We start from the raw sequence: 45,746 nt of genomic DNA, 5'->3' as shown, positions 1-45,746 counted from the left end.
TTCGCAGTCGCGCTGCTGCAGGCCCTCGTCATAGCTATCGGGTCAGCGTTGCTCTTTGGTGTCTTCTGGGGCGCCCTGCTGCCGGCAACGATCATCATCGTGCTGTTTGCCCTGGTGTCGGCCAGCGCGTCGATGCTGCTCGGATCGCTAGTCAACAACGACCAACAGGCTGGGTCGCTGGGAGTGTTTATCGGGTTGGCCGCCGCCGCCCTCGGTGGCGCAATGGTGCCCCCAGAGATCTTCTCCCCGACAATGCGCAACGTCTCACACCTTCTCCCGCACGCCTGGGCGTTGGACGCGTTCGGCGACATCGTCCGGCGCGGCGGCGGTGTCAGCGACATCGTCATCGAACTCACGATGCTCGGCGTGTTCGCGGTCGTGCTTTTCGCCGCTGCAGTAACGGCCTTTCGCAAGGCCCTCACAGCAGGCTGAGATGTCGAGAGGGGAGGCGTCAGCGACCCACCCGGGCGATATAGCTGGCAGACATTCGGCATCGCGCAGAGGCGGGTGCGGTTTCCTAGGGTGGCTAGTCCGCAAGCCGGACGAGAAGTTCTTCAACTCGGGACGCCCAACTTGCATCCCTGGCATCTTGCCACAGGTCGGCGACTTCTGAGTCTTCGCCGGAAATACGCTCCACGGCATTGCGAGCCAGGGTTATGTCGGCACTTGTCGGGACGTCGTCGTTGTCGATCAGCCATTCGAAGAACTCACCGGGTAGATCGCTTGATGCTCTGCCAACCGCGGCAGCAATGATTTCGGCAGCCGCGATCGCGGCAGCCCCCACATACATCTCCAGGTAGCCCTCCACGGTCGCGGCACGCAACGCCTCGCGACACGTGTCGATGCCGCCACCGTCATAGAGCTCGGAGACCCAGTCGACAGCGTCGTCGTTTTCAAATGGTCCCGTGCCCCACGTGCCCACCGTGATCTCCTCTCGCCACCGGAATGCCAGCTTGCAACCATACCCCGCCGTAGCAACCTCCCATACGCGGACCCGGCGTTGCGCGCTACGGTTCGGCTCATCATGGGATATCACGAAGCTCCACCCGGGTGGTGGAAAGAGTTCATTGCTGCGCTCCCGGCGCGCACTGCAAAACTTGCGGTGGTCCGCAAGGACGGTGCTCCCCACATTGCCCCGGTGTGGATCGATCTCGACGGCGACGACGTCATCTTTATGACAGGGGCCAATACGATCAAGGGGAAGGCAATCCTGCGCGACCCACGGGTCTCGCTGTGTCTCGATGACGAGGCACCGCCGTTTTCGTTCCTGACGATTTCGGGTACCACAACCACATCGACCGATCCCGAGGAACTCCTCAAGTGGGCCACCCGCATCGGTGGTCGCTACATGGGTGCGGATGTAGCCGAGGCGATTGGGAAACGAAATGCGGTCCCTGGTGAGCTAGTCGTCCGCGTAAAGATCGACCACATCGTGGCCAAAGTCAACGTCGCCGGCTGACCCGTCGAATTGGATTCTGGCGTTATACACCACCGTATACGAGCTGGATTAGCGCCAGAATCCAAATATACCCACCGCACTAGTCCATCAATGCCCATGTTTGGACCGGTCGCGAAAAAAAGAATCCCGTGTCCCTTGATTGTCTCCAACTAACAGTGATTATATGGAATCACGGCCATTAGGAAGGCACACGGTGGAGGCTGGTACACACCCCGACCTTGTCGGGATCGGTAGGGAGCTACGACGACAGCTCGACGCAACGCTGCTCGCCGAACAACACGCCGCACGGGCTGCAGCGGTGCGGCGCACAACTCTGCGGGACCGCATGCTCAACCTTGCAGATGCGTCCGCCACAGCGCTTGTTGCGACCACCGACGGGCATATGCACCGCGGGATCATCGAAAGCGTCGGCGCCGACCACATCACTGTTCGGTATGACGCAACGAGCAGGCTCATCATGCTGCGCAGCATCGTTTCGGTCGAGGTTCGCCAATGACAACCATCGCGCAACGCCTCGCGACCATCCCTTCAATCGACCGCAGAACCGCCATAGCGCTCGGGGCTGGGTTCCTGGCGGCGATCCTGGTACTCGGGATGACCGCATCTCCCGATCTGACGCCGGTCCTTGTCGCAGACGGAGCACTCCCGGCGGGTACTCCCCTCGGGGACCTAGAGATTTCCTACCGCGATGTTGACAACACCGAGGGCCTGATCGTCGGGTCAGACATCGGGGAGCTCGCAACCTGGACGCTGGTCGCCCCGCTCGCCGCAGGTGAGCCGCTTCTGACATCTTTGATCAGACCGCCACAACAGCTTTCTGCGCCGCAACAGATGGCGTTGACAGTTCCCGCTACCCAGGCTGTCCTCGGGTTGCTCCAGGCTGGCGACACCGTGGATATCCTCGTCACCAGGGGCAGCGCAGCCACATCCGATATGACGACCGTCGTCCTTGCATCGGACGTCTTCGTGATCTCCGCACAGCTCGCCGAGTCGAACGCCTTTGGCGACCAGGTTCGGGTCCTGCTGGCCGTGACCGATCAACTGGCGATCGACCTTGCCAACGCTGTCCATGGCGGGGAGATCGATCTGGTCAAGGTCGACAGATGATCCCGCGGATCGCGACGGTCCTGTCGGCGCGTGAATGGGAAGCCGCCCTTGTGCAATCTGCCCACGACACTGCACGGGTCCGCCTCGTGGCACGAATGTATCAGCCCGACGATGTATATGGCATCGAGACCGAGATCGACGCGATCGTCGTCGGGGCGGAAACCCCGTGGCTCTCGGCGTCGATCGTGCGCTCGTGGACCGCACGGGGGATTGTTGTAGTCGGCATACACGCTGCAAACGACCCCGTTGCGCCGGGCCAGCTCGCCTCAATGGGTGTCGACATTGTGATGAAGGACACCGAAGAGCCCGAAGTCGTGCTGCACCGGCTGCGACTAGCCCTCCCTGAGACCACTACAGCAGCTACGACAACGGCCCAAATTACCGTCGTGACGGGACCTCGCGGCGCCCCGGGTATCACGGAAGTCGCCCTCGGTGCCGCAACGATCAGCGCGAAACACCGAAACACAATTCTGGTCGACGCCGATGCCACCGACCCCGTTCTTGCGGTCCGGCTCAACCTCTCACCAGAGCCGACCATCGAGGACGCCCTCGACGCTATCCACGCGGACGGTGACATTTCATCTTGTGTGCAGCGTTTCGGCGGCATCGGAGTGATCGTCGGTGCTGCCAGCGAGGAGTACATAACAGACAGCGCAACGTCACTGCTCGAAGGGGTCGCGGTCATCACCGAGCATGTGATCGTCGACGCCGGACCGAACCCCATCGCGGCCATTACGAAACGGGCGGACAACGCAATTGTCGTGTGTGACGCATCGGCGGTCGGCATCGTACGGGTTGCCAAGTTCATTGCGGCCTGGTCTGGTCCGCAACCGACGATCGTCCTCAACCGGGTGCCGCGTCGAGACAAAGACCAGCTCACCGACGCGGTGCGTCGGTGGACTGGACTCACTCCAACAGCCACCGTCGCCGACAATCCCGCAATCCGCTACGCGGCGAGACATGCCCGCCCACCGCACCGGTCCCTTCTCAAGGCTTTGACCGCGGTGGTGCCGAAATGACTGTTGCGCTTGCAGACAACAGTGCCCGGTTCGGCTTTGTCGGCCCACTCCTCGCCGACCCTGACGTTGAGGAGATCATCATCCTCGGCTCAGCGCGCACGTTTGTCGTACGCAACGGCCGCAAAGAACTGCTGCCAGTTGTCACTACTACAGCCAACGTGCGACGTATTGCTGACCAACTACTCGCCGGCACAGGTCGCCGGCTCGACCTTGCTAATCCGATCGTGTCGGCGCAACTTGAGGACGGATCCCGGGTGCACATCACCGGCCCACCAGTGACCCACCCGGACCGGCTCAACATCCAGATCCGCAAGTTCGTGGTGCGGGTCAACCATCTTCAGGCGCTCGTTGACAAAGGGTCGATGCCCCAACATGTAGCCAAGTTTCTCGCGGACGCGATCACCCATGACGAGACAATCCTCGTTGCGGGCGCGCCCAGTGCTGGAAAGACGACCCTTGTGAACTGCCTGCTATCGGAGGTGCTGCCAGACCGACGAGTCGTCACTTGTGAGGAAGTTTTCGAGATTCAGTCCGATCTTCCAGACATCACCCAGATGCAAACACGCGAGGCCGGTCTCGACGGTGGCGCGGAGATCACCCTGCGCGACCTGGTGCGTGAGGCCCTGCGACAGCGACCCGACCGCATCGTCGTCGGGGAGGTGCGTGGCCCTGAGGCACTCGATCTGTTGATGGCGCTGAACACCGGCTGTGCGGGCCTCGCGACACTGCACGCAAATTCTGCTGTTGACGCGTTGGAGAAGATGGTGTCGTACTCGATTCTCGCCGGGTCGAATGTCACAGTGGCGTTTGCAGAGCGCACTGTGGCCTCTGTTGTGCGATACGTCGTGTTCCTCAAGCGGACCCCGACGAGACGCATCCTCCAGGAACTCATTGAGGTGACCCCGGCCGATGGTCGCTGGACAAGTCGCATGCTGTACTGCTCAACAGACGACTCGAACACGGGGATCCTGGCGTGAGGGGTGTCGCCGCAATCCTCGCTGGGTTTTCGGCGTGGGCGCTCGTCGCTCGACCCGACATCCGCCTGTGGACTCCCAAACTGTCGCTCGATCCCCGCGCCTTGGTGGCGGCGGGCATCTTCGGAGTGCTGACCTTCCTCCCCACCCTCGGCATACTCCAGGTCCCCGCCGCTGCCATCTCGATTGCGATCCTCGTAATGTTGGTCCCACTCGCCCGCGCCCAGGCCGCACCCCAAGTCGAAGCGCACGCAACGGCTCAAGAATGGCCCGACGTGCTTGCGTTGCTCCGAGGACGCCTCGCGTCAGGCGATCCGCTCCCCGATGCTTTCGTCTCGGCGTTGCACGCGTCCGACGGTCGGCTATCCAAACACGCCCCCGCTGTTGAGAGGGAAACGTTCTACGGGCTTGGCTTCAGCGGAGCCCTGTCCACGTTGCGCACCGAACTCGCAGACGCCACCGCCGACCACATCTTGTTGACCCTGGCAACGGCCCAACGCGTCGGGGGCCAACGGGTCGGCGAAATAGTGGCCGCGCTCGGCATGTCAGTCGCCGACGACTTGCGAGTCCGGGCCGCACACAACGCCGCGTTGACAGAACAGCGGATGACCGCGCTGGTGGCGTTGGTCGCACCGTGGGCGCTGCTCGCTCTCACCATTTCGACGAACCCTGCCGCCGCGGACGCATACAAAACCGCAGAGGGCGCCAACGTCATCGCGATCGGCCTTGCCGTCACCTTGGGTGGATATGCGATAGGTCGTCGGGTGGCAACATTGTCACGACCACCGAGGCTGTTCCAATGATGAGGCTATTCGTCGCTGTTGTTGCTGGGTGGGCTGCGTACACGGTCGTCAGCCCATCTGCGGTCCGCTCGCTCGGTGACAGAATCGGCCCTCATCTGCTGACCCGCACCGTCAGCCAGACACCGGTCACAACCGCTCCGCCCGCAGCGCGCAACGCGGGACTCACATGGTCGAAGGAAGACCTTCATCTGCGGTGGCTGACAGCCGGGATCGCAGGCGCAACGATTGGCGTCCTGCTCGGACAAGGGGATCTGTTCTTGGCGGACCCACAGGCCTCTACACCTGCGCTGGTGATTCTCGGTGCGTTCAGCGGTCTGTTAGGTCTGCGGATGTGGATGACTTCGCGAGCGGAGCGTCGCTCGAGGCAGGCCATCCATGAGCTGCCGGCGGTGAGCGACGCTTTGGCGCTGTCAGTGTTGTCAGGTGCGTCCCTGTCGTCAGCAATCGACGATTTGGTCACCAACTCACGCGGTGTCGTGACCGACGAGCTAGGTGAAGCATTCGTCGAGTACAGCAGCGGTGCCCCGCTCACCGAAGCGTTATACGCTGCGGCAAAGAGCGCCGTGAACCCGGCGTCGTCACGGCTCTACTCACTGCTCGGGCATGCCCATCAGTCGGGTGGCCGACTCAGCGAGGCGCTTAACGAACTCGCCCGCGACTTTCGCGCCGAATTGCAGCGGTCGCTGACATCGGAGGGAGGCAAGAAGGCACTTGCGATGTACGCACCGATCCTTGCGTTGATGGTCCCGGTGACCCTCCTCTTTCTCATATACCCGACGCTGACATCTTTACAACAACTCGCAGGAAACCCTTAGAAAAGGAGACAACATGCCAAACCAAGACACGCCCGACCAAGACATGACCGAGACGGAAACGCTCACGCATCAAAGAGGATCGACCACCGTCGAGTGGCTCGGGCTTGCGACCATTGCGGTGCTCGTCATTGCACTGCTGCTGCCCCAGGTGCGTACGACAGCGGGTGACGTGTGGGGCAACGTGGTCGGCCAGCTCACCGGCTTCTTTTCCTAGGAGAGAGCAGTTTCTCGTAACCACCGGGCGTCTCTCGGAGACGAAGATGGCAACGCGATTATCGAGGGGATGGCGGCAATGGCGCTGTTCTTCTTGTTCTTGCTGCTGCTTGTCAACGTGGCGTTTTTTGCAGTCGCACGCAACGCCGCGTCCACAGCGGTAGACGCAACCGCACGCCGGGCGGCGTTGGTGGGAGCGTCAGACTCGGACCTCAGCGCATACGCCGATGCGGCAATCAAAGCCACCGCACCGGGAGCCACTATTCAGTCGACAGTGATATCGCGCACACGAGACACGGCAGTGGTCAGGGTTGTGTATTTGTGGTCGCCACCGGGCCCACTGTTTTCCGCTATCACGGTTGTCGTTGAAGCCTCGGCGCCGCTGGTTGTGGAGCCATGACCGGCGAGCGGGGAACGACGCTGATCGAAACGCTGATTGTTGGCTCGCTCATCGTGGTGGTTGTGATCCAGTTGTTGCTTGCCATCACGAGCGTGTCGGCTGCCGGAGATAGGGCCGCCGAAGCGGCGTTCAACGCTGCGACGATTGCGGTCCGTACAGGCGACGAAACCGCCGCGAGGCAGGCTGCCGCCGATGCGGCACCCGGGGCAACGATCACGCTCAAGACCACGGCCGCAGGCACAGACGTGGTGGTGTCGATCGACGTGCCCGTCGTTGCGATCCTCGGCGACGCGATCATGTACACAGTTGTCGGGCGGGCCACGGTGGCGGCCAGCCCATTCGGGAGTACTGCTTATGCGCCGTAACCGTGCGCTTCGTGACGAACGTGGGACCGCACTACCGGCAACGATTGGTCTCATGATGGTCGGGCTGTTGATGGTCGGATTGGTGTTCGAGCTGTCGTCTTGGGCGTCGCTGTGGCGTGAAACCAACTTTGTCGCCGAAGCAGCCGCCGAGGCAGGGGCAGCCACGATCGACCTGGCGACGTTGCGGTCCGGTTCGGTGGATCTGGCGCCGGATGTTGCAGTCCCGTCAGCGGTGGCAGCCGGGAACGCCGCTCGGCCACGTCCCAACCGGGTAATCACCGCGGCGCTTGTATCCCCCGACACCATCTGCGTGGACGTCGCCCAGGAATACTCCTCCGCACTGCTTGGCCTCTTTGGCGCCGGCTCGTTGCAAGTGTCCGCCACCGCCTGCGCCTCCCCCGCCCGCGGCTAACCCCCAATGGATTCTGGCGCTAACCACGACCACCGCATCCGATCTCACAAAGCGCCAGACGTTACTCGGGACGACGAAAGACATAGACGAAGATTCGCATGAGCGTGTTCGACACGGACTTGAGTTTCTGTATCCCGGGGCGCCTTGCGGTCCCGCTCGACTAGCTGGTAGGAGCGTCGGGGTACCCACCGCTGTGCTCGACTCCTGAGACACGACGTTATCTACGCATCGCCAGAGACATACTCGGCGATTTGAGATGCCGCTGCCAGCCCGGCGTCCGTCGTTACGACTGGAGCGTTAAGAGTGTTGGCAAGCTCGACGTAGAGGGCATCGACCAATCGTAGATTGTGACGCAGCTTCCAGGCTCCCGCGAGCAGTGGGGCGAGGGGGTGACGTTCGATCGGTGCGTTAGCCGCGTATTCGACTCGAGCCTCCGCCTGTTGCGCAGTGAGGTGCCCCGCGCGGTGCAGACGTCCGAGGGCGGAGAGCACTTCAGCGTCGAAGTGCGCCGGTGCGTGAAGTTCGCAGCCTTGTAGCCGGTCTCGCACAGCGGAAGCAGACAGCGACCCAACAAGGATGTCGACCATCGACGAGGCATCAACGATTGTCTGCTTAGCCACGACCGTCAAGCTCATCTTTCGCTGCAGTAACAGCGGAAACAACAAGGGCGGGATCGATGCCGAGGGACCCCAGCGAGCCGACATCGTCGAGCCAGTCGTCCACACGGCTAGCTGCCAGGGCGCTGCGCAGCGCCTCTTGGGCAAGCCTTGAGACGTTCAAGTCCGCCGCCTTCACTTTCAACGCGAGATCATCGGGAAGATACACATTAATTCTTGCCATGCGCATAGTATACACACTTGCAAATAGTCGGGAGTTCTTATAGAGACGAGACGGATCGTTGGCCCTCGTACCCTGACAGCCTCTTACACAAATGACACCGTGAGTAGTCACTTGTCGCTGCCATACTGACTCATGCGTTCGATTCGAAACCGGGGCTGGGTGTCTGCCCCGCTTGCAATTGTTGTGTTGGTGACTGTCGTTTCGACGACTGCGGCGTCTGCGGGGTGCCGCCGGGAGGGTCGTCTGTTGACGATGACGGCAACATCCACGAGGGCAACATTGAGGCCATCAGGGAAGCCGGGATCACGAAGGGCTGCAATCCACCAACCAACGACAGTACTGCCCCGATGACGAGGTGAGACGCGACCAGATGGCTTCGTTCCTGGCGCGAGCGTTGAGCCTGTCGCCGGTGGTTCCCCCGTCGCCTGTCGGGGCGTGTATCCGTGCGCCCAACGGCGTGACGCCGCTACGCCACGTCCGGGACACCGACCAACTGGATCCGGGTCGTCGCGGATGCGGGGGCGTCACCCGTCCTCGACATGGAGGCTCGGGCGAGTTTCGCATCAGCGGTTCCTACATCTCCCTCACCGGTATCGACATCAGCAACGGCGGCGGCAACAACCTCCATATTGCACCCGAGTCGGAGGACATCCGTCAGATCTACATTGCGAACAACACCATCCACGACCTCGCCCCCGGCCCCGGTGCTGCCATCAAGATCAAGACGGCACGGGTGCGGGCGTGGGGACCGTGTGTATTGAAGACAACGATGTGAGCGAGGCGATTAGCAACGCCATCATCGACGGTGTCGGTGTTGACGGCGCAGTGGTGATCGGTAGCGACATCCACGACAATGCCGCTGGCAGCCACGGCATCTTCTTCAAGGGCGGGTCGTCGAACATCCTCACCGACAGCAGCCTCATCAGGGGGATCCGCGCCAACGCTCCGCTGCAGCTCGGAGGTAACACGGGGGCTTCGTTCTGGAACCCGGCGTACCCGCAGTGGGAGGGTGTCGACCAGATTTCGCGCAACAACATCATTGTCGACTTTGACGATTCGGCAATTGAGATTCGCGGCGTGAACGGGGCCACGGTGTACAACAACACGATCGTCACCCAGTCGACGTTTGCCATCTTCCGCCTCCAAAACGGCAACAATGCCTCGGGCGGTTCGAGCGGCAATAACAACATCGACATTTCGAGCAACCTGATCATCGGGACGGGCGGCAACCCTCAATACGCCCGCAACGACGGCGGCGCAGCAACCATCACCTTCGGCCCGCAACTGTGGGCAGGTCTGTTCCGCAACGCTGGAAGCGCCGGGCCGGGCGTTCCGATGTTCCCGCAGGCTGGCGATGTCGTTGTCAGCTCGGGCGCACTGGCAACCGTGGTTGTCGATCCGACGACCGGCGGTATCACCGGCCTCACAAGTGCAATTGCAAAATACAAGCCCACCACCAGAAGCCCCACCCTCGGTGCGGCCCAAGCGTTGGCCGACGTCGCAAAGGACGTAATCGGCATGTTCCGCTCAACAACAACCCCCACGATGGGCGCCATCGAATCCCCGCAGCCCAGATTCGACAGTTGGAAGGTCTGCGAACATCTATCCCAGCGGACAAACGCTTAATGGACAACTACAACAGTGTTGTTCCCCTACGGTATGGGTATGGAAAGCGAACCTACGGAGGACCAGCGGAATCTGCGGATCATCGTCTCCGACGATATGGTCGTCGGCAACTACGCGAATCTGCTCGGCGTGTGGCATACCGAGCACGAATTTACGTTGGACTTCGTAGTTGTCGGCCTGCCTGATGCCTCTGACGACAATTCCCAACAAACGTTCACGGCACCGCTCGTTGCCCGCCTCAAGATTCCGACGAATGTGATATTCAATATCGCCAGGGCGATTGCCGACAATGTAGATACGTACGAAAAACGCTTCGGCCAGATCACGCCCCAGCCCGACACTACGCCAGACTATCCCCCGGGAGGTGGCACGCCATAATGGACACAACTCATCAGAGAAAAGCCCCCGAAATGAAGGCCTCGTACGACTATTCGATACCGACCATGACCAACAGCGCGGTATGGCACTTTCTGCGCCGATCACAGAGACTCGCATCAAGTTCCTTCGCACAAGCCGTTGAGGACTATCAACACAGAGTTCGCGAGAACGAACCTTACGGCGATTCCGTGACTCTCGATACATTCCGCGAGCGGTACCTCGACTGAGTCTATGGCTTGGCAATGGTCGAACCTAGAACGCGTCCTCGACCCGTGGTTCGTGTCTCAGTCCCACGACGATACGAGAAGTCGGGTCCTAAACACGATGGCCACCATGGCGGCGCACCCCGACGACCTCGCTGACTCCAGGGTGCCCGGGGAATCCCCGCTGGTGAGGCAGCTCGCGGTTCTCAACACCAAAGTGGCCCTTGTGTACCTAAGAGCTGAGCAATTCCATACGTTTCGACTATTGGCAATCGCGGACAACAGGTAGGAACGCGGTTCCACCAGCGCGGACCAAAACCACTGGGTCGGGTGCCTCGGAAACGACGGCAGAAACTCTCGGCAGCGAAAGTGTCCGGTTCAGAATGATTCGCGGGGTACCGCCCACTCGACCAGCCAGCGCACCACTCGGCCAACATCAGTGGTACCGGCAAGAACCGCCGGGTAAAGCCATCAACTAACCCATGCACCGCGCATTCGCTCGTCATCCGAGAGGTCGATGCCTTCTCCTGTCTCAAGTCGAAGGAGATGTCTCCGGCGCAAGTCGGCGTCGATCAGCTGGTTGACGGCCCGCTTCGTTGTAGATGCACCGTCGGCGCTGCAGGGTCTTGCGTGCGTGTGGAGTTGGTTCTGCGATGACATGTGCCGAGCCTGTTGCGATGACGGAACCCGGGGGAGTATTATGGATTAATTCGACCAAGGAGATGAGAGTGCTTTCTGTAGCGGTAGTTTTCTTTACGTTTGCCCTGGGGGCGTGGGTGATCGGTTTATACCTAATTGGTATAGGCGCCAACCCGACGGAGGAGAGTAAGAATCCTGCGATCACCGTCGGTTGGATAGAAGTCATAGTCGGAGTGATGCTGGCAAGCCAGGTCTTCATACTGGTTCAACAGGCAGCTGGAGACAGCCTGATCCTCACGCTAGCGGGCCTAGTGTTGCTCTTCGCAGTGTTCTTCACGGCCCTCGGGATCGCATTAGTGACCGGATCGGATCTGCGACCGGTCGGCAACCTGGCGGTACCAGTAGGTGTCCTGGCAGCCTTGTATCTGACATTCGATCTCTTCAACGACACGTTCTTGTTCCAGTCTTCGACGATCGTGTGGGGAGTAGTGTTCCTCATGGTCACCGGATTCACCTACGGGAAAGTTCCCGCCAAGACGCTCGGGTACGCGCTCGTGTTCACTGCATTCTGGGGTTTCCTCCCGGTGGTGTATCTGGCACTCGACAAAACCATCCCGTGAGGTAGGCGCCACCGATCTTCAAGTTCAATACGTGAGACAGGCTCGTTCGCAGCAATAGTTGGTCTGTGAATTTCCGGTCTGCGGGAAACAGCCGCCGGTCCTGTTCTAAGATGGGCAGTAAGGAGGACCGACCGATCAGCAATCCATGAGCCGCGCTCGATGGGAATTGCCTTGTTGGCATCGAATGTGGCCTCGGTATATCCGGGCGTGGGTTCGCCTTCAGAGGTGGCCCACAGTGCAAACCGCCTGCGCTCGGAAATGTCGCCGCAATGTCGACCCGTGCCTGCCGATCTCGGGTGTGCCGGCACCGGACCCGCTCTCCGGACCGAGAATCGCGTACCGTGCGTGGTCTACTCGTTGGGAACGGACCGATCTACCTCCCAATTCGACGCACCGAACGCAACGGAACCGTTGCCAGATATGGCTCCAGCTCCGAAACTGATCGGTTCGGTGGTATCGGCGCTACAGCCGATTTCCCCTCTCGAATCACCAGTGACTTCGATGCATGCGATGTCAGACCTGCTGCCCATCCACAGGGCTAGGCCTTCGCGACTCATGACTTTGGTAGTTACACCGCACTGCGAGTCCGCTTCGGCTTCCGAGTGGTCGCTGCCTGACCACAGCTCCGACGAAGTCTTCTTGCGACATGCGAACCGGGTTCGCAGGAAGGCTTCTATCGCTCCGCCCCAGCGCGGCGCCGACGTGGGCACCAGACGCGGGGTGTTACGAGCCGTCGAAGGGTTCACCGTGGGTGTTGTCGAACACGACATCCGTCCGGCCCTTGCGGCCACCTTGACCACCAAACCTGGCGACCTTGCCATCGTCGGGCAAGTACCCAAGAGATACTGCGTACCGCGCACGAGAACCCGCAGCCAACCCAAGCACCTCGGCCGCCTTCTCCTCACGATGCAAGGTCAGCGGACACGAAGCAACGCCCAAGGAAGCGGCTGCCAACATGATGTTCTGGGCAAGACGTCCGGTATCAAACTCATAGCCTCCCGGCTCCTCGACGAGCGCGATGCCAACCGTGGCGTTGAGCAGCGGTGTCAAGAAGTCACCGGCCGCACACAGACGTTCTTTCTGCTCGCCGGTCACGACGATAAACGACCAGAGTTGCAGGTTCTTGGCGCTCCCCGTCCATCGGGCCGCTTCAAGAATCTGGTCGAGGTGCTCGTCTGACAGGGGGGTGTCGCTGTACTGGCGGACGGCCCGCAGCGACATGATGTGATCATACAAAGTGCTCATACGCCGAGGTTAGTGACCTCAGCTACTGCCCGGTTCGCGGTGAGGTCTTCTCGGACGGCGTCTCCTAGACGGAGCGCGTAGCTGTAACCGGTTCCCTGTTCGCAACCATTGCGCGACCAGCACGCGACATGATTGCAAGTGCAGCACCGGACAATGTCACCACGCCACCGACGAACTGCACCCCGGTTACCGTCTCGCCCAGGAAGATCCACGCCAAACCACCCGACAAGATCGGCAACGCCAGCATCAGCACCGGCGGCAGGTTTGCGGGCACCCACTTCAACGGCCATGTCATCGCGACATGGCCCAACCCCCCGGGCACAAGGGCGACAAACGCCACAGGCAACAACGCGCGCGGTGTCACGTCAAAAATCGGTACGGCCTCAACCGCCGCGAACAGCGACACACCGCCGGCAGCCACCAGCAGTGCTCCTGAGAGAAACGTCGTGGCATCCATGTGATCGCGGGCCCTCTTTGAGATCAAAAAGAACACCGTATAGGTCAGCATGGTCATCACAGCGAGCGACATACCCCACAAGTCGCTCCCCCCGGTACGTGCGCCACCGAGAACGACAAGCACCGATCCACCAATGCCAACAGCGGCGCCAAGAAAGAAACGAACGCCCGGCTTCTCCCCGAAGAACCTTGCCGCAAGGACACCAACAACGATGGGCGACAGCCGGTTGATGAGCGTCACGTCGTTCACTGACGTTGCCTTGAGAGCCGCCACGTAGAACAGATGATTCACACCAAACATCAATCCGCCGGTCACCACATACAGTTTCCCGGTGCTCGGGATGACACGGTGCCCACGAGATCGCCGCCAGAACAACACCATTGCGAACATCGCTGCACCGAGCCATATCCGCCAGAACGCAAAGACGTTCGCAGACAGGTCGGTGCCGCGAACCACAACGGCGCTTGACGCGTAGAGGAACACAGCAAGACCGACAATCGTTGTGGGTGAACGCTGCGCGAACGTTTGGAAAATCTGAGAAAGGCGAGAGGCCCGGGCTATCAAAGGATTGACTCCTGAATGGACCAAAGGCATAATAGCCGATTACACACCCATGAAGTCGCGATGAGTCGCCCGAATTGCAGCGAGCGACTGTGAGCCATAATGATGTATGACGCAGGCACCAAAGACACCGTCCTCTGACCAAGCTGAGAAGATGGCTGCGTGGACCGAACAGGTCACCCGAGAAGATTCGCCCCTGTATGCGGCGCTTGGCGAGGGTATCTGCACCGACGCCGATCTGCTGGCGCTGCTCGACAAGATCCCCCAGCAGCAGCCCGTGCCTCTGCTGCTGTTCGGCGCTGTTCACCAATTGCTGCTCAACGGCGCCGACCACCCGCTGCGGGATTTCTACCCGACATGCACCGATCAACCGGACACGGAATCGGACCCCTTCCCGGCATTTCGAGACTTCGTGATGGACAACTACGACACCATCTTGGACAGGGCAACAACACGCCAAGTACAGACGAACGAGGTCGGCCGGTCGAGCCTGTTCCTCCCGGTGTATCGGATCATCGCGCGGCGTACCAACAGGCCGCTGTGGATCATCGAGATCGGGGCAAGCGCCGGGCTCAACCTGCTGTTCGACAAGTGGCACTACACGTATCTCCACGGCACATCATCGATCGATGTCGGTGACCCGACGTCACCCGTGCATCTGACAACCACCATCCGGGGACCGCAACGCCCACTGTTTCCCGACCCGATGCCCGAAGTGGCGGCACGCATCGGCGTCGACCTCGACCCGATCGACATCACCGACCCTGCGGACGAGTCGTGGCTGCGAGGCCTCCTCTGGCCCAACCAGGCAGAACGCCACGACCGTCTTGCGGCGGCGATCTCGGTCGCAAAGCAGAACCCGTTGACCCTCGTGCAGGGTGACGCAATCGCATGCCTTGAGGAACAGATCGCCGCGGCGTCTGATGACTCGACAGTCGTCATCAACCATTCGCACATATTGAATCAACTCACACAAGAAGCGCGGGACGACTTCGTCGCCGAACTCGACCGGCTCTCAGCGCACCGCCCAATATGGCGGCTCTCCAACGAGTGGTTGTCGCATGCCACCACCCAGCTCGACCTCATCCGCCACACCAACGGGGACCACCAAATCGAAGGCCTCGCTGACGTCCACCACCACGGGACGTGGATCTCGTGGCAAGGACCTACTCGCTAGACGTCGACAGGTCCAGCAGGGATTGCTGTGCCTCACCAACCGAAGAGTCGAGCGGCACGATGTTCTCCGCAAGATTGTTGGCAACCTTGTTCACGAGGGTCGCCACAGGGTGCAGCGCCATCAACGGATCAGGTCGACCGGCCAGCATCTCTTGCACCTCGTCGACGTTGGTGAGGTCACGATCGAGCCATGTGCCCCACATATCGGCGCTGAGGATCACCGGCATTCGGTCGTGGACCGTGGCGACGGACTCGATAGGGTCACCGGTCAAGATGGTGCAGGTCACAATCTGTTCGTCAGTCTCGGGGTCGCGCCACATACTCCACAGACCAGCCAACGCAAGCGGCCGCTGGTCTGCAGAGTAGATGTAGTGCGGGAGCTTGCCCTGTGGACGCACCTGCCACTCGAAGAAACCGTCGGCGGGGATGAGACACCTGCGCTTGGAAAACGAATCCCGAAACGCCGGCTTCATGGCCGCTGTCTCAACCCGAGCGTTGATGTGTTTTGCGCCGATGCGCCTGTCCTTGGCCCAGAAGGGCAACAACCCCCATCGAAACGACTCAAGCCGGCGGACACCGTCATGGACCGCAACCGCAATGACTGGAGCCGTCGGTGCGACGTTGTATTGGGGAACGCGCTGTTCAAACACCGGCATCAATTGAGCCTTGAAGTAGTCGGCGTAGTACTCCGGCGCTTCCTTCTGCACAAACCGTCCACACATGCGTACAGCGTACCGCCTCTTGGATGTCGATCTCTCAGTTGTCGCGAGGACTCTCAGCCTCCGGCAACGAATTGGGACTTGATTACTCGGACGTTGCGACCGATAGTTGCACAATGACCGAACCCGCCATCACGTTTGATGACGTGTCGAAACGCTTTGGTGACACCATTGCCGTCGACTCTCTCACTCTCAGTATTCCACGGGGTAGCGTCACAGTCTTTCTCGGCCCGAACGGTGCAGGCAAGACAACCACCGTGCGCCTCACCACGGGAGCCCTCACCGCCGACAGTGGCGAGATCACCGTGCTTGGACTCTCCACGTCGACGGACGGACACGAGGTCCGCAAGATTTGCGGTGTCGTGCCACCTAAACCCGCTTTCTTCGACACCCTTTCTGGATTCGACAACCTACGGTACGCCGCCGAAATCGCTGGAGCGTCACCACAGACAATTACACCCGCTGCGGAGAGGTTCGGGATAGTCGACGAACTCGACCGCCGGGTCGACGGCTACTCGACCGGCATGCGCACACGCCTTGCTTTGGCTCGGGCGGTGCTGCACGACCCCGAAGTGTTGCTCCTCGACGAACCAACAGCCGGTCTCGACCCGGAGTCGTCGCGAGCGGTGCTTGGGTTAATACGTGAAATGGCGGGAAAGGGCCGCACGATTGTGATGTGCACACATCTGCTCCATGAAGCCGAAGGCATCGCCGACGTCGTCGTGCTGATGGGGTCGGGGCGGGCCCGTGCAGTCGGAAACCCTCACGACCTGATGAAGACCTATGCCACCGAAAAGCGGGTCACGATTGACGCTGTGGACCGATCAATGCTTGCGCTCCTGCAACACATGCCTGGCGTCCTGGGAATCGAAGGTGACGGTCCGATGAATGTGACCATTGAAGACATGAGCGTCGTGCCGAGTCTGGTGAAAGCCCTGACAGACAAGGGCGCCGACATCACGCGGGTCGAACCACACAAACAAACCCTCGAACATCTCTACTTTGAGATGCAACGCATGATTGGGGATCAGCCGTGAAGCTGAAGCGAGCGTGGATCATCGCCAGACTTGACCTGGCACGGCTCGTGCGTTCAAAGGACTATCTCGTGCCGCTCATCATCCTCGCCGGAATATTTTTTGTCATCATCCCCTGGGTGATGCTCGGCGTCGTTTCCAAGGCTGGTGGATCGGCCCTCATCCAGCAGATCGGAGGAGTCCTCGAATCACTCCCCCAGATCGCCCAAAACAACGTCCGCGGTAACACCCCCCAGGCGAGAGCCGCCTATGCGTTTTCGGTGTACCTGCTCGCCCCGGTGGCGATCGTCGTACCGCTCACCATATCTTCAGCGATCGGTGCGTACGGACTCATCGGTGACCGCGAAAAAGGCACCGGCGAGTACCTCGCGCACTCACCGCTACACACGTCGGAGATCTTCTACGGGAAGCTCATTGCGGCTTTCATCCCTGGGTATCTCGCAACGGTCGTCGGCTTCGGCCTGTATGCCCTCATCGTCAACACCAGGGTCGGCCATCTCCTCGGCGGCTGGTTTTTCCCGACACCTGAGTGGTGGATTCTGATCTTCTGGGTGGTGCCACCGTTTATCATCTTCAGCCTCGGTGTCATCCTGTGGGCGTCGGGCCGCGTCCAGTCCGCTCCTGCCGCCCAACAGGCATCCACTCTCGTCACCCTCCCCGTCATAATCCTTGCCTACGGTGTCACCTCAGGCCTTGCACTCGACCCGGTCCGGGGTGCAATCGGCATCGGCGCAGCAGCGTGGGTGGTCGCCCTCGTGGTCCTACGAGTCACAAGCCGCGGTCTAAAGCGCGAACGCCTACTCGGCACCAGCTCGCAGAACTAACGAACTCGTTGCCGACCGTTCTCGGGAAACTGAACTCACGCTCGACGCCCAGCCTCCAGCGGCCGCACAGTCAGAGCTACTCAGCACCCGACCGGTAGTCGAATCCGCACGCAGTGGTGTGTTTCCACGGCAGCGGCGATTGCGGAGTGTGGAATGGTTCAGGGTCGCGATGGGTTCAAGGTCTGAGATGAGCACGCGGCAAACAAAATCATTTGGCCTCGGGACCGTTGCATTTCTACTCGTGCTTGGCGCGTGCGGCAGCACGACCAGCGACGACGCAACTGGCGCAACGGCGGCGCCCACGAGTGCGACCACGACAACCACCACTGCTTCACCGTCGACAGATTCGAGCACAACCGCTTCGCCGTCTTCGACGACGGCACCGCCTGCGCAAACAGGGAACGACTCGGGCCTCACATTCACGGTCAGCGACGGTTGGAAGGCGGTTTCTCTGGGGCCTGGCATCAAGCCAGTCATCGCGATCGATGGTTCTGGTTCGCCGGCGATCGCATGGCTCACAGAGAAAATCGGCGATGGTTTCGTCGCCATAGCGGGAGCGTCCAGCGGTTGGGAGACTCAGCTTGTCAAGGAGGGGTACTTCTACGGCCCTATTGGTCTTGCGTATGAGCCCGACGGAACACCCAACGTCGCAATTCACGATCACCAGGCCGACACCTTCGAACCCAACCTGGGTGACCTCGTGCGCCTATACCTCGACGGCGACACCTGGGTCGAGGACATCGCCAACGACGCCGGTCACGACGGATGGGATACGACTATCGCCATCGGGAGCGACGGCGTGGTGCATGCGGCGGGGGTCGATCCATCACAGTTCGGCGGAACTGACGGTGTCGAGTACTACAGAAATGATGGCTCCGGTTGGGAGATAACCCCGATCGGCAGCGGCCCAATTGTCTATCAGTTCAACGTAGGCTTGGCTGTCGACTCGAACAGCAACCCCGGCCTCACCTATTACAACGACACTGACCAAGACCTCATATACGCCAGTCTTTCCAATGGGACCTGGACGCTTGAGACGGTTGCCGACGAAGGCGACGTTGGGCGGTACTCGTCCCTCGCATTCGACGCTAACGACCAACCCGCAATCACGTACTACGCAAAGACCGGTTTCCTGACTGGTGACATCATGTTTGCGACCAAGGGTGACGACGGCTGGACGGTCGAAACAGTTGGTGGACTCACCGAATTCAGGGACCAGAACGCTCGGCGCAACTCCTCGCTCGCCTTCGACAGCCAGGGCCGCCCCAACGTGGTGTTCTCGGACGTCAAGGGTGTGTGGTTTGCGGTCCGTGAAGACTCCGGCTGGGAGGTCCAGCAGATCGTGCAAGGCGACCTGACACTCGGACAGCTCGTATCACTCGTCCTCGACGCAGACGATCGCCCTCACATTGCGCTCTACGAAGTCACCTCAAGCCAACCCCTCGACGGAACCGTCGCCTACCTAACCACCACGGAATAACTACCCGCGCGGACACTTTCGAAGCGATCCCTGCACGCCAGGGAAGACCGCCCGCCAATCAACACTCCTGGCATCCTGCTGCACCTGGACGTAGGAACCATTGCACGAATCGGCCCCACTAACGTTCAGACGACCTCGCGCTGGTCGCGCCCGAGAATCTGGGGCGGCCAGTGTACCCACCAAAGAGGCCCCACTGATGACGCCGTCTCCTCCGAGAAGAATTGGCCGACACCACCAACCCAACGCGGTGAAGCTCGTTTCCGCCACGCTCGCCTCGCTTGTGTTCATCGCTGCATGCTCCACCGCTTCTGACGATATTGACGGGGTGTTCGTCGACGTGGCTGAGATCGCAACGTTTGGGACTATTGCCGAGCTTGTGGAAGCGTCTTCGGTGGTAATGGAAGGCGAGGTGGTCAGCGTTGTCCGCGGTCGCGTCAGCGTTGTGCCTGAACTCGAGGATTTCGCCGGCACTCAGATGCTTGATGTGACGATTGTCTCCATCGACCAGCTCGCCGGCGAACCGGCGGACAGGATCACGATTGAATGGATGGGCTGGGAGATCGGAGACGACGGAAGCCCCGGTCCGCAGTTCCTTGTCGAAGGCATGCCACCACCAAAGGTAGGCGACAAGGCAATTTGGTTCTTCAGATCACGCCCGAACCCGCCAGCAGGAAGCGCGGCCACGCACTCCATTGCGTCGCTCGACGGCCGACTCGACATCGCGGCCGACGGGACCGTGACAACGCAGATCGTCGGCGAAAACCGGCTGGCTACCCGACTCTCGGGAACACGCGTTGACGATATCAAAGCAGCCGTGAAAGACACGCTACGGCCCTAAATGTCTGATGCGTACGGAACGCGGCCGCGGTCTTTCGCTAGGCGTCTTCCGCTTCGCTTGGGCGGAAGAACACCGCAAGCTGACCGACCGCGAGTAGCAACCCACCGGCAAGCATTCCCGCACCGACCCACCCGTCAAGATCCTCTGCGATCTCTAAGGCACCATCGATCGAGATCTCACCCGGACCGGCAATTGCCATCACGACACCGGTGAGTCCCAACGTGGCGACATACTCCCAGCCCTCACCGGGTCGGAAAATGAAGAACCCGTTGTTGCGGTGTACTGACCACCAAGCAACAAACATCACCGACATGAGGCCCGTCGCAGCAAGCGAACCGAGCAGGCCGACAATGAGGAGCACTCCGACGCCGATCTCGGTCGCGGTTGACATGAACCATTGCAGTTCGGCTTGGCGAAAACCCATGCCCCCGAACCAGTTGGTTGTTTTCTCGCGCCCGCGCGCGTGATTGATGCCGTGCACCAAGATTACGAATCCGACCCCGATTCGCAGGATGAGCATGGCTACGTCGAATGGGGTCATGGTTCCTCCAACCAGTTGCATCGTTGCTACAACACCGTTGTAACTCTAGATATGCCGACAACTACGGTGCGGGACCCTAAGCAGGGACCGCAAAGATCACATAGGCGAAACGTCGGGGAGAACGTAACTGGCGGTAGCGTGAGCGACCAGACGATCAGGGTTGTGCTCCTCCGCAAGCGCGACGGACGCATACGCAACACGCCGGCCGATCTTGTGCAACGTGGCGGACGCCAGAACGTCGCGGCCGATTGCGGGACGGAGGAAATTCGCTTTCAGCTCATTTGTTACCGCGAGGGGAACGATCCCAAGACGTGTGAAGATGACGAAATACACCGCGGCGTCGGCAAGGGCCATCAGCACAGGACCGCACACCATTCTACCCGGTCGTGTCCAACGGTCGCTGTACGAAAAACGCACCACCGCAACATCGCGGCTGACGCTGACACACGTGATACCCATCTCGACGCAGAATGGGAGTTGCTCGACAAGGAAGTCGTTGACCTCGTCAACGGTGACGGCACAGGTAGACACGAGACAGCTCCGATCCGGATAACGAAGGGCAGTGTACGCGGACCGATACCGTCAGGACGAGTCGCCACTCATCTTCTTGAGGTACGCCATTGCGGCAGCCCGCGACTCGGGATCTTGCGACGCTGCCAAAAGAAGTTGCGCGTCGCCCTCTGAATGACACGTCGACACAAGCTCGTCCGCCGCCCGATTGACACTCGTTTTCGTCGCCGAAATAACCGACCACGGCCTCGCAAGGATCTGCTCAGCAAGGGTCTCGGCGGTCGTCTCGAGATTGGCAGTGTCGACGACGCGTCCAATAAACCCCAGACTGGCAGCTTCGTCCGACCCGAAAGGACGACAGGTAAGGATGAGCTCCTTAGTGGCGGCGGGGCCGATTTCACGTACCAGTCTGGGAACCCCGCCCCAAGCAAGCGGGATGCCGATGGCAGCCTCGGGGATCGAAAAGATCGTGCCACGGGATGCCACACGTAGGTCGCAGGCAGCGGCGACGATCAACCCGCCTCCAATGCAATGACCGTGAATCTGTGCAATCGTGAAGGCCCGCATCCCCGCAATGGCGTCGCCCATAACACGGCCTGCGTCGGCTTGCGCTAGGTCGAATACTGTCTCGTCGTCGAACAAATCAGACAGCAGGCTGAGGTCGGCGCCGACACAGAACGACTCACCTGCACCCGACACGATCACTACCCGCGCATCAGTCGCATCGAACCACACGGCAGCATCAGCCAACTCACGTTGCATGTCCAAGCTCAACGCGTTACGAGGTGGGCGGTTCAGAACGAGTCGACCGAGATGACCTTCGACAGTGACTCCCACATGCTCGAATTCACCGCTCACCCCCTGTTCCTCCGGCGTCCGCGCTTCGACCGTCCACCTGGCTGAGGACTCCACTTGAACAATTTGAGGGCCAGCAGTGCACCGCCAAAGCCCCACAACACCATGACCCCGAGTGAAACCGGGTCGAAGAAGTCACCGACAGACGCCCCGACGACCTCAACCGGGTTAAAGGCCTTGCCGAACGAGGTCGCGAAATGTCGCAGGGGAAACAAGTCGGCGACCGTGCTCAGCCAAGCGGGAGCGTTGGCAGATGGTGGGATGAACACATCAGAGATAAACGCGAGTGGCAGAAGGGTTGCGTTAGTGAGCGCCGGTGCGGTAGCGCCGTTTGAAGACACCGCGGCGAGCAGCAAGCCGAGAGTTGCGAAGACAGCAATGCCCACCAGGAAAGTCAGCAAAGCCCCCGGCAGCGAGACCGCATAAACGTTGACCCCATAAAAGACCACACCAACGCTCAGCATGATGCCTGACGAAATGAACGAGATCGCTATGGCCGACCCCACCCGGCCGGCGAGGTACACCCACGGCGGCATAGGTGTGCTGCGGACACGTTTGAGAAGCCCTTCGTCACGGGCAATCGCGGTTCCTATGGCGAGGTTTGTGTATGTCGCTGAGACCGCTGCGAAGACTGCAAGGGTTGGTGCATAGAACTGCGCCGTGGTGACTCCGAGGCCCTCTATCTCCTCGTTGCCGAAAATGAGGGTGAACACGAAGAAGAACATCAACGGGAAAACAACGGTGAAAAAAGCTGCGGCCGGGTTCCTCCAGAACACAAGGTTTTGGTACTTGATCTGCCTGCGGACGAGGCGAAGGGTGCTCATGCTGGCTGTCACTCGGCAACCTCCCCAACAAGCTCGAGGTAGATGTCCTCAAGAGTTGGCTTTGACATGGTGAGGCCATCGAGTGCAACGCCGTTCGAGAGTGCCCAGGTCGTGAGCGCGTGCATCGTCTCAACGGGGTCGGAGGTTTTGACCTCGACTGCACCGTTCGCCCCGATCGCAGCATCGACCGGCAGGTCGGCCGCGGCGCCGTTGAACACAAATCGCACAACGGTGATATCCCGTCGGTCGGCACCGATAGTGTCAGGTGTCCCCTGTGCGATGATCTTGCCTCTTGCGATCACCGCGACACGATCGGCGAGATGCTGCGCCTCGTCCATGTAGTGAGTCGTCAACAAGATCGTCTTGCCGAGCGACCTAAGATTATCAATGATGCTCCACGCTTGACGCCGCGCCGAAGGGTCAAACCCGGTGGTCGGTTCGTCAAGAAAGATCAGGTCCGGGTCGCCAACAAGACCAAGCGCCAGCTCGAGACGACGCTGCTGCCCCCCGGACAACGTCCCGACCCTGGCATCGGTCTTCTCTTGTAGACCAACGATCTCGATGAGCTCTTCGGCGGCACGCCGTTTCGTGTACGGATCAGCGTGAAACCGGATCGCCTCAAGTACGGTGAGCTGTTTCTCAACGATGGTTTCTTGAAGCACCACTCCGATGCGGTCACGAAACCGAGCTCCGCCGGTCGCGGGGTCGACACCGAGAACCGTCACCGAACCGCCGCTTCGAGAACGATGTCCCTCAAGGATCTCGACCGTTGTTGATTTGCCGGCACCGTTTGGGCCGAGCAGAGCGAACACTTCGCCTTCGGCTACATCAAAATCTATGCCGCACACCGCATGTACGTCGCCGTACGACTTAGTCAAGTTTTCCACGGTTATCGCAGCCGCCACAACGCCTCCATGGCTCAGCCGACCGCTCAATCCTAGATGCGCCGAAGCACCAGCGGCCGACGAGTCCGAAACACTCCTGCAACACGAAGTTCGCATTGCCGTAACCGGCCAGCAACCAGACAGAAAAGACCATGTCGTACGTTCATCACGAGCACCCTTACCGAAGGAAACCCGGATGGAAATACAAGACCTTGCGCGAGCGATCGATGAAGTATGGATCGTCATCGCAGCGATACTGGTGATGTTCATGCAGGCGGGCTTTGCGCTCGTTGAGGCAGGCTTCACGCGGGCGAAAAACGCCGGTAACATCATCATGAAAAACGTGATGGACTTCTCGATCGGTGGCATCGTCTACTGGGCGGTCGGCTTCGGCCTGGCGTATGGCGGGACGAATGTCGGTGGATTCTTCGGTTGGGGCGATGGGTTCTTTTTCAACGACGTAAGCCGCTCGTCGGAATGGTTCTTCCAAGTCGTCTTTGCGGCAACAGCCGCAACCATCATGTCTGGCGCCATTGCCGGGCGGACCAAGTTCAAGGCGTACCTCATGATCACCCCGTTCATCACCGGACTCATCTACCCGGTCGTGACACACTGGGTGTGGACCGACGGAGGATGGCTTGCTGACCTAGGATTCGTTGACTTCGCCGGCTCAGGTGTCGTACACCTCCTCGGTGGTGTCGCCGCACTCGCCGGTGTCATTGTTGTGGGGCCCCGCATCGGAAAATTTGCCGAGGACGGCACACCGCAATCGATTCCTGGACACTCGCTCGTGTTAGGTGCTTTGGGTGTTCTCATCCTGTGGTTCGGCTGGTACGGCTTCAACGCCGGGTCGACTCTCGTTGCAGTCGGTGCAGACATTGCAACACCTGCGGTGACAACAACCCTCGCCGCGGGAGCGGGTGCACTATCCGCCATGTTCATGTCGTGGAAGATCCTCGGGCACCCTGATGTCGGCTTCACTCTCAACGGTGTGCTCGCAGGCCTTGTGAGCATCACCGCCGGTGCCAATAGTCTCAGCTTTGGCGTGTCGATACTGGTCGGTGCAATCGGCGCCGGCATCATGATCGGCGCGGTCCTGCTGCTTGAGAAGGTCCGCCTCGACGACCCGGTCGGTGCCATAGCCGTCCACGGAGCAGCCGGCATGTGGGGAGTACTCGCCGTCGGCATCTTCAACTCGCAGGTGTCGATCGCGCCACAGGTCATCGGAATTGCAGCGATTGTTACCTGGACGTTCATCACGAGCTTCGCAGTGTTCAAGCTGGTCGACCGTCTCGTAGGAGTCAGAGTATCTCGAGAAGAGGAACTGCACGGGCTCGATCTTTCGGAGCACCGGATCGATGTGTATCCCGAGTTCGTCTTCCAGGATGTCTAGTCGTCGAACGACTCCGGTCTGGACACGAAATAGTGGCCGGGCCGGAGTTATCGACCGGCCATTCATATCGCCGTCGACGACACATCCAACCATGGCCCCGCCGCCATTCATGAGCCGCGGGTAGCACTATTTTCGGAAAAACTGCGATTTCTCCCGAAACACGTGTAGTTTGGGCGCTTGCAAGGCGGCCGGAAAGGGCCCGGACCGCACCGAGACAGGAGTTCTTGTGAACAAAACGGAGATGGCGAGCAAGCTCGCTAAGAAGGCCGACCTCAGCTTGGCCAAGGCAGCAGAGGTAATCGATATCATTTTCAGCTCGGAATCGGGCAAGGGCATCATTGCGGTTGAGCTCGACGCTGACCGTGAGATCTCGATCGGTGGCTTCGGCAAGTTTTATACCAGCCGTAGCAAGGCCCGCTTAGGGCGTAATCCGGCCACCGGCGAAACAATCCAGATCGCGGCCAAGAAACATGCGAAGTTCCGTCCGGCGAAGGGTCTCAAGGATCGCGTAGCCGTCTAGGCGAAACGCTGAACCATCATGAAAAAGCCCCGCCATATGGCGGGGCTTTTTCGTGCGTCGACTGGACTGCGGTACTACCCGACGAGTTCTCTCATACGGAGCGATTGGAACCGCAATACCCGGATGATGGTCGCCAGTCCCTGCAAGAAGGACAGCAGGTAAATGGCTACGCCAAGACGACGGATTGCCTCAAGTCGAATCGACCAGAGTTCGGCGTCTTCAAGGCTCATGCTGTCACCAACCTGGCCGGCGACGATGAAGTGCCCGATGACACCCCCGATTAGGAGCATCATGCCCATCGCCATCAGGCCAATGAAGGCTTTGCCTTCAATCGGCATCTTGAGGGTTTTCGCCGCGCTTCCGCTGGCTAGCTGAATCGATGCGCCACCCGTTCGGAATGCACCCAGTATGCGGGCAATCGCAAATGCGATGGCCGAGAATACTGCGGTGAATCCAATGAACATGAAGGCAGTTGCCAGGTGGGCGAGTTGAGAAATCTTCTCAGGGTCGGTTGCATCAGCCACTTCGCTTGTCTTGGCGAGATGCAGCCCAAATCCGATTACGAATCCCATCAAACCCATAAAGAACATGGGCAGCCAGAGCTTGTTCCCCAGCTTTTGAGGAAGATTCAGGTCTGGTTGGACCTTCGACTCCTCGGTGTCGAATGATGAAGTAAGTGTTGCGGCCATTGTGTTTCTCCTTTAGATAATGTGACGAACCGGGGTGGTCGCAATCACGTACCGGCAATAATTCCCTTGATTCGGCTGAACTGGAATCCGAGCACGTTCGCAATGGTCGCGAGAGCGAGCACAATGCCGCTCAGCAGGAACGCAAGGCTCAGCTCGCGTGTTGGGCCGAGCCAAGCAGTCGCGGTAGCGATCTGGCCAGGATCGGTCGATGTGGTTACGACGATGTAGAACACGAACTGCACAATGCCGAGCATGAGCCCCATCATCATGAGTCCGACGAACGCCTTGGCGGTCACGGGCATCTTCAGAGTCACAACTGGTAGCCCAAGTGCTTTCTGAACCTCGGCGCCGCCGCTTCGCAGATTGGCAAGGATCGAGCCCAAGAGGAAGCTGATTCCTGAAAGAAGCAATGCTTCACCGAGGAACTGCAATCCTTGAGTCCAGGCAGCCGCATCGAACGCTGCTCCCGGGTCGGTTGCCACGTCTGAAGACCACACAAACGACATGACGGTGCCTGCTATGAGCACCATGTATCCCATCGCGAGCATCGGTGCCCACATTGTCTTTGCCATCTTGTGGATAGGCAGAGGCTCCGGGATATCGGCCGTCACCGTGGCCACCCCATGGGCGGTTTCGGTATCGCTGCCAACTCGATAGCTGTCTTCGCCTCCGGATTTCAGTTTTGGAAGGGTTTCCTTGATCGATTCGAGTCGGAACCAAATCCGAATCAGAATGCCAACTAACACGATTGCGATTCCGAACTTCACCGTGCCGAATGCAAGGGTCGTAAGCCCAAACGACCATGCCAGTGTTTCCCTTGCTGAGACAACATCTCCGTCTTGGAGAGAGCTGACTGCAACAAAGTTAGCCACGAAGGCGATCATGGCAATCATGACCCCCACGACACCAACGATAAGGCCCACCTTCGTGTGCGGGATCTCGGTGCTAGCCGAACTGCCTTTCTCAGGCGTAACAAGCGCATCGAACGCCATTATGTCCTCCTTTATAGGGTGCTTCACATCGTAAAACGATTCAACGCTATGGTTATTCACGAACTGTCGGAACCCCGACACTCGGGGTCCATAACACAGATCGAGAACTACGCATGGCGTGCGCGCAATAAACACTGAAGTTGCCGACCGACAGCATCTTGATTGGCTGGCCAGGAGCTTTGGACGAGCTGACTACTCGCCTCTGCACCCCAACGATATAGAGATGCTTGATCGCGTGGCGATCAAGCTGAAGAAGTTTGATCGCAGCCATTTGTTCCGCGAGGGCGAAGAAGCAATCGCCGCCTACGTTGTCGTGAAAGGGACGGTCGAGTTATACCGCGGATCTGGCGCAGGCCGCAGAGTTGTGACCCGCGTCCTTCCGGGGGGCGTCATTGGAGACATTGCACTCTTTAGCAATGAGCCATACATCTCATCAGCCCAGGCGGCCGGACCCGTTGAACTCTTGCGTTTTGATCGAGAGCCGCTGCTGGCCGAACTGGCACGCCACCCGGCGCTTTGCCTGCGCTGGCTTGTGGCCGGTCTTCGCCAACTTGAACGAACCCAACGTCGGGTCCTTCGGCTGATGCACAGAACCGTCAAGGCCCGTGTGGCCGACCTGATTGTCGACGAGGGTGAAGAGGTCAAGTTGTCGCAAGCGACCATCGCGGCGCTCATGGGGGTGAGCCGCCAGGCGGTGAACGAGGCAATTTCGGACCTGCGCGAAGCCGGACTCATTACCACCGGTTACCGCCGCATAACACCGGTCGACGTTCCGGGGCTTCAGCGACTCGCCAACGCCGACCACACCTGACCCGCCCCGAGGTCACAGCTCGGCGGATTTCGTACGAGCTAGCACGCAAAACAGAAAACAGTTGGTGCCTTCTTCAAAACGCCGATTCGGACCGGCGCTGCGAGGTTCTCTGAAAGCTAGAGGTACCACCTGCGGTGCGGACTTGTCTCTGTCGAGACGCCCGGATCGCCAAGACAACGCCTCCGTCGGAGGCCTCCAAAAACGTGTTGAGTGAAGCTCGGCCGCTGCAATACTCAACGGATGAACCGGACGGCGACAATTGTTGGATGCGGAGTGAACGGCCTCACTGCGGGCGCGCTTCTCGCCCAGCGCGGCTGGGTAGTGAACTTGTACGAGGCGACCAGCACGATTGGAGGTGCCGGCCGCACTGTCGACCTTGGAAGACCGGGATTCGTGCACGACGTAGGGGCGTCAGTGGTGCCGATGGCTGTCCTCTCCCCAGCGTTCTCGGACCTCGGGGTGAATGGTCAAGTCGAGTACCTCAACCCAATCGTCGCGGTTGCACATCCTCGCGACAACGCACCCGCGGTCGGCTTGGCTCCAGATACGGGCCTTGTCGGCCTCGATGATGCGTTGTGGGATCGATGGCTAGCGTCCTCAGCCACCCACGTCGATGCGACAACTCGGATCGCGTTTTCCGCGCCATTTCCAGCGATGCGGGACCTGCCCCGTGCCGTATCCTTTGCGTTCCGAGCTCTTCGGCGAGCCGACCTGCGCGCCAGACGATTCGACACCGACGAGGCCGGCCTGTTGTTTGCAGGGATAGCGGCCCACGCCGTTGCGCCCTTCACCGTCCGCGGCGTGACTGGAGTGGGCCTCATCCTGGCAGCCGCTGCTCGAACGGTCGGGTGGCCGGTTGTCAGCGGTGGAACCCAGTCTGTCATCGACGCACTTGAGCGGATCGTCGTTGGCAGCGGTGGGACCATCCATGTGGACACACGTATCACAAGCATCTCAGATCTCGTACCATCGTCAGCGATCCTGTTGGCGACATCCGGCCCCGCGGCCGGGAGGATTGCCGGCGACACCCTATTTCCGTCTGTCAGTAGGCGTCTAGCAAAGTCGAAACGCGGCCCCGGGATATTCAAGCTCGACTGGGCTCTTGATGGCGCAATCCCGTGGTCAGATCCAATCTGCGCTGCCTCAGCGACGGTGCACCTCGGCGGTACCGTTGCTGAGATCGAGGCGAGCGAGCTGGCAATGTGGAACGGAAGGGTATCCGATCAACCGTTTGTGATCTTGACGCAACCGAGCGTTGTTGACCCTACACGTGCCCCGGCGGGGAAACACACAGCGTGGGCATACGCACACGTGCCAAACGGATGGGCGAGCGATGTGACCGAGGCGATCGAGAGTCAGGTTGAACGATTCGCCCCAGGTTTCTCCAAATTGATACTACGTCGGACAGTGTCGTCACCAGCGGAACTGGAACGCTCGAACGCGAATCTTGTCGGTGGCGACCTCGGGATGGGACAGTTCGGCGTCAGCGCTGTCATTCGGCGACCACGTCTCATCCGCCACCCACATCGCATCGGGAAAGGCGTCTACTTAGCATCAGCAGCCGCGACGCCGGGCCCAGGATTCCATGGAATGCCCGGGTACCGAGCGGCCCTCACCGCAATACATGACAATCGCTTATCAAGCGGTTAGGACGGGTTCTGCCACCGTTTCGGACGTTCGACCAAGCGACCAAATCCGAGTTCGTCACAAAGCTTGGTGAAGTGCTCCAGATGGGCACCCTTCCACTCAAGGTCCTCAAGGGTCTCGAGTATCGGCACATCGTATCTGAGCTTTGCGAGAAATCTGTACAGCACCGCATCACCCATGTTTTCACGAAGTGTGAGACAAAGCTTCTCCGCGCCGCGCACCTTCACCGCCCAACGTGACGCCTCAAGTGGAATATTCTCCAACGTCTTGTAGCAGCCCAGGATGATGGACGACGATTTTGCCCCCCAACCTCGCAGACCCGGAATCGCGTCGGCCGTGTCTCCCACGAGGGCCAAGTAGTCGGGGATCGACTTGGGGTCGACACCGAACTTCTCGACAACTCCCGCGGCGTCCATGAAGATCTCTCGGCGACGGTCGTACCCAACTACCTTCGGATCCCAATAGAGCTGCGCCATGTCCTTGTCCGGAGTACACACGACGACCTGCTCAACATCGGGAGCCCAGCGCGCCGCAGCCGTCGCCAACGCATCGTCGGCTTCGAATTCGTACATCGACCAGACAACAACACCGATTGATTTCAATGCCCGCTCAGCGAGTGCGAACTGCGCCAGGAGATCTTCGTCAATCCCCTCGCCGTCCTTGTACCCGGGAAACACGTCGTTTCTGAAGGAACGAATCACGGAGTCGAAAGCCGCCCCAAGGTGCGTGACGCCTGCGGTGTCGAGAAGCGACAGCGTCGAGGCAATGATCCCGTAGGTGGCGCCAACCTCTCGGCCGTCGGGCGCCTTGCGCGACGGCGCACCAAAGTGAGAACGAAACAGCTCGTAGGTGCCGTCGAGGAGGTGCAGCTTCATGCCCACAATCGTACCGCCGGCGACAGTTGGGCGCCGCGAGGGCTACGGTTGAGGTATGCACGCACCAACACGGCGCATGATCACGGGCACGGCCGCGATGAAAAGCGCCGCTTTCTCGAATGAATGGTCGCTTGAGTCCGCTGGCCAAACGATTGCGACAATGCGACGCTACCCACGCCAGTTCGTGACCGACGTGTCGACAATCGACGGTGATCGCTGGCTTCTCGAACCCGACGGTGAAGGTGTCGTCAACCTTGTCACGAGTGATGACCCGCGGCTCGCTTGGATCACGAGAAGGTCGCTGTTCGGACGGCGTTGGAATATCTCCAGCCCGATGTTTTCGTACGAGCTGATCTCGCACCCACGGCCTCGCAGGTGGCACATCAACGTCGGTAGTACGCCGATCGCGGAGATCCGAGGATCCTTGGTTTCGTACAACACGGTGACGGTCGAATCGAATCTCGGTGTCCCCCTCGCCGCTGTCATTCTCGCCTGGAATGTCATAGCTCGCCCGTGGGAAGTGGCCGCCCGCCCCCGCGGGATCCGTGCGGTCCCCGATCCGGAGCCAACCCCACGTTCGTGACAGACGCCCGTCAAAATCCCTGTTCTGGCGTCCAATCGTGCCGTATCCGGCACGATTGGACGCCAGAACAGGGAGCTGGGGGGTCTGTGAGCGACTACTCTTTCCGCCGCGGGCCTGTAGCTCAATCGGTAGAGCAGCGGACTTTTAATCCGGAGGTCGTGGGTTCGATTCCCACCGGGCCCACGAAAGAAGGTCTGTCTCCCCGTGGCTTTCGAGTCTCTGCCGAGCCTCGACACCACTACCCACCTCTCCTCCCTCCGATTTCGCGTCCCCGGGCACGGTTGCTCCACAACTTCAGTGTGGAATAAGGCAAGTCGTACCGTGTGGTTCAGGTATGCCTCTCGCCCATCGTGTGCGTTTGGAACCGCGGCCCAGCGTTGCTGGACGGTCACGCCCCTTTCGCCTCCTCCGTCGGCGACGGGTCGCTTTGAAAATCCTCCAGATTCTCAGGCAAGGCTCCCCACCTTTCAGTACCGGTATTTCGCACTCGGCCGATATGCCGCGATCGAGCCGAGCATGTTGATGAGACCTGCATTGAGGAGCAGATCAACCAGTTGGTTGGAGTCTGTCGGCCATGAAGATCTGAACGGGTCCATCGATCAGGCTGTACGGCGGCGGCCAGACACCAAGTCGGATGCCGGGTGTATCGATCACGATGAAGGGGATCGCCGTGGTCACGTCGTCCGGGGCCACACGTATTCAGGCCGTTCCATCCTTAGAACTCCACAACGCGGGGACGTAACCAGCGCCGGCTCGGGCAGCGTCAAAGTCACTGCCCGATACCCAGATTGAGCCGTCGATAGCCGCCCGCTGGAACGGCGGCACCCGCCAGACCGACACGGAAAGCTCCCTCCGAGGAGCGCGTACTACCGTACCGGCTGACATCACGGGTGGGCCATGTTCCTGATCACAGCGTTTTACAAATTTGTTGATTTCTCTGATTTCGGAGATTTCCAGGATGCACTTCGCCGCGTCTGCGAAGACAACCGGGTTCTTGGCACGATCTTGCTCGCTGACGAGGGCATCAACGGGACGATCGCTGGGCCTGACGTGGGTATCGACGCGGTCATGAATTTCATCCGAGCAGACCGCCGTTTTGCTGACATACAAGAGAAGCGCTCAACGGCGGAGGAACCGCCATTTCTCAGGCTCAAGGTTCGCCTCAAGGACGAGATCGTCTCCCTCGGTGTCGGCGCGGTCAACTCGGTTGGTAACTCGGGTATCCGTGTCCCACCATCAGAGTGGAACGAGCTGATAAACGACCCAAACGTTGTTGTGATCGATACCCGCAACGACTACGAATTCGCCATTGGCACCTTCACCGACGCGCTCAACCCTGCAACGGACTCCTTCCGGGACTTCCCCACCTGGGTGGCCGAGACGCCCCAGCTCACGGACAAACCGGCGGTAGCCATGTTTTGTACCGGCGGGATCCGATGTGAGAAAGCTACGGCCTGGATGAAAGATCAAGGCTTCGAGCAGGTGTACCAACTCGATGGCGGGATCCTGAAATATCTTGAATCGACGCCTGCGGAGAACTCGACGTGGAGCGGTGAGTGTTATGTCTTCGACCGACGGGTATCTGTAGGGCATGGTCTCATCCCTGGAGACAACGATCAGTGCCCAAGCTGCAACAGCGTGGTTACACCACAAGATCGAGACGACCCGCGTTACGCCGTGGGTGTGACCTGCCCGGCGTGTTTCGACACCATCACGGACAACCGCAAGAGTCGTTTCGCTGAACGACAGAAGCAGATCAAACTCGCCGAATCTCGTGGCGAACACCACCTTGCCCGATGACGCGCCATCTTCACGCAACTTGGAGTCCGGTAGCCGGCGCGTCACGTTCGAACCCACCTGGGCGAGTCCATCCAATGAGCCGACAGTCTGTTCGTATGAACAGTGACCAGATCGCCGCACACGTCCTCGTCCTAGAAGAGCGCCTGCTCGACTCGGACACGCGATCGTCGGCACCGGTGCTTGCAACGCCTGCTCGCAGACGACTTCACCGAATTCGGCGCCTCAGGCCGGGTGTGGACCAAACAGGAGACCATTGCCCACCTCGTCGCATCGACAGAGACTTCGCAAGCCACTCGAACCGTCAGCAACTTCGAGACCAACGAGCTGGCCGACGGCCTCATTCTGGTGACCTACCGCTGTCGGCACTCATCGCCGGACTTCGACACAGACTCGTACACGGTACGAAGTTCGATCTGGCGGAGCAAAGGCGAGACCTGGCAGATGGTGTTCCATCAGGGCACACCGATACCCCAATGAGACGATGGCCAATGTAGGGCGCCACCGCATCGCGCAGGACGGATCCTCTGCCGGCTCTGGGACTCCTTTGCGGGTCTTAGGTACCACGATGGTGTTCCCGCTGCTGGCTTTGTTATCCCTGGTGCTGTCTGCCTGCGTTTTGTCGAACTCCAGCAAGGACAACGGATATCCATCTCTTCCACTGCTACCCCTCCCCGAGTTCAGCGCAGAAGTCCAGCAGGCTTCCGCCGAGCTTGCAGTAATGAGCGGCGACAGCAACATTGCGGTGGTGGCACCGCTGATATCACCGCTGATCGCTTCCCCGTCGGTGTCTGTCATGAGCAAGGCGACGGTGCCTGTATTTCCCAGCAATGGCACGTATGTCTACCGCCTCGGGGGCAAACAAGCGGGTGCGAACGGATCAGGCGCGACGGTGGTCCTCGAGCTCACGGTCGGCAAATTTCCGCCGGAAGCGGAATCGATCAACGCCGCCTCATACGAGGACATTAGATTTCGGCTCGAACCGGTACTTGCCCCGATCAACCTTGAACCAGACGGTTCCGCTCCCATTTATCGAAAAGACACAGCTTCCACCATGACCCTCGCGTTCAACGGCGACTTCTACTTTGTCGCACTGACGGTGACGGATACCTGCGGCTCTGCCTCCGACGCCAGACTCGTCGGAGGCGGAAACTGTTTCTCGTGGGACGAGCTGCAGATGTTCCTTGACACACTCGCCGTGATCGATCGTGACTCACTGACAGAGGCAACTGCTCCCGATCCAGGTTTCTGACACCCAGCACTCCACGAGACCGGGCGAAATGCGACCTCGTCAGATGGCGTCCGCCGAACAGCTACAGGCTCCAGCGCACGAGTTGGCTTTGCACCGCGTCGTACCTGCCGGCTCCCACAAGCAATGCCACCGCAACGAGAAATCCAATGCCCATGTACCGCAACCGTGGCCCGGCGGTGCGCTTCTTCAGACCGGGCAGATAGTCGACAACCGCCGCCCCGACGAGGGCAATCAGCAACACGGCGAGGACGTATGCGATGAGTGGAACCAATGCCGGCCACGGATCGCGCACCCCGCCGGTAAGGACAGTGCCGAAATGTTCACCCACACAGGGTGTCCACGTCAACCCGGCAAACACACCGATGAGACCAGCGCCACCGAGTCGAACAACGTGTCCACCGCGCCACAACGCCGCAACACCACCACCAACTATCGCAATCTGCACGAACCGTCCGGTCGCCCAACCGTTCCATCCGGCAACGGTCAGCCACGCTCCAAAACCAGCAGCGACACCGAACACCACAATGCCCTGTAATCGGCCACCCGCGCGAACACCGAGGACCGTGCCGAACGCAGGGATGAGAAGACCGAGAGAGCACGCCAGCACCACAGACTGGGCACCCTCGACGACAAGTCCGAAACTCACACGTCTTCCTCAAGCAGGTACGCAACGGTGGCTGACAGGTCGTCGTAGGCACCCTCGCCGATGTGGTCCCAACGGATCCTGCCCTGCTTGTCGAGAACAAACTTTCTCGGCCAGAACGCCCGGCCCTTCTGCCATGCCCGGAAGTTCTTCTTGTTGGTATCAAGGGCGATAGGCCAGACAACACCAAGATCGATGAGTGCTTGCTTGATGTTGTCGACGTCGGCCTCGTATGAGAATTCGGGTGCGTGGACACCGACGATCTCGAGACCATTGTCACGGTAGGTCTCGTACAACTTCTGTAGATGTGGAATGGTGCGTTTGCAGTTGATACATCCAAACGTCCAAAAATCAACTACTACAACCTTGCCCCGCAGCTCTTCGAGCGACGTGAAGTCTGACTGCAACCAACCTTCCAAATCAACGAGCCCCAAATTGGTCTCGCTGAGAACGGGTGGCGCGCCGACCCGGCTAGGAACCACGTCTTCGGTGGTCGACGGTGATGCCTCATCGACTGGTGTATCTGCAACATCGCCGGATTCCTGTGGAGAATCTGTCACACTCGGAGCCGCGGCGTCGGACTGCAACGACCCACCAGAAGTCGAAGCCGCGGATGACGTTGACTCGACAACCGATCCTCCACCACACGCAGTGACAACCAGAGCAAAGGCGACGACACCAACAAGCAATCTCATACCGAAGTACCTCCGCACCAAGCATCGCAGAGCCCCACGGCAATGTCCCGTGAACAAACACGAAACATTGCCACCGAACGCGACTGCGCTAGCCGGTTGGGCGCACCTGCTCGATGAGCGCTTCGACGGACCCACGCAGGGCGCCGTTGGTGACGATGAGGCCCGGCATTAGAGGGTCGGGGTTGTTGAAAGTGACGGGTTCAAACATCGGCCCGGTGACCGATCCGCCGGCGGCGCGGACGAGGGCGACACCACCGGCGACGTCCCATTCGTTCTTTGGCACAAGGGTCCAGGTTGCGTCGGCAAGCCCAGCAGCGACGCAAGCGATCTTGTACGCGACCGAACCCATGGTTCTGACCGCTATCGACGTCTCAAGAAAAGGTTCCCACTCTCGACGTTTCATCTCAGAACGAGAAGCGAGCACCAGGGCGCCGGCGATCGAAGTTCGTGTCGTCGGTCTCACCGCGACACCGTTCAGAGTTACACCATCATCGATCGAACCGACGATACGGTGGCCGGCACCAGGGTTGAGAACCCCACCGGCCACCGCCACGCCGTGCACAACAAGCGCGATCGAGACACACCACTCGGGGATACCAAGCACGAACTCACGGGTACCGTCGATCGGGTCGACAATCCATGTTCTTTCGCAAGACAGTCGACCAGGACTGTCGGCGGTTTCTTCTGACAACCAACCTTCACCGACACGGGGCAGTGTCTCACGCAAGACCTTGTCCACGGCGAGGTCCGCGGCGGTGAGAGGATCATCACCGGACTTCATCTGCGCCTCGACCGCACCCGGTGTAAAGGCCTCTAGGACAGCTTCTGCTCGATCAAGAGCTGCTTCGATACGCTCAAGGTCGTCCGTGTTGGTGACCCGAGCCATGAGCTATGCGCCCTTGTTGAGGTAACCCTCGGCAACGAGATACTGGACGATCGTTTCCGCCGCCTCATCCGCCGAAACCTCAGTTGTCTGCACGACAACCTCGGCGTCGGTAGGCACCTCGTACGGATCGGAAATTCCCGTGAATTCCTTGATGATACCGGCGCGCGCCTTGGCGTAGAGACCCTTACGATCTCGCTGCTCACAGACCTCTAGCGGCGTCGCGACGTGGACAAGCATATAACCGCCGACGGCTGAGATCGCCTCACGGTTCGCCGCCCGCGGGCCGGCATAAGGAGCAATCGGTGCGCACACGGCTATACCGCCGGCCTTCGTGATCTCAGAGGCAACGTAGCCAATGCGAATGATGTTTGTGTCGCGATCCTCCTTCGAGAACCCGAGGCCCTTCGAGAGATTCCGCCGAACGATGTCGCCATCGAGCAGCGTCAAAGAACGGCCGCCACGCTCAAGAAGTTTCACCATGAGAGCGTTCGCAATGGTCGACTTACCAGAGCCAGACAGACCGGTGAAGAAGACAGTGAAACCTTGGTCGATACGGGCCCGGCTGGTCTTACGGAGCTCACTAACGACCTCCGGATATGTGAACCACTCCGGAATCTCAGACCCGTCGGCGAGCATCTGACGAAGCTCCGTGCCCGAGATTGAAAGGAAATCTGTTCCGTCAGGCACCTCGTCGATGGGCATGTACGTGTCATGGTCAGGCACGAACACCATCAACTTGAACGGAACCAGCTTCACCCCCATCTCCTCCTCAAGGGAGATCACGAGTTCTTGCGCCTCGTACGGCCCATAGAACGCTTTGCCTTTCGAGTCCGACCCGGGACCGGCGTGATCACGTCCGACAATGAAATGGTTCACGCCGTAGTTCTTGCGGATGAGGGCGTGCCACACGGCCTCGCGGGGGCCACCCATCCTCATAGCAAGTCCCAACAGCGAGACGCTTGCGGAGCCTGGGGAGTACCGTGACATCAGCGCCTTGTAGACACGGACCCTGGTGTAATGGTCAACGTCACCGGACTTGGTCATGCCCACAACCGGGTGGATCAGAAGGTGGGCGCCGGTTTCCTCGGCCGCACGCATCGTGAGTTCCACATGTGCGCGATGCATCGGGTTGCGCGTCTGGAAGGCGACAACATCGGTGACACCAGCCGCGGTGAACTGCGCCCGCAACTCCGCCGGCGTGGTCCGAAGGTCGTTGAAATCGTAGTGAGTTGGGCGTTGCAGGCCCTCGACGGTTCCCCCAACGTAGTGAGAGTTGCCGATGTTCTTCAGGTACGCGACCGCTGGGTGTTCAACATTGGTCGTCCCGAAGACCTTCTGTGCCTCGTCGTCGAGGTCTGGCTGCCACACGTCGCTGACAGTGATGACCGCAAGCATGACGCCTTCGGGGTCGCGCAGCGCAACTTTCTCTCCGGCGGTGACCGTCTCGGCAAACTCAGCGGTGACGTCGAGCGTTATCGGCATTGGCCACAGGGTGCCGTCGACGAGCCGCATGTCGTCTCGAACGGACTCGTAGTCAGCCTTTGCGAGGAATCCGGTGAGCGGCGAGAACGCTCCGCTTATGAGCAACTCGATATCGTTCATCTGGCGCGGGGTGAGATCCCAAGACTTGTAACTGCGAGATGCCTCTCTGAGCTCGGCCGCTCTTGTTTCATCGACGATGAGATCAATGAGCGTTCCGCCGTGAGGTGTTATCAAATCGTCAGACACAGTGGCTCCTCGCCAGTCAGTAAGGGTTGGTGTAAATCCAGAAAAACAGAATTGAGACGACCGTCCCGGACGCCTGCCGTCGATACAGAACAGTATCGGTCTGCGAGATGGTATCGGTGAAGCACAATTCGCAGAAATCGGGGGGTAAATGGCTGCGCGCGCCAGGACTAGTCCCGCCCTGTTTTGAAGCCTGCAAAGCGAAAACCCGCCGGACTGGCCGGACGGGTTCTCGCTTTGCTAGGCAGCGCTTCTGAGATCGACTACTTCAGGGGTGCGGGTAGGATTCGACGAAGTCGAGCACGTTCTGACGATCCATCCTGAACACACCACAGTGTACGGGGAACCCGGGAAGTTGTTGGTGCAGTGACCGGCCGTCAAGACGATCGTCGGCGAAAGTAGCGTGCCGCTGCACCGAAATGCCGGGGCGCTGTCGACTTCCATAAGGACGAGCACCACCTCGGGGTGGTCGTCTCCGGCCAGTTCCCCGTCCGTGATTGCTGACGCTGGGGCAATCATCACAATCAGCAGCGATAGAGCCATGACAAGCATGGCAAAACGCGAGAATCGTTTCATTCTCGCTCCATTTTATTTGGCGTCCGCGAACCCCAATCTCAAGGCCGCGCAGCCGCAGACGCATGAGGCCTTAGTGAGATGGCAGTCAGCGCAATGCAACCGGCGCTAGCGCGCGAACGCCATGAGATGGAAGGCACGGCCACCGGGGCGGTGCGCCGAACATGGACGGTGGCGGTACCTGTCGGGTGCTATTTGTCGGTCATCGATGCGCGGAGATTGCGCATCGATTCGAGCACAGACTCGCCCTGGTCGCCGATCCTCGGTAGTTTTGCGGAGTTGCGTTCGTAGCGGCTTCTACCGCGTACAAACGGTGTCGCGACGAGTTCGTCGGTCTCTGCATCCACTGGAGAATCTGGTACATCTTCGCGAGTTTCAGACGTGATCAGCATCTCGCTGACGACCGTGTCGGTAGCTGGTGTCGGATCGTGGGTTCGATCCTGGAGCTGTCCGACCTTCGCCTCAAGCGCAGTATTCGCCTGTGCAAATGCATCGCGCTCACCTTGCACATCCGCGACTGCGGCTTTCATGTCAAGAATGTGTGAATCCAGCGCCGCTACCACTTGGTCGTGTTCGCTCGCTGCTTTTTCGAGCGACTCGGTGAGGACCGCTTGCGTCTGCTCGGATTGTTTGAGCAAGTCAGCGAGGGCTGCCTCCCTCTCCCCCGCAGCGGCAACAGCCGAGGCGGCCCGCTCATTCTCCTCGACGAGCTTGGCGGCGTTCTCTTCAAGTTCTATACGTTGGGTCGCCAGAGCGTCGCGCTCGTCGAGCTCGGCCGCGGCATGGCCTGCCTTGTCGCGATCGGTTACTGCCTCGGTGGCGCGACCGTTAGCCAGATCGACGGCCTCAGACATTGCCGTGACCTCGGTCCGGAGGTCGTCGAGTGCAGCGGTTAGCTCAACAATTTCAGTCTCTGCAGCGTTCAGCTTGCCGGCCGAATCTAAGGCCTCGACCAGTTCAGCTCGGACAGCCTCGAGCGATTCGCTGTCCGCAAGGGCCGCGGCAAGGTGTCCCTCTAGGTCAGCATTGCGTTCCTCTGTGGCGAGAACCGCAGCGGATCTTTCTTCGACGCCTGCGCGCAGATGGTCTTCCGTCGCGTCAGCATCGTCGGGCCCTGGTGCGGCAGCGAGCTTTGCTTCGAGCGTCTCGATCTTGCTTCGGGCTGCAACGAGTGCGGCTGCGGGATCGGTGTCGTAGGCAAGGTCTCTCATCGCTGCGACAGCCGTTGTCCGATCCCCTTGCTTGCGTGCCAGTTCTCGCACAGTCTTTGCCTCGTCTCGCGCACGTTGGAGAATCGACTCGGCCTCCTCCTGCGCTTGGGACACAATTGTTGCCCCGTGGCTGCGTGCCTCACTCAGGTCTTCGACGCTCTCCGCCTCGCTTGCGTCACGCAATAGATCATTGAGTTCCTGGCCCTTTCGGTGGGCGGTTTCCTCTGCCTTGTCAGCGCGGGCGCGCTCGGCGATGAGGTCCGCGCGAGACTTCGCCAGTTCCCCTGCAATTGTCTCAACATCACCATCGGATACCGTCGCGGCGAACCGAGCGGCGTCTTCTCGGATTCTCGCTGCCTCAGCATGAGCATCCGCAATGACCTCAGCCGATGTTTCACCACCAACAGTTCCCCGGCCGGCACGAGAGGCCGCGAGATTCTTTTCGGCCTCCTGAACAAGCTCGGCTGCACGCTCCTGGGCCTGGGATTCGACTTTCTCCGCCCGCCGACGGGCCTTGTCGAGAATTCGGTCTTTCGCATCAAACACCGAGTACAGGGCATTGTCCATCGTCTTGGACTCCGCGGCCTTCATCGATTCGAGCTGCCGCTCAAGGTCCCGAATGCGCGCTGAGGCGTCGTGCGTGTGCCGCTCCAGGTCCGTAAAGGCGACTTCGACTTCGACAAGAAATGCCCGTACTTCCTTCTTCGCATATCCGCGTCTGGCAACGGAAAACGTTGCCTTGTCGATCGAGGAGGAGAATTGTGATGAGTCGTTCACTAGTCCACTATCGGTCCGGACGACGAATTTCTGAAGGGTGCGCCAGCCCCATTTCGAGCGTCAACCAACACACTAGTTCCGACGTGCCACTAGCGACGAAAGACGATCGAATACCGCCTCGCGCAAGCTCAGAGTCCCATCTGGCCCGGCGTGGGACCGCCTTGGTCAATGGCCCCTACACACTGGCGATAATATCTGGTGAAAGATCAACAAAACCAGCGAAGTATTGTTTGCGTTCTTGTTTGAGTTTCGACACGAGCGAGTCGTATTCCTCCAAACGCATCTGGCGTTCGTAGAGTCGGCGGGGTTGCAGTAATTCGTCATCGGGGAAACCCGCAAGGTTGATGGCAACCCAGTACCCAAAGTCAGGATCTTCCTCCCACTCGATCGAACCGGACACGATGCCTTCAACGACGGCAGAGCTATGAGCGATTTTGACCTTTTTCGAACGCTCGTCGTCTTCGGACCCACCGATGCGACCGGTGTTCATGAGATACACGGCGAGGTCGGGCATGGTGTCGAGTAGGTCAAGCAGCCGGTTGCCTTGCCATGCATTGTTGTTGAAGAAGAACGGATTCGTCCCCGGTATGCGCAGATTGAAACCTGCCTCGGCCTTCCCACCGGCCGACGTTCCCTTGGTCTCTCCAAACATGAAGTAGGCCGCCGCTTGCTTCCGTTTGAGACGGGCGACGGCGGGGATGATGGTGTCGTTGCGGTTGAGCAGAAAGAGGAAGTTCGCGCTCGGCAAATCGCGGGGGTCGCGGTGGCGGATGTTGGCGAGCGGAAAGGTCGAACGACCATTTGCCGTGTACGAATCGTTGAAAAAATCTACGGTGCCATCTGGTTCGGTGTGGGTGTTTTCCAACCAGGCATCGGCGTGTGTGGTACCTCCATGGATAGTAGGTTCGTCGGCAGGGTCGAGACCGATGGTCTTTGCGAAGCAACCGTTCTCCGACGCGTAGACCGTGCCACCAGGCATGAGCGCCATGAAATCGTCCTGCACAGGAAGTGAGTCGAGCTGTTGGCGAAACGTGGTTGTCGTCTTGCCGGTGCCCGAAAGACCCAATATGAGCGCAACTTTCTCCTCGCCGTCTACGTCTGGGAAAGATTTGAGACCTGAGTGCAGGGCAAGGCCACCGCGGTGGTAGACAAGATGATTCCACATCCTGAGGCCTCCCATTTTCGACTCTCCGAAGTAGTCCGATCCAAAGACTCGAGTCACGTAGTTGTCAAGATTGACGGTGATAAGGCAGTCGTCAGGCATGCCGGGAGCTTGGAGACCCGGTGTGTAAATCACAGTGAATTCGGGTTTCCAGTCAGCATCCTTGGGGAAATACAACTGCTGCTGCATGGCTGGAATGTTGGCGCTCGTGCGCTCCATGAATAGCTGGCACCCCGTGCGAAAATCGGGATCGGGACCGATGTATCCCTCAATAAGGATCATGTCCTTGTCGGCAATGTAGGAGTCCTGTTTCGCCGCCCATTCGGCGGCGTCCTCTGTGCTCATCCGATTCTGGAAATTTTCTTCGTCCGCAACAAAGAACGTCGAGCCGGCAAGGCGGGCGGTCACCTCAGCCTGGTAACTAAGGTTGCCAAACTCGGTTTCGATCACACGAGGCATGTGCTCTAGCACCCACCGCCGCATCTCGGCTTGCGACGGGTTTACCGCGATTGATTTCGCGAGCGGTAGTTCAAAAGCCATCGTTGGCGCTCCTCCTGCCTGGTAAGGCACAGGCGTTGCCACATCTTGCGGCAAGGCCGCGTTTCGCTACACAATCCGACAATGGGATTCGGAGCTCTGGCCGACCGCGGTCCGCGATCGGCGTAGTCACCGAATAACCCCATTATGGCGACCACTCATCTGGTTATGCCACTCAGCCGAGACCAATGTGGCCAACTAATTCCTCAGCGACAACTTTGGCGGTTTCCTCAGCCACCTCAAGCGTTTCGGCACTTGCCACCGCCAAATCTACATAGATCTTCAGCTTCGGCTCGGTGCCGCTGGGCCGAACCAGGACCCGACCACGATTTCCAAGCGACAGCTCGATGAGGTTCGACGACGGCAGATATCGAGGCCGCTGATCCGCACCGGTCATGAAATCCTCGGACCCGACGACAGCGATGCCGCCGACCTCTCGGGGTGTTGACCGACGCAACTGGTCCATGGCTGCGGCAATTACTTCCGCCCCGTCGGCGCCGGGGCGCTTTACGGAGCGCTGCACCGACACCCACCGCCCGTATGTCTCACCCAGAGTCACAAGGTAAGAGTGAAGAGTTTCGCCGGTCGCCTTGAGACGAGCGACCAAGTCAACCATGACAACCGCGGCGGACAATCCATCCTTGTCGCGGACCGCTGGCCCGACCGAGTATCCGAGCGCTTCCTCATATCCGAAGAGAAACGGCGACCCTTTGAGGCTGCCGATGTCGAGGGCCGCGTTCCAGATCCACTTGAAACCGGTGAGGGTTGTGTGCAATTGCGTGCCGCGTTTTTTAGCGATTGTGCGCAAGAGGGGCGATGATACGATCGACATGCCGACAAACGGATTCCTGATCTGCCGGTGGCTGAGCAAATATTCGCCCAGAATCCACCCAATCTGGTTACCGGTCAGAGGTGTCCAGCGTGCGCCGTCGTGTATTGCGACCGCCAGCCGATCGGCGTCAGGATCGTTCGCCAACGCCACGTCTGCGCTGCACGTTTCAGCGAGCGCAAGCAGGAGATCCATCGCACCGGGTTCTTCAGGATTTGGAAATGGAAGTGTCGGGAATCTGCCGTCGGGCTCAAACTGCTCGGCAACGACGTGAACGTCGGAATAGCCGAAATGTCGCAGTGCCTTCACAATGAAGGCACCACCGACACCGTGCATTGCAGAGTATGCAATGGTGACGTCGGGCGCGGCGTCCAAGGGAGTGCGAATGTCGGCGAGGTCGTTTAGGTAGTCGTCGAATATCGACATCGGGGCCACAGAGATGCCCGCGTGATCGAGGTCCGCAATTTCGATCTGGTTGGCCGGTGGAGCGGCATCGGCAGCGTCTGCGATCAGCCGATCGACGGGCTGCACGATCTGCGCACCGTTGCTGTCGAACACCTTGTATCCGTTGTCCTGCGGGGGATTGTGGCTTGCCGTAACCACGATTGCGGCCCGCGCCCCGTAGGCGAGGGCGGCGTAAGCAACGAGCGGCGTCGGCACAAACTCGTCGAACATCACGACGGGCAGGCCGGCGGCTGCGAGCACACCAACCGTGTCTTCAACGAATTGTCTACTCGACAGACGGGCGTCGTAGCCGACGACAACCGGCGCGTCGGAATTGTCCCCATCTCGGCCAATGAGATAGTCGGCGAGACCTCTCGTGACACGGATGACGGTCGCCCGGTTCATCCGATTCGAACCCGCTTCGACGCGTCCGCGCAGCCCTGCGGTTCCGAACGTGATCGTTCCGTCCATCCGTTCGGCGATTTCTGCAACCGCGCCCGCGTCGATCAGACTCTGCATTTCGGCACGGGTTACGGGATCAGGGTCGCCGTCGATCCACGCTCTGGCGCTAGCGAGAACTGCGTCGGCAGGGACTATTGTCATTTGTCAAGAGCACGACGCAGGAACGCAGCCATCTGTTCACGAGTCACAATGTTGTCGGGACAGAACTGGTCGTTTGTCGGCGGGTTACAACCCTTGGTGATCCCCGCCGCAGCAAGCTTTGCTATGTCAAGTTCGAAGATGGAGCCGTCGTCATCGTTAAACTTGTTGCCGCCGCCATCATCGGTGAGCCCAAGCGCCCTGACCAAAAACGCAGCCATCTGCGCACGGGTGACCTTGTCGTTGGGACAGAACTGGTTGTTTGTCGGCGGGTTACAACCCTTGGTGATCCCCGCAGCGGCGAGCTTCGCAATATCAAGTTCGAAGATGGAGCCGTCGTCGTCAGTGAATTTGTTTCCGCCGCCATCATCGGTGAGTCCGAGCGCCCTGACCAAGAACGCAGCCATCTGCTCACGGGTCACCTGGTCCGTCGGGCAGAACTGGTCGTTCGCTGGCGGGTTACAGCCCTTAGTGATCCCTTCGTTTGCGAGCCAGACAATGTCGCTTGCGAATATCGAACCATTGAGATCGCCCAGAACCCTGAAGATCACACCGATCACCGGACTGGTTTCACCGGCGTCGGTCACGATCACGGAAACGAAGTAGTTGCCGCCACCGGTTGGAGTGAAACTGAAGGTCGATGCGGTCCCGGCTGCCACAGGAAATCCGGTTGGGGAAACGGCAACCCAGGCGTAGGTGGGGGATGCGACAGGTCCGTTCAGGGTCGCCACAAACGTCGATGCGAGGTTTTCGCCGCCCACCTCGGGGCCTGCCACCGTCACGCTCAGCGTATCGTTGTCGGTGATGTTCACCGTGACGCTGAGCACGGCGATACCGTTGTACTCGGGGTCACCCGATATGACCGTATGGCTGATCGTCACTGAATGATCACCCTCGGCGACCGAGTCATCAACACCAGTCACCGTGAAGTTCTGCGGCGTCTCCCAGTTCAGTGTTGTAAATGTACGCGACACCGTCACCGTCGCCTCATCCGTATCAGTCGACGTTGCAGTCACCGTCACCGACGCCGTCGGCTCAGAATCCAACACCACCGAATACGTATCCGTCGTCCCCGACTCCGACACCGAAGTCGGCGAACCCGTCACCGTCACACCAACCGCATCACCGAAGTCAGTCGTCGTATTCAACACCGAAGCCACACCAATATCGCTATACGCCGGATCATCCGACGTCGCAACATGCGTGATATCGAACGTCTGGGGACCATCAACAATCGCATCATCAACACCAGTGACCGGGAACGCCTGCGTCGTCACCCAGTTC

Annotated in this window: 56 protein-coding genes and 1 tRNA gene; 32 read left to right on the top strand and 25 right to left on the bottom strand. The window is 60.0% G+C overall.

Going from position 1 to position 45,746, the window contains the following annotated elements; all coding sequences use genetic code 11:
• Nucleotides 1-432 (top strand): ABC transporter permease (locus IIC71_10295; GenBank protein ID MCH7669567.1); only part of this gene is annotated, 432 nt, incomplete at its 5' end.
• A gap of 94 nt (nt 433-526) precedes the next feature.
• On the opposite strand, the gene IIC71_10290 is transcribed toward IIC71_10295, so the two are convergent.
• Complete coding sequence (locus IIC71_10290; GenBank protein ID MCH7669566.1) at nt 527-922, bottom strand: DUF4259 domain-containing protein; 396 nt, start codon at nt 920-922, stop codon at nt 527-529.
• Between the two features lie 102 nt (nt 923-1,024).
• Here IIC71_10290 and IIC71_10285 point away from each other — a divergent pair, with 102 nt between their 5' ends.
• From IIC71_10285 to IIC71_10235, 11 genes are all read left to right on the top strand, one after another.
• Nucleotides 1,025-1,459, top strand: coding sequence for a PPOX class F420-dependent oxidoreductase (locus tag IIC71_10285; protein MCH7669565.1), 435 nt, complete (start codon nt 1,025-1,027; stop codon nt 1,457-1,459).
• A 163-nt stretch (nt 1,460-1,622) separates the two neighbouring features.
• Nucleotides 1,623-1,955 carry a hypothetical protein gene (locus IIC71_10280; GenBank protein MCH7669564.1) on the top strand — a complete coding sequence of 111 codons (333 nt, stop codon included), beginning with the start codon at nt 1,623-1,625 and terminating at the stop codon, nt 1,953-1,955.
• Complete coding sequence (locus IIC71_10275) at nt 1,952-2,566, top strand: hypothetical protein (protein ID MCH7669563.1); 615 nt, start codon at nt 1,952-1,954, stop codon at nt 2,564-2,566. The genes IIC71_10280 and IIC71_10275 overlap by 4 nt, the downstream gene beginning before the upstream one ends.
• Complete coding sequence (locus IIC71_10270) at nt 2,563-3,585, top strand: hypothetical protein (protein ID MCH7669562.1); 1,023 nt, start codon at nt 2,563-2,565, stop codon at nt 3,583-3,585. The genes IIC71_10275 and IIC71_10270 overlap by 4 nt, the downstream gene beginning before the upstream one ends.
• On the top strand, nt 3,582-4,562 hold the full coding sequence (locus tag IIC71_10265) for a CpaF family protein (protein ID MCH7669561.1): 981 nt from the start codon (nt 3,582-3,584) through the stop codon (nt 4,560-4,562). The genes IIC71_10270 and IIC71_10265 overlap by 4 nt, the downstream gene beginning before the upstream one ends.
• Nucleotides 4,559-5,362, top strand: coding sequence for a hypothetical protein (locus IIC71_10260; GenBank protein ID MCH7669560.1), 804 nt, complete (start codon nt 4,559-4,561; stop codon nt 5,360-5,362). Before IIC71_10265 ends, IIC71_10260 begins: the two co-directional genes overlap by 4 nt.
• Nucleotides 5,359-6,177: a type II secretion system F family protein gene (locus IIC71_10255; protein MCH7669559.1), complete on the top strand. Its 819-nt coding sequence runs from the start codon at nt 5,359-5,361 to the stop codon at nt 6,175-6,177. Before IIC71_10260 ends, IIC71_10255 begins: the two co-directional genes overlap by 4 nt.
• A 13-nt stretch (nt 6,178-6,190) precedes the next feature.
• Nucleotides 6,191-6,391, top strand: a complete 201-nt coding sequence (locus IIC71_10250) for a hypothetical protein (GenBank protein MCH7669558.1) — start codon at nt 6,191-6,193, stop codon at nt 6,389-6,391.
• 69 nt (nt 6,392-6,460) lie between these two features.
• Nucleotides 6,461-6,790 carry a hypothetical protein gene (locus IIC71_10245; GenBank protein MCH7669557.1) on the top strand — a complete coding sequence of 110 codons (330 nt, stop codon included), beginning with the start codon at nt 6,461-6,463 and terminating at the stop codon, nt 6,788-6,790.
• Complete coding sequence (locus tag IIC71_10240) at nt 6,787-7,155, top strand: hypothetical protein (protein ID MCH7669556.1); 369 nt, start codon at nt 6,787-6,789, stop codon at nt 7,153-7,155. The genes IIC71_10245 and IIC71_10240 overlap by 4 nt, the downstream gene beginning before the upstream one ends.
• Nucleotides 7,145-7,567, top strand: coding sequence for a hypothetical protein (locus IIC71_10235; GenBank protein ID MCH7669555.1), 423 nt, complete (start codon nt 7,145-7,147; stop codon nt 7,565-7,567). Before IIC71_10240 ends, IIC71_10235 begins: the two co-directional genes overlap by 11 nt.
• A gap of 221 nt (nt 7,568-7,788) precedes the next feature.
• Here IIC71_10235 and IIC71_10230 read toward each other — a convergent pair whose 3' ends face one another.
• Together IIC71_10230 and IIC71_10225 are read right to left on the bottom strand one after the other, a co-directional pair.
• Nucleotides 7,789-8,202: a type II toxin-antitoxin system VapC family toxin gene (locus tag IIC71_10230; protein ID MCH7669554.1), complete on the bottom strand. Its 414-nt coding sequence runs from the start codon at nt 8,200-8,202 to the stop codon at nt 7,789-7,791.
• The gene (locus IIC71_10225; GenBank protein ID MCH7669553.1) at nt 8,180-8,422 is read right to left on the bottom strand and encodes a type II toxin-antitoxin system CcdA family antitoxin; all 243 of its coding nucleotides are present in this window, start codon (nt 8,420-8,422) and stop codon (nt 8,180-8,182) included. Before IIC71_10225 ends, IIC71_10230 begins: the two co-directional genes overlap by 23 nt.
• Before the next feature lie 355 nt (nt 8,423-8,777).
• On the opposite strand from IIC71_10225, the gene IIC71_10220 reads away from it, so the two are divergent.
• The 5 genes from IIC71_10220 to IIC71_10200 are packed head-to-tail and all read left to right on the top strand — an operon-like array spanning nt 8,778 to nt 10,903.
• Nucleotides 8,778-9,182, top strand: a complete 405-nt coding sequence (locus IIC71_10220; protein MCH7669552.1) for a hypothetical protein — start codon at nt 8,778-8,780, stop codon at nt 9,180-9,182.
• The gene (locus IIC71_10215; GenBank protein ID MCH7669551.1) at nt 9,158-10,033 is read left to right on the top strand and encodes a hypothetical protein; all 876 of its coding nucleotides are present in this window, start codon (nt 9,158-9,160) and stop codon (nt 10,031-10,033) included. The genes IIC71_10220 and IIC71_10215 overlap by 25 nt, the downstream gene beginning before the upstream one ends.
• A gap of 39 nt (nt 10,034-10,072) precedes the next feature.
• Nucleotides 10,073-10,411, top strand: coding sequence for a DUF3467 domain-containing protein (locus IIC71_10210; GenBank protein MCH7669550.1), 339 nt, complete (start codon nt 10,073-10,075; stop codon nt 10,409-10,411).
• Nucleotides 10,411-10,638 carry a hypothetical protein gene (locus IIC71_10205; protein MCH7669549.1) on the top strand — a complete coding sequence of 76 codons (228 nt, stop codon included), beginning with the start codon at nt 10,411-10,413 and terminating at the stop codon, nt 10,636-10,638. The genes IIC71_10210 and IIC71_10205 overlap by 1 nt, the downstream gene beginning before the upstream one ends.
• 4 nt (nt 10,639-10,642) lie before the next feature.
• Complete coding sequence (locus IIC71_10200; protein ID MCH7669548.1) at nt 10,643-10,903, top strand: hypothetical protein; 261 nt, start codon at nt 10,643-10,645, stop codon at nt 10,901-10,903.
• Nucleotides 10,904-11,085: 182 nt separating this feature from the next.
• Here IIC71_10200 and IIC71_10195 read toward each other — a convergent pair whose 3' ends face one another.
• Complete coding sequence (locus IIC71_10195; GenBank protein MCH7669547.1) at nt 11,086-11,274, bottom strand: hypothetical protein; 189 nt, start codon at nt 11,272-11,274, stop codon at nt 11,086-11,088.
• A 68-nt stretch (nt 11,275-11,342) separates the two neighbouring features.
• On the opposite strand from IIC71_10195, the gene IIC71_10190 reads away from it, so the two are divergent.
• Nucleotides 11,343-11,873 (top strand): hypothetical protein, encoded by a 531-nt coding sequence (locus tag IIC71_10190; protein ID MCH7669546.1) that lies wholly within the window; start codon nt 11,343-11,345, stop codon nt 11,871-11,873.
• Nucleotides 11,874-12,596: 723 nt separating this feature from the next.
• Here IIC71_10190 and IIC71_10185 read toward each other — a convergent pair.
• Both IIC71_10185 and IIC71_10180 read right to left on the bottom strand, forming a co-directional pair.
• Entirely contained in the window at nt 12,597-13,118 is a 522-nt protein-coding gene (locus tag IIC71_10185) for a nitroreductase family protein (GenBank protein MCH7669545.1), read from the bottom strand.
• A gap of 64 nt (nt 13,119-13,182) precedes the next feature.
• Nucleotides 13,183-14,169, bottom strand: coding sequence for a DMT family transporter (locus IIC71_10180; protein ID MCH7669544.1), 987 nt, complete (start codon nt 14,167-14,169; stop codon nt 13,183-13,185).
• Between the two features lie 76 nt (nt 14,170-14,245).
• Between IIC71_10180 and IIC71_10175 the strand changes: the two genes are divergently transcribed.
• The gene (locus tag IIC71_10175; protein MCH7669543.1) at nt 14,246-15,313 is read left to right on the top strand and encodes a DUF2332 domain-containing protein; all 1,068 of its coding nucleotides are present in this window, start codon (nt 14,246-14,248) and stop codon (nt 15,311-15,313) included.
• Here the strand turns inward: IIC71_10175 and IIC71_10170 are convergent.
• A complete protein-coding gene (locus tag IIC71_10170) occupies nt 15,303-16,034 on the bottom strand; it encodes an SOS response-associated peptidase (protein MCH7669542.1) in 732 nt (243 codons plus the stop codon). The two genes, IIC71_10175 and IIC71_10170, sit on opposite strands and share 11 nt — an antisense overlap.
• 113 nt (nt 16,035-16,147) lie before the next feature.
• Between IIC71_10170 and IIC71_10165 the strand changes: the two genes are divergently transcribed.
• The 4 genes from IIC71_10165 (at nt 16,148) to IIC71_10150 (ending at nt 20,207) form a co-directional block, all read left to right on the top strand.
• Nucleotides 16,148-17,068: an ABC transporter ATP-binding protein gene (locus IIC71_10165; GenBank protein MCH7669541.1), complete on the top strand. Its 921-nt coding sequence runs from the start codon at nt 16,148-16,150 to the stop codon at nt 17,066-17,068.
• Nucleotides 17,065-17,889 carry an ABC transporter permease gene (locus IIC71_10160; GenBank protein MCH7669540.1) on the top strand — a complete coding sequence of 275 codons (825 nt, stop codon included), beginning with the start codon at nt 17,065-17,067 and terminating at the stop codon, nt 17,887-17,889. The genes IIC71_10165 and IIC71_10160 overlap by 4 nt, the downstream gene beginning before the upstream one ends.
• 187 nt (nt 17,890-18,076) lie before the next feature.
• Nucleotides 18,077-19,369 carry a hypothetical protein gene (locus IIC71_10155; GenBank protein MCH7669539.1) on the top strand — a complete coding sequence of 431 codons (1,293 nt, stop codon included), beginning with the start codon at nt 18,077-18,079 and terminating at the stop codon, nt 19,367-19,369.
• 247 nt (nt 19,370-19,616) lie between these two features.
• Nucleotides 19,617-20,207 (top strand): hypothetical protein, encoded by a 591-nt coding sequence (locus tag IIC71_10150; GenBank protein ID MCH7669538.1) that lies wholly within the window; start codon nt 19,617-19,619, stop codon nt 20,205-20,207.
• A 37-nt stretch (nt 20,208-20,244) separates the two neighbouring features.
• Here IIC71_10150 and IIC71_10145 read toward each other — a convergent pair whose 3' ends face one another.
• The 5 genes from IIC71_10145 to IIC71_10125 all read right to left on the bottom strand — a co-directional run bounded on the left by IIC71_10145 (nt 20,245) and on the right by IIC71_10125 (nt 23,938).
• A complete protein-coding gene (locus IIC71_10145; GenBank protein ID MCH7669537.1) occupies nt 20,245-20,748 on the bottom strand; it encodes a DoxX family protein in 504 nt (167 codons plus the stop codon).
• Nucleotides 20,749-20,844: 96 nt separating this feature from the next.
• The gene (locus IIC71_10140; GenBank protein ID MCH7669536.1) at nt 20,845-21,279 is read right to left on the bottom strand and encodes a PaaI family thioesterase; all 435 of its coding nucleotides are present in this window, start codon (nt 21,277-21,279) and stop codon (nt 20,845-20,847) included.
• A 51-nt stretch (nt 21,280-21,330) separates the two neighbouring features.
• Nucleotides 21,331-22,095, bottom strand: coding sequence for an enoyl-CoA hydratase/isomerase family protein (locus IIC71_10135; protein MCH7669535.1), 765 nt, complete (start codon nt 22,093-22,095; stop codon nt 21,331-21,333).
• A 17-nt stretch (nt 22,096-22,112) separates the two neighbouring features.
• Nucleotides 22,113-22,949 carry an ABC transporter permease gene (locus tag IIC71_10130; protein ID MCH7669534.1) on the bottom strand — a complete coding sequence of 279 codons (837 nt, stop codon included), beginning with the start codon at nt 22,947-22,949 and terminating at the stop codon, nt 22,113-22,115.
• Nucleotides 22,946-23,938, bottom strand: a complete 993-nt coding sequence (locus IIC71_10125; GenBank protein ID MCH7669533.1) for an ABC transporter ATP-binding protein — start codon at nt 23,936-23,938, stop codon at nt 22,946-22,948. Before IIC71_10125 ends, IIC71_10130 begins: the two co-directional genes overlap by 4 nt.
• A 79-nt stretch (nt 23,939-24,017) precedes the next feature.
• Between IIC71_10125 and amt the strand changes: the two genes are divergently transcribed.
• Complete coding sequence (gene amt / locus IIC71_10120; protein MCH7669532.1) at nt 24,018-25,214, top strand: ammonium transporter; 1,197 nt, start codon at nt 24,018-24,020, stop codon at nt 25,212-25,214.
• A gap of 241 nt (nt 25,215-25,455) precedes the next feature.
• A complete protein-coding gene (locus IIC71_10115; protein ID MCH7669531.1) occupies nt 25,456-25,734 on the top strand; it encodes an HU family DNA-binding protein in 279 nt (92 codons plus the stop codon).
• Between the two features lie 74 nt (nt 25,735-25,808).
• Here IIC71_10115 and IIC71_10110 read toward each other — a convergent pair whose 3' ends face one another.
• Together IIC71_10110 and IIC71_10105 are read right to left on the bottom strand one after the other, a co-directional pair.
• Entirely contained in the window at nt 25,809-26,423 is a 615-nt protein-coding gene (locus IIC71_10110) for a hypothetical protein (GenBank protein ID MCH7669530.1), read from the bottom strand.
• Nucleotides 26,424-26,467: 44 nt separating this feature from the next.
• Nucleotides 26,468-27,415 (bottom strand): hypothetical protein, encoded by a 948-nt coding sequence (locus tag IIC71_10105; GenBank protein MCH7669529.1) that lies wholly within the window; start codon nt 27,413-27,415, stop codon nt 26,468-26,470.
• Nucleotides 27,416-27,638: 223 nt separating this feature from the next.
• On the opposite strand from IIC71_10105, the gene IIC71_10100 reads away from it, so the two are divergent.
• Both IIC71_10100 and IIC71_10095 read left to right on the top strand, forming a co-directional pair.
• A complete protein-coding gene (locus IIC71_10100) occupies nt 27,639-28,226 on the top strand; it encodes a Crp/Fnr family transcriptional regulator (GenBank protein MCH7669528.1) in 588 nt (195 codons plus the stop codon).
• A 240-nt stretch (nt 28,227-28,466) separates the two neighbouring features.
• Nucleotides 28,467-29,876: an NAD(P)/FAD-dependent oxidoreductase gene (locus IIC71_10095; protein ID MCH7669527.1), complete on the top strand. Its 1,410-nt coding sequence runs from the start codon at nt 28,467-28,469 to the stop codon at nt 29,874-29,876.
• On the opposite strand, the gene IIC71_10090 is transcribed toward IIC71_10095, so the two are convergent.
• Nucleotides 29,873-30,748, bottom strand: a complete 876-nt coding sequence (locus tag IIC71_10090) for a flap endonuclease (GenBank protein ID MCH7669526.1) — start codon at nt 30,746-30,748, stop codon at nt 29,873-29,875. The genes IIC71_10095 and IIC71_10090 overlap by 4 nt on opposite strands.
• Before the next feature lie 55 nt (nt 30,749-30,803).
• Here IIC71_10090 and IIC71_10085 point away from each other — a divergent pair, with 55 nt between their 5' ends.
• Nucleotides 30,804-31,331 (top strand): hypothetical protein, encoded by a 528-nt coding sequence (locus IIC71_10085; protein MCH7669525.1) that lies wholly within the window; start codon nt 30,804-30,806, stop codon nt 31,329-31,331.
• Between the two features lie 110 nt (nt 31,332-31,441).
• Nucleotides 31,442-31,514, top strand: a tRNA-Lys gene (locus IIC71_10080).
• Nucleotides 31,515-32,030: 516 nt separating this feature from the next.
• Here IIC71_10080 and IIC71_10075 read toward each other — a convergent pair.
• The gene (locus IIC71_10075; protein MCH7669524.1) at nt 32,031-32,171 is read right to left on the bottom strand and encodes a hypothetical protein; all 141 of its coding nucleotides are present in this window, start codon (nt 32,169-32,171) and stop codon (nt 32,031-32,033) included.
• Between the two features lie 57 nt (nt 32,172-32,228).
• Here IIC71_10075 and IIC71_10070 point away from each other — a divergent pair, with 57 nt between their 5' ends.
• The 3 genes from IIC71_10070 to IIC71_10060 all read left to right on the top strand — a co-directional run bounded on the left by IIC71_10070 (nt 32,229) and on the right by IIC71_10060 (nt 34,380).
• On the top strand, nt 32,229-33,131 hold the full coding sequence (locus tag IIC71_10070) for a rhodanese-related sulfurtransferase (GenBank protein MCH7669523.1): 903 nt from the start codon (nt 32,229-32,231) through the stop codon (nt 33,129-33,131).
• Between the two features lie 180 nt (nt 33,132-33,311).
• On the top strand, nt 33,312-33,608 hold the full coding sequence (locus IIC71_10065; protein MCH7669522.1) for a DUF4440 domain-containing protein: 297 nt from the start codon (nt 33,312-33,314) through the stop codon (nt 33,606-33,608).
• Nucleotides 33,609-33,612: 4 nt separating this feature from the next.
• Entirely contained in the window at nt 33,613-34,380 is a 768-nt protein-coding gene (locus IIC71_10060) for a hypothetical protein (GenBank protein ID MCH7669521.1), read from the top strand.
• 61 nt (nt 34,381-34,441) lie between these two features.
• Here the strand turns inward: IIC71_10060 and IIC71_10055 are convergent, their stop codons facing one another.
• The 9 genes from IIC71_10055 to IIC71_10015 form a co-directional block, all read right to left on the bottom strand.
• Nucleotides 34,442-35,026 (bottom strand): hypothetical protein, encoded by a 585-nt coding sequence (locus tag IIC71_10055; protein MCH7669520.1) that lies wholly within the window; start codon nt 35,024-35,026, stop codon nt 34,442-34,444.
• Entirely contained in the window at nt 35,023-35,718 is a 696-nt protein-coding gene (locus tag IIC71_10050; protein ID MCH7669519.1) for a redoxin domain-containing protein, read from the bottom strand. The genes IIC71_10055 and IIC71_10050 overlap by 4 nt, the downstream gene beginning before the upstream one ends.
• An 88-nt stretch (nt 35,719-35,806) precedes the next feature.
• A complete protein-coding gene (locus tag IIC71_10045) occupies nt 35,807-36,604 on the bottom strand; it encodes a 3'(2'),5'-bisphosphate nucleotidase CysQ (protein MCH7669518.1) in 798 nt (265 codons plus the stop codon).
• Nucleotides 36,605-36,607: 3 nt separating this feature from the next.
• On the bottom strand, nt 36,608-38,332 hold the full coding sequence (locus IIC71_10040; GenBank protein ID MCH7669517.1) for a bifunctional sulfate adenylyltransferase/adenylylsulfate kinase: 1,725 nt from the start codon (nt 38,330-38,332) through the stop codon (nt 36,608-36,610).
• Between the two features lie 237 nt (nt 38,333-38,569).
• Nucleotides 38,570-38,905, bottom strand: coding sequence for a trypsin-like serine protease (locus IIC71_10035; protein MCH7669516.1), 336 nt, complete (start codon nt 38,903-38,905; stop codon nt 38,570-38,572).
• Between the two features lie 188 nt (nt 38,906-39,093).
• A complete protein-coding gene (locus IIC71_10030; GenBank protein ID MCH7669515.1) occupies nt 39,094-40,890 on the bottom strand; it encodes a DivIVA domain-containing protein in 1,797 nt (598 codons plus the stop codon).
• A 175-nt stretch (nt 40,891-41,065) separates the two neighbouring features.
• Nucleotides 41,066-42,592 carry a phosphoenolpyruvate carboxykinase gene (locus IIC71_10025; GenBank protein MCH7669514.1) on the bottom strand — a complete coding sequence of 509 codons (1,527 nt, stop codon included), beginning with the start codon at nt 42,590-42,592 and terminating at the stop codon, nt 41,066-41,068.
• 172 nt (nt 42,593-42,764) lie between these two features.
• Nucleotides 42,765-44,465 (bottom strand): phospho-sugar mutase, encoded by a 1,701-nt coding sequence (locus tag IIC71_10020; protein ID MCH7669513.1) that lies wholly within the window; start codon nt 44,463-44,465, stop codon nt 42,765-42,767.
• On the bottom strand, nt 44,462-45,746 hold a 1,285-nt coding region (locus IIC71_10015), incomplete at its 5' end, for an S-layer homology domain-containing protein (GenBank protein ID MCH7669512.1). The genes IIC71_10015 and IIC71_10020, both read right to left, overlap by 4 nt.

Source organism: Acidobacteriota bacterium, assembly GCA_022562055.1.
Classification (GTDB): Bacteria; Actinomycetota; Acidimicrobiia; order Spongiisociales; family UBA5794; genus BMS3BBIN02.
This window is presented reverse-complemented; position numbering and strand designations above follow the sequence as displayed.

Excerpts from the sequence above, each read along its gene's own strand:
- IIC71_10285 (MCH7669565.1), top strand. The coding sequence starts at position 1,025 with ATGGGATATCACGAAGCTCCACCCGGGTGGTGGAAAGAGTTCATTGCT.
- IIC71_10280 (MCH7669564.1), top strand. The coding sequence starts at position 1,623 with ATGGAATCACGGCCATTAGGAAGGCACACGGTGGAGGCTGGTACACAC.
- IIC71_10275 (MCH7669563.1), top strand. The coding sequence starts at position 1,952 with ATGACAACCATCGCGCAACGCCTCGCGACCATCCCTTCAATCGACCGC.
- IIC71_10270 (MCH7669562.1), top strand. The coding sequence starts at position 2,563 with ATGATCCCGCGGATCGCGACGGTCCTGTCGGCGCGTGAATGGGAAGCC.
- IIC71_10265 (MCH7669561.1), top strand. The coding sequence starts at position 3,582 with ATGACTGTTGCGCTTGCAGACAACAGTGCCCGGTTCGGCTTTGTCGGC.
- IIC71_10255 (MCH7669559.1), top strand. The coding sequence starts at position 5,359 with ATGATGAGGCTATTCGTCGCTGTTGTTGCTGGGTGGGCTGCGTACACG.
- IIC71_10250 (MCH7669558.1), top strand. The coding sequence starts at position 6,191 with ATGCCAAACCAAGACACGCCCGACCAAGACATGACCGAGACGGAAACG.
- IIC71_10245 (MCH7669557.1), top strand. The coding sequence starts at position 6,461 with ATGGCGGCAATGGCGCTGTTCTTCTTGTTCTTGCTGCTGCTTGTCAAC.
- IIC71_10240 (MCH7669556.1), top strand. The coding sequence starts at position 6,787 with ATGACCGGCGAGCGGGGAACGACGCTGATCGAAACGCTGATTGTTGGC.
- IIC71_10235 (MCH7669555.1), top strand. The coding sequence starts at position 7,145 with ATGCGCCGTAACCGTGCGCTTCGTGACGAACGTGGGACCGCACTACCG.
- IIC71_10230 (MCH7669554.1), bottom strand. The coding sequence starts at position 8,202 with ATGAGCTTGACGGTCGTGGCTAAGCAGACAATCGTTGATGCCTCGTCG.
- IIC71_10220 (MCH7669552.1), top strand. The coding sequence starts at position 8,778 with ATGGCTTCGTTCCTGGCGCGAGCGTTGAGCCTGTCGCCGGTGGTTCCC.
- IIC71_10210 (MCH7669550.1), top strand. The coding sequence starts at position 10,073 with ATGGAAAGCGAACCTACGGAGGACCAGCGGAATCTGCGGATCATCGTC.
- IIC71_10205 (MCH7669549.1), top strand. The coding sequence starts at position 10,411 with ATGGACACAACTCATCAGAGAAAAGCCCCCGAAATGAAGGCCTCGTAC.
- IIC71_10200 (MCH7669548.1), top strand. The coding sequence starts at position 10,643 with ATGGCTTGGCAATGGTCGAACCTAGAACGCGTCCTCGACCCGTGGTTC.
- IIC71_10195 (MCH7669547.1), bottom strand. The coding sequence starts at position 11,274 with ATGTCATCGCAGAACCAACTCCACACGCACGCAAGACCCTGCAGCGCC.
- IIC71_10185 (MCH7669545.1), bottom strand. The coding sequence starts at position 13,118 with ATGAGCACTTTGTATGATCACATCATGTCGCTGCGGGCCGTCCGCCAG.
- IIC71_10180 (MCH7669544.1), bottom strand. The coding sequence starts at position 14,169 with ATGCCTTTGGTCCATTCAGGAGTCAATCCTTTGATAGCCCGGGCCTCT.
- IIC71_10175 (MCH7669543.1), top strand. The coding sequence starts at position 14,246 with ATGACGCAGGCACCAAAGACACCGTCCTCTGACCAAGCTGAGAAGATG.
- IIC71_10170 (MCH7669542.1), bottom strand. The coding sequence starts at position 16,034 with ATGTGTGGACGGTTTGTGCAGAAGGAAGCGCCGGAGTACTACGCCGAC.
- IIC71_10165 (MCH7669541.1), top strand. The coding sequence starts at position 16,148 with ATGACCGAACCCGCCATCACGTTTGATGACGTGTCGAAACGCTTTGGT.
- IIC71_10155 (MCH7669539.1), top strand. The coding sequence starts at position 18,077 with ATGAGCACGCGGCAAACAAAATCATTTGGCCTCGGGACCGTTGCATTT.
- IIC71_10145 (MCH7669537.1), bottom strand. The coding sequence starts at position 20,748 with ATGACCCCATTCGACGTAGCCATGCTCATCCTGCGAATCGGGGTCGGA.
- IIC71_10125 (MCH7669533.1), bottom strand. The coding sequence starts at position 23,938 with ATGCGAACTTCGTGTTGCAGGAGTGTTTCGGACTCGTCGGCCGCTGGT.
- amt (MCH7669532.1), top strand. The coding sequence starts at position 24,018 with ATGGAAATACAAGACCTTGCGCGAGCGATCGATGAAGTATGGATCGTC.
- IIC71_10115 (MCH7669531.1), top strand. The coding sequence starts at position 25,456 with ATGGCGAGCAAGCTCGCTAAGAAGGCCGACCTCAGCTTGGCCAAGGCA.
- IIC71_10110 (MCH7669530.1), bottom strand. The coding sequence starts at position 26,423 with ATGGCCGCAACACTTACTTCATCATTCGACACCGAGGAGTCGAAGGTC.
- IIC71_10105 (MCH7669529.1), bottom strand. The coding sequence starts at position 27,415 with ATGGCGTTCGATGCGCTTGTTACGCCTGAGAAAGGCAGTTCGGCTAGC.
- IIC71_10100 (MCH7669528.1), top strand. The coding sequence starts at position 27,639 with ATGCTTGATCGCGTGGCGATCAAGCTGAAGAAGTTTGATCGCAGCCAT.
- IIC71_10095 (MCH7669527.1), top strand. The coding sequence starts at position 28,467 with ATGAACCGGACGGCGACAATTGTTGGATGCGGAGTGAACGGCCTCACT.
- IIC71_10090 (MCH7669526.1), bottom strand. The coding sequence starts at position 30,748 with ATGAAGCTGCACCTCCTCGACGGCACCTACGAGCTGTTTCGTTCTCAC.
- IIC71_10085 (MCH7669525.1), top strand. The coding sequence starts at position 30,804 with ATGCACGCACCAACACGGCGCATGATCACGGGCACGGCCGCGATGAAA.
- IIC71_10070 (MCH7669523.1), top strand. The coding sequence starts at position 32,229 with ATGTTCCTGATCACAGCGTTTTACAAATTTGTTGATTTCTCTGATTTC.
- IIC71_10060 (MCH7669521.1), top strand. The coding sequence starts at position 33,613 with ATGGCCAATGTAGGGCGCCACCGCATCGCGCAGGACGGATCCTCTGCC.
- IIC71_10050 (MCH7669519.1), bottom strand. The coding sequence starts at position 35,718 with ATGAGATTGCTTGTTGGTGTCGTCGCCTTTGCTCTGGTTGTCACTGCG.
- IIC71_10045 (MCH7669518.1), bottom strand. The coding sequence starts at position 36,604 with ATGGCTCGGGTCACCAACACGGACGACCTTGAGCGTATCGAAGCAGCT.
- IIC71_10035 (MCH7669516.1), bottom strand. The coding sequence starts at position 38,905 with ATGAAACGATTCTCGCGTTTTGCCATGCTTGTCATGGCTCTATCGCTG.
- IIC71_10025 (MCH7669514.1), bottom strand. The coding sequence starts at position 42,592 with ATGGCTTTTGAACTACCGCTCGCGAAATCAATCGCGGTAAACCCGTCG.
- IIC71_10020 (MCH7669513.1), bottom strand. The coding sequence starts at position 44,465 with ATGACAATAGTCCCTGCCGACGCAGTTCTCGCTAGCGCCAGAGCGTGG.